Origin of the sequence: Micromonospora sp. NPDC049523, assembly GCF_040676775.1 — a bacterium.
Taxonomy (GTDB): domain Bacteria; phylum Actinomycetota; class Actinomycetes; order Mycobacteriales; family Micromonosporaceae; genus Micromonospora_G.
The window spans coordinates 1-57671 of sequence record NZ_JBFAPP010000020.1 but is presented as its reverse complement, the minus strand read 5'-3'; the positions used below and the strand labels follow the sequence as shown (position 1 = coordinate 57671).

Genomic DNA, 57671 nt, shown 5'->3' with positions numbered 1-57671 from the left:
GGACGCCAACGCCCTGGGCCGGATTGGTACCTCGGTTGTCGGCCTGCCGATCAGACGATGTTGATGTCGCTGCACCACATGTAGGTCTGGTCCATGTGCGACGCCTTCCAGATCACGAACAGGACGTGGTTACCGGTACGTCCGGAGACCGAGACGTTGAACGAGATGTTCTGCGCTGGCGCGTACCGTCCGGTCGTGGTGATCAGGTCCAGGTTGCCCCACCCGACGCTCTGGGTGCTGGGGTTGAACCCCTGCTTGGTGACGTAGACCCGGAAGTAGTCGGCGCCGTGGCTGGCCTGGTCGTACATCTGAACCGTGAAGCTGCGGCCGACGGTGGTCGACTTCCATGCTCCGGGCTGGTTCAGGGTGTCGTTCCTGGAGAGGGCGTTGCTGCACAGCTGTCCGTCCGGGGTACGGGCCTGGTACTGCCCGGCGAGGCCGTCCCGAAGCGCGCTCATCCAGTTCCACATGGTGTCGGGATTGGCCTGGAACGCCCGCCAGCACATGGGGTCTTGTTGCTGCATTGCCGGGTTCGTGTGTTGGCTGCCCCAGGTCTTCCAGCACTGGTAGGCGCGACTTGCCGGGTTGACGATGGTGCCGTGAGCCTGGGCCGCGCCGGCCCAGGGCAGCGTACCGACCACCATGGCGAGCAGCAGGACGAGCGCCCGGAGGGACTGACGGGCGGCTGGCCGGGATCGTCCGCTGGATTGATCGGACTTGTGTGAACGCACTGTTCATCCTCCGTTCCTCGATGCAGAGATCTCGATGGGAACGCTCCCAGCCAACTATTACATCTATGAACTTAAATATCAATGTCGATCTATTTATGGACCCGACCCGACGCCGAGCACGGTCAGACTCCGGCGGCGGCGTCGTACCGGCGGCGCAGATCGGCCATCTCCGAATCGGCCAGCGCCTCCTTGAGTGCCAGCTCCGCGTACCTGTCCGGGAACATGTCCCGCAGCCGGTCGACGAACATGACGTCGGCGGTCGCCTCGACCACCTGGATGCCCGGAGGCTCGGCCGACATGTCCATGATCAACGGGCCGGCCAGCTTGACCGCCACGTCCCAGGGGCGGTTCTGCTCGGCGACACCGCAGAGATGGAAGCCGTAGACCGTCCGTACGTCGGCCAGCGCGGTCACCTCGGCCGGCTCGTAGCCGTAGACGCGAACCCCGCAGATCACCGCCGCCTTCTCCTCGGTGGCCACCTGCTGCACGCCGTGTCCGGCGTGGTTGTGCTGCCCCGGGTCCGCCTGTTCGAGCGTGGTACGCATCCGGGTCATGATCTGCCCTCGCAGCTCCGCCGGCTCCGCCTCCCGGCCGGCCCGGTTCACCAGCACGAAAACGCCGGCCGACACCACCAGCAGGATCACCGCCACCCACACCAGGCGGTTTCGGTACCACCCCGCGAAACTTTCCCAGAAAAACATGATCGCTTCTCACCTCGTCGCCGGTTCGGGAGCGACGGCAGACCGCATCGGACGCCTCTGGTAGGTCAGACGTCGAAAGCGTCGGCTGTCGCGGAGACACGTACGGCGGGCGAGCATGCCCGCCCGGCAGGATGTCCGTCGTCCTGGCGATGGCCCGGCGACGCGGCGTACGAGCGTCTGCCGAAGCGGCGCGCTGCCGGCGCTACGAAGCTCCCGTGCTGGCCGATCCCAGCGCGGTTGCCCCCGCGCTGCGGCGATATGGGCCATTCCAACACGCCCGAATCCGCTCGGGCAACAGAGACGATCCTCAGCGTGAGATCAATCTGGGCCAACCTGCCGACACCGTGCAGGTCACCCGGCACCGGCGTCCAGCCAGGAAAAGCGCGACCACCCTCGCAGGTGCTACCAGGCGGCGACCACACGTTCGGGCTCGTCGTGCACCAGCCGGGCGAGGCTGACCCGGAACTGGAAGGATGTGGTTCGGCCGGTGACGATCACCAGGAGGTTCTCCTCGCTGACGGCGAAGATCTGCCGTCGACGGGGCGACATCGGATGCGTGGGCACATGCTGTCGGGCTGTCGTCATCGCCACCGCCCGCGCTGCCGCCAGGTCCGGACCGGCGGGTTTCACCTCGGACACGCGCCAGTTGCGGCTGTCACCGTGGCTCAGGTTCTCCTCGACGACCACGTACCAGGTTGGCTCGTCCATCATGGTCCTCCCCATCCTCCGCCACCGGCCGCGTCGGTGCCTGGCCTCCTGTGGCAGGGCCGACTGTAGTCAGCATGATCCAGGGCTCAGAACATCCGGAGCTGGTCGCGCAGCGTCCGGGCGACCTGCGCCATCAACGCCTCCGCGTCGGGTTGGACGACGGCCGGCACGCTGGACTCGGTGAGGGCGGCGACCGCGTACGCCGCTCCGTCGGCATGCTCGACCACCCCGACCTCGTGACGGAGATTGAGCAGGGTGCCGGTCTTCGACGACCAGCACGACGCGTCGGAGGCGAAGTCGGGCGCGAGCCGTTGCCGGTGCACGTTGTCGGCCATCAGTCCACGGATCCGGGCCGCGGTCTCGGGATGCACGGACGAGGGTCGCCACAGGCCCTGGAGCAGCTCCACGAAGGCCCTGGCCGATCCGGTGTTGGCGCGGCTGACGTCGAGCTGGGGTACCGGGTGACCGTGTCCGGGGGTCGCCGCCGCGATGGCGAGGGAGTGCACGAGGTGGGCTTCGTTCGGGCCGAGTCGCTCGGCCGGCGTACGGGTGAGTTCGCTGGCGAACTGACGTACCGTGATGCCGTCGAAGCCGAGACGCCGCAGCTCGGCGGTGACCTCGGCGGGTCGGGTCAGCTCGAAGAGGGCGTCGGCGGCCACACTGTCGCTCACCGAGGTGCTCAGGTAGAGCAGGTCGTCGACGGCGACCGTGACCGGGTGGCGGAACTTGCTCAGCCCACTCGGTCCCGCCGTGGTGATCCGACCGGGTGCGACCGGGACCGGGGTCGCCCCGTCCAGCTCACCCCGTTGGATCCGCTCCAGCGTGGCCACCGCGAGCGGCACCTTCACCAGCGACGCCACCGGGAACTCCAGGTCGGGTTCGAGCCCGAGTTCGTCACCGGAGTCCAGGTCGCGTACCAGGAACGAGCCGCGCAGGCCGCCGTCGCGCAGCGCCTCCCGGGCCTCGGCCAGGACCCGTACGGCGCTCACGCCCGTGCCTCGGCGCTGCCCGGCGCACCGAGGCACCGCCCGATCTCGGCCGGCGGCAGCGCCCGGATCCGGTGCGCCTCCTCGCGTGACGCCGCCGCGATGTCGTAGCCGCGTGCCAGGTCCAGCTCGCCGATCGGGTGCCAGTGCAGCCCGAGTTCGTCGGCCTGGCCGCGCGAGCAGAGCAGCAGGTCGGTCGAGTCGAGCACCTGTGCCGCCGCGTCGACGAGTGCGGTCGCCACCGTGACCTGCGCGGGTTGCAGGCCGACCGCGTCGGCCAGCCGGGTCAGCCGGTCGCGTACGTGAGGCACGTCGTCCTCCGGCTGGATCCAGGCTCGTCGTCGGCGCCCTCCCCGGTCCGCCCGACCCGCCCGCAGCGTCTCGAGGTAGACGGCGGTGGCCCCGGCATCGTCGCGGCCGGCGAGGCCGAGCGGCACCCGCCAGGTGCTTCCGGTCGGTGGCACCGCCACGAGCGCCGCCCGTACCTCCAGCCCACGGGCGAGTTCCGCGCGCTCCCCCGGTCCGGCCGGTTGCGGTTCGAGATGCAGGTCGTGCCGTCGGGCCTCGGCGACCAGAAGGGCGAGCGTCCGTGCCGTGCAGATCATGGGTACGGCCAGCCGGAACGGCCGAAGCTTCGCCCGCTCGGCGTCGTGCTCCAACGTCTCGGCGAGTTCGACCAGCCGCCTCGCCGACGGCAGCATGTCCCGGCCGAACGGGGTGAGCAGGACGCTGCGCGACGACCGCTCGAACAGCTTGGCCCCGAAGTGCTGTTCGAGGGCGGCGATGCGACGGCTGGCGACCGACTGCGGGATCCGGGCCGCGGCCGCGCCGACGGTGAAACTGCCGTGCCCGCTGACAGCAACAAATGCCTCACAAGCCCGTACGACATCCACGGCGGGGCAGTCTATGCCGGATCAGCATTGATCCGCACACTTGTGTCTTGGACGGCATCCACCCGGTGATGCGAGGCTCCAGATTGCCCCGGCCGGGCGACGGAACCCACCGAGAACGGAAGGAAGACTCGACGATGCTGATCCGCTTCGTGGTCCCCTCGCCCCGACGTGTCGCGATCGTGGTCTCGGCCGCGCTTGCGCTGGTCCCGCTCGCCGGCTGCGCGGCGAGCGGAACGCCGACCGGCACCGCCCCGTCGGCCACGGCGACGACCCCGGCACCGGTCTCCGGGCTCGGACCCGAGTTCGAACGGCTGGAGACGCGGTTCGGCGCCCGGCTCGGCGTATACGCCCTCGACACCGGCTCCGGTCGTACGGTGGAGTACCGCGCGGACGAGCGATTCGCCTACGCCTCGACGTTCAAGGCACTGGCGGCGGGCGCGGTGCTGGCGGCTACCTCGACGGCCGAACTCGACCAGGTCGTCCGGTACTCCAGCGCCGACCTGGTCACCTACTCACCGGTCACCGAAAAGCACGTGGACACCGGCATGACACTGCGCGCGATCGCCGACGCGGCGGTGCGTTACAGCGACAACACCGCCGGCAACCTGCTGCTGCGTCGTCTCGGCGGCCCCGACGGTCTCGAGCAGGCGCTGCGCGGACTCGGCGACCAGGTCACCGACCCCGAGCGGATCGAGACCGCGCTCAACGAGGCGACGCCGGGCGACCGGCGGGACACCAGCACACCGCGGGCACTCGGCAGCGACCTGCGTGCGTACGCCCTCGGTGCGGCGCTCGACGCGGAGGATCGGACGGTACTGACCGGGTGGCTTCGTGGCAACACCACCGGCGGCAAGACGATCCGAGCCGGCGTACCGGCCGACTGGACCGTCGGCGACAAGACCGGTTCCGGCGGGTACGGCACCCGCAACGACATCGCCGTGGTGTGGCCACCCGACGGTGAGCCCCTGGTACTCGCCATCCTGTCCAGTCGGGACAAGCAGGACGCCGGGTACGACGACGCTCTGCTCGCGGAGGCGGCGAAGGTGGCAGCCGCGGCACTGCGCCGGTAACCCGGACCCTGCCGGCCCGTCGGGACACACCCGGCGGGGCGGCCGGGGCAGCGACAGCTCCGCGACCCCCGGCGGGCGATCTTTGCTCTCCGAGCCGGGCCGGTCTAACGTGCGCAGGTGCAGATCGGCGCTGAACGGGGCCCTGTAGCTGGGGATACAGGCACCTCGGAGCAAGTTGACATTCCCATGCTGGCCTCCGCCCGGGAGGTTCTGGCCCTGCGGGCGTTCCGCCGGCTGTGGATCGTCACCGGGCTGTGCAGTTCGGGGGACTGGCTGGCCCTGTCCGGGCTCGCCGCGCTGGCCAGTACGCTGGCCACCAGCGCCGCTGGGCTGAACTTCGCATTCAGCGGCGTCCTGTTCGCGAACCTGCTGCCCGGCCTGCTGTTCGCGCCGATCGCCGGGCTGATCGCGGACCGGTTCGACCGGCGTACGGTGATGGCCGTAGCCGACCTGGCCCGTTGCGCGCTCCTGTTGTCGATCGCCGTGGTGAACACCTACTGGTGGATCCTGGTCGGCGGCTTCCTCGTCCAGGTGGCCACGACCATGTGGATCCCGTCGAAGGATGCCTCGCTACCCCGCCTGTTGCGTCGCCCGGAGCAACTCGCGCCAGCGGCCCAACTCGGCCTGGTCATGACGTACGGCATCACGATCGTGGTCGGCGGCGGTCTGTTCATCCTGATCACCGGGGCCGGCACCGTTCTCGGTCTGTCACCCGACGTGATCGGCATGAACGGGCTGACCCGGCTCGCCATCGTCGTCGCGGCGCTGTTCTACCTGGCCAGCGCCACCTCGATCGTCACACTTCTGAGCGAGCTGTCGGGACCCGCCCCAGCGGCCAACCCCGGCCGCCCCAGCGGCGATCCGCTCCAGATCGTGACCGGTGCCGAGCCCGCCGCCACACCTGGTCCGGGGCTGGGCGCCATGATGCGCGACAGCGTCGGCTACCTGCGCGGCACCCCGGTCGTCCGGGGCCTGCTGATCGGCATGATGGGCGCACTCGCCGCAGCCGGCGCCGTGGTCGGTTCGGCCCAGCCGTACGCGTTGAGCCTGCTCGGCGGCCAGGCCGCCTTCGGGCTGCTGCTGCTCGCCGCGTTCCTCGGTCTGGTGGTCGGCATCCTCGGGGCACCCAGGCTGGCCCGCCGCCTGTCGCACGAACGACTGTTCGGCCTCGCGGTCGTCGCCGCCGGAGGTGCGCTCGTGCTGGTGGCGCTCTCCCCACACCTGGCCGTCTCGCTGCCAGCCGTGGTACTGACGGGTGCCTGCGCCGGGGCCGCGTTCCTGACCGGGGTCACCATCATCGGGTTCCGGGTGGAGGACTCGATGCGCGGCCGGGTCAACGCGCTCTACCAGTCGATGCTGAAGGTCGTCCTGGGGTGCTCGGTGGTCCTGACGCCGCTGCTGGTGACGCTGATCGGACAACGACAGGTGACTGTGGGCAGCGCCGACTTCCTGGTCGACGGCACCCGGCCGGTGATCCTCGGCGGCGGAATACTCGCTGCCCTGGCCGGTCTGGTCGCCCAGCGCCAGATGCGCCCGCCTGCCGGCGGCGAGAAGGTCATCCGGGTCGACGAACAGCGCAAACCACAGGATCCGGGCAACGAGCCAGAATGACAACCTGGCTGTGACACCGGGCATCGCGAGGACCTCGTTCGCCGTGGGATTCGCGCGTGCCGTGGTCGCCGGGAACCGGATCTCCGTTCTCGTCGTCTGACCGGCATGACGACACGGACACCCCGTTTGGGCCTGGCGGCGGCCGCACCCGCGTTGCTTCTCCTGGCCGCCTGCGGCCCTCAGCCGAGCGTTGGAAGTTCGCCCCCGATGGATGTCGGATACCTGGACGGCGACGCAGTCGTGCTGCGGGTCGACTACACCGGCGGTTTCGTGCCGGTCGAGACGATCCCGAGCCGTCTGCCGGTGGTGTCGATCCACGGCGACGGTCGGGTGATCACCCAAGGGCCGACTACGCTCGCCTATCCCGGCCCCGCGCTACCTAACCTGCTGCAGACGGTGATCTCGGCCGAGGACGTGCGGACGCTGGTCAAGAGGGCACAGGACGCGGGGGTCGGCGCCTCCACCGACCTCGGCCAGCCACCGGTCGCCGACGTCCAGAACACCCGGTTCACGCTGGTCACCCCCGACGGCACCAAGACGTTGGAGGTCGTCGCACTGGGCATGGAGGACGCGGGTGGCCTGACCGACGCGCAGCAGGCAGCCCGTAAGAAACTCTCCGACCTGGTCGGCGCGTTGAGCGACCTGCACACCACTCTCGGTGACGACAAAATCGAGGAGCCCGCGCCCTACGCGCCGGTGGCGATCGCGGCGATCGTGACGCCGTATGTGACGCAGCCCGATCCGGCACTGCCGGCCCAGCCCGCCGTGGACTGGCCGGGGCCGGCCCTACCGGGCGACAAGCTCAACGCCACCGTCGACGTCGGCTGTGTGGCGGTCGCCGGCGACGACGCGAGCAAGGTGATCGGCGCGGCCCAGAAGGCCAACGCCGACACACCGTGGCAATCGGGCGGCAAGCAGTGGAGGATCGTGTTCCGGCCGCTGCTCCCCGAGGAGACCGGCTGCGCCGACCTGGCCACCCGGAGCTGACGCGCTGGATCGGCCCGGACGCAGTGGGGTGCCGGCTGGGCCCGGGTGCCGCTGACGTACGCCAACGGCGACGGCAGCTCGACCCGGGCCTGTTCAGCGAGCTTCCACTGTTTGTCCTACGTGGTGATGCCTCCGACCTGCGTCTGCAGGCCGGGGGCGGCCAGGTCGTCCTCGATCTCCTCCAGCGCTTCGCCGCGCTGGGTCTCGTCGTCGCCGGCCAGGGTCAGCACCGCGTAGGTGGAACGGCGGCCCTCGTCGACCAGGGTCGGGCTGTTCGTGCTCCAGTAGGTGACGGTGCTGGTCACCACATCGTTGGGAAGTGAGTCGAGCGTCTCGTCGACGGCCTGCTGGAACGCCGGATCGTCGAACCCCGCGGTGGTCAACGAGCCGAATACCTGCGTACCCCAGATGCCACCGAACGCGATCAAGGCCACCGCAAGGGCGATCACCCACCACCGCCAACGGACCATCGTCCGCCCGAGACGCTCGAACATCACTGCCCCCCTTGGGCCTTCGTCAGCGCGCGGCGCGCTTGATGAACTCCGCCGTCGCGGCCGGCTGCGCGATCATCGCGACATGCGAGGCGCTGACCTCGGCCGTGTGTGCGCGGGCCCGCTGCGCCATGAACCGCTGCGCCGCGGCGGGGATCACGTTGTCCTTGCGGGCGACGAGGTACCAGGAAGGGATCGTCGTCCACGCAGGGACGCCGGACGGCTCCCCCAGCGTGGTCGCGTCAGCCGGTCGCTGCGACGCCCACATCAGGTCGGTCGTCGCCCTCGGCACGTCCGCGGCGAACACGTCGCGGAAGGCCGCTTTCTTGATGTACCCGTCGACGTGGCCCTCACCGTAGGGACGGAAGTCCAGCGCCGCCTCGTCCAGCTTGCTTCCCGGGTACGCCGTCTGCAGCCCCAGCAGCGTTTCGCTATGGTCGGGTACGAACGCGGCGACGTACACCAGGGCCTTGACGTTCGCGTTGCCGGTCGTGGCGTTCGTGGTGACCATGCCGCCGTAGGAGTGCGCGACGACCACCAGGGGGCCGTCGAGGGTGGCGAGAACACTTGCCAGGTAGGCGGAGTCGGCGCTCACCCCGCGCAGCGGGTTCGCCGGGGCGATGACCGGGTAGCCATCCCGGATGAGCCGGCTGGCCACGCCGTTCCAGCCGGAGGCGTCGGCGAACGCACCGTGCACGAGAACGACGGTCGGTTTGGGTCCGTTCCCGGGACGGGTGTGTGCCTGTGCGGCCGGCGCCGCGAACAGTGCGCCGGTCGCGGCCGCGGCGGATCCAGCCAGCAACGTGCGGCGGGTCGTCTTCATCAAAATGGTCCCTTCAGTACCGATGTCAATCGGCGGCCAGCGTAGGGACGCGTACTTGACGAACACTGAAGCAGCAGTTCAATCGTCGTCAAGTACGTCGACCTAGCCTGCGGAAATGAATTCGACAATGAGCGATACCGCCGTGAAGTGGGGACTGTGGTCCCACATTCTCTCCTACGTCCTGGCCAATTTGGCCCAGGTCGTGGTGTGGTGGATTTTCGATCCGGAACATTTCTTCTGGCCGCTGTGGTCCATCCTCGCCTGGGGTATCGGGCTGGCGTTCCACGTCTGGGCGGTCAACCGTCGGTTGCGGGGCTGAGCGCGGTCACGGTTTAGGGGACGGAAGCGGAGGGGTACGGCATGCGGAACCACCGCACCCCTCCGCGAACAGATCGTCAGCGCGCGGTCTCCCGGGCAGCCTTCTCGATGAACGCCACGGTCGTTTCCGGCTGCGACGCGAACACCATGTGCGAGGCACCGCTGACAACCTGAACCTTGGCGTCGGCACGCTTGGCCATGAACTCTTGAGCGGCGGGCGGAATGATCTTGTCCTCCCCTGAGATCAGGTTGTAGTTGGGAATCGTGTGCCACGCCTGCGGACCGGTCGCGGGCTCACCGAGCGCGGCACCGGTAGCCGGGCGCTGCGCGATCGCGTAAAGCGCGGCCTCCTCGGCGGGCACGTCGGCCGCGAACCGGGCGTGGAACACCTTCGGTTCGATATAGAGGTCGACCTGCCCGTCCGGCAGCGGCACCGGTTTCAGGGACTCCCCGACCGTGCTCCCGGGGAACTTCTCGACCAGTTCCTGAACGGCCTCCCCGGTCTCCGGCACGAACGCCGCCAGGTAGACCAGCGCCTGGATGTCCGGGTTCCCCGTGGCGGCCGACGAGATGACAGCGCCGCCGTACGAGTGGCCGACCAGCACGATCGGACCCTCGATGCTCTCCAGCAACGCCTTCACCTGCGCCGCGTCGAAGGAGAGCCCACGAAGCGGGTTGGGTGCCGCGACCACCGGGTAGCCGTCAGCGAGCAGCCCCTGGGCGACCGCGTTGAACCCGCTGCTGTCGGCGAACGCTCCGTGCACCAGCACGATCGTCGGATTCGTCACGGTCGACCACCTGGACGGGTGCCGGACGCGGTCACCACGAACACGCTCGGGTCGGCCGCCGCGACGACGGCCGTGGCCGCGGCGGAGGCCGCGGGTTTCTTCCTGTTGAGCACTTTTCCTACTCCCTCGTCGGCTCGTCGGGTTCTCCCGACGAGCCGACGCTAGAAGCAGTCAGTTGACAGGAACTGGATACCGACTGAAGGGGCGTGCCAGGCGGCGGCACCGACCGGTGGGGATGAGCTTGTCCGCGTCAGACATGGACGGGGACCGGGGACGGCTTTGTCCGGGCGACCGTCGTCACGTACAGCAGCAGCCCGGCGGTGGTGAGAACGAAACCGGCCCAGACCGTGGAGAGCGCGCCCCAGCCGGCATCGAGGGTGATCGCGCCACCGATCGCGCCCAACGAGTTGGCCAGGTTGAGGGCGGCGAGGTTGAGGGCGCCCATCAGGGTCGGCGCGTCCGGGGCGAAGCCGGTCAGCCGCACCTGGATGGTCGGGATCGCGAACATCATGGTCGCGCCGACGCCGAACAGGCAGGGCAGCAGGATCGCCAGGTTGCTTCCGGCCACGCCGATCAGCACGAGCAACACCAGAACGCCGCCGTAGCCCCAGATCAGGCCGCGGTCGGCATCCCGGTCGGCGACGCGTCCGCCGAGGTGGTTGCCGACAGCCATGCCGACGCCGAAGACGGCCAGCGCGGCCGGGATCAGCGTGGCGTCGCGCAGCGCGGCGTCGGTGACGAACGGGCCGATGAACGTGTAGACGGCGAAGATGCTCGAGATGCCGAGCGACGCCACCGCGAACATCAGCCAGACGTTCAGACGACGCAGTGCGCCCAGCTCGTTCGCGATGGAGCCGCCGCGCAGGTCGTCGGTGCGCGGCAGCCAGGCGACCAGGGCAGCGCCGGCCAGCAGACCGATCGCGACCACGGCCCAGTACATGACACGCCAGCCGGCGTTCTGGCCGATGAAGGTGCCGAGCGGCGATCCGATGATGGTGGCGATGGTGAGTCCTCCCATCACCGTGGCGAACGCCTTGCCGCCACGCCCCGGGCCGTACACGTACGCGGCGACGACGGCACCGGCACCGAAGAACGCACCCTGCACACTGCCTGCGACGAACCGGAAGACGACGAGCAGCGCGATGTTCGGCGCCGACGCCGAGAGCCCGTTGCCGACCAGAAACAGCACGACCAGGCCGAGCAGCAGGGTGCGTCGGTTGACCCTGGCCGCGAGGAGGGTGATCGCCGGAGAGCCGATCACCACCCCGAAGGCGTACGCGGTGATCGCGTACGTCGCGACCGGGATCGTCACGTCGAGGTCGGACGAGAAGAGCTGGATGATGCCGTTGCTACCGAACTCGCCGGTACCGATCGCGAAGGTGCCCAGCGCCAGCGCGAACAGGGTCAGTTTCGGATTGCGGATGCGCGACGTGGCGGCGGTGTGCCGGCCCTCCTCGGCAACACACTGGCCTTCGAAAGCTTGCTGATGCATGTTCCGTCCTCGGCAGGAGACATTCGTCGGTCGATCCTGTCGGTGCCGGGTTGACGACCAATTTATTCACCTTTCTCGATCGATACCGAGAAACGCCCGGCGGTTCGCGTACGCCGTGCAGCCGCACAAGGCGCGTACAGGCTGCGGTGCCCGGCGCGGCACCGCTTCCCCGTCGACCGAGTGGTCCGCGCTACGAAGCCCGCCGAGGGCACTGGACGGCGCGTCAAGTTCGTGTTCAGCGCGGCCCGGCAGGATTCGGGTGCCGGCGGGTATCCCCCGAGGCCCGCCGGCCCACCCCGCCGCGAAGCACGGAGGGTCCAGATGAGCGACAACCCGCCACCGAGCGGTCGTTTTCTCGACGACGAGCAGTTCCGCCGACTCGCCGCGTACGGCGAGGTCGAGCATGCCGAGATCGGGCGGAACCTGTTCGCGTCCGGCGACGATTCCTACGATCTCTTCCTGCTCCGTACGGCGACCGTCGACATCGTCCGGGAGGCGACCGCGATCGAGCCGGAACGCCGCGTCTACCACGGTCGCCCCGGCGACTTCCTCGGCGAACTCAGCCTGCTCACCGGTCAGCATGTGTACCTGACCGCGCGGGTGGTGTCCGCCGGGACGATCGTCCGGATCGGCGCGGCGACGCTGCGCCGGGTCCTGGCCGAGCAGGTCGACATCGCCGACCTGCTGATCGAGGCATTCCGGGCACGCCGCGACACCATCCGTACGGCGGCTGGCAATGCCCTGGAGATCGTCGGCCGGGCCGAGGATGCGGCGGCGCGGGCGCTGCGCACGTACGTCGCGCAGTTGCTCCTGCCACATGCCTGGTTCGACGCGATGTCGCCGGCCGGGCTCGCGCTGATGAGGTCGGCCGGGCTGGCCCCGGCCGACCTCCCAGCCGCGACGATCACTGGCTCGGTCCTGCGGAACGCGACGCCCGAGACGGTCGCCGACGCGCTCGGTCTCACCTACCGGTCCGACGGGAGGCAGGCCGATCTCGTCGTGGTCGGCGGTGGCCCGGCCGGCCTGGCCGCCGCCGTGTACGCGGCGTCCGAGGGCCTGGCCACCGTGCTGCTGGACCGCTCCGGGATCGGCGGCCAGGCAGCCAAGAGTTCCCGGATCGAGAACTACCTGGGCTTTCCGCAGGGCATCAGCGGAGAGCAGCTCACCCGGCTCGCCATGGTCCAGGCGCTCAAGTTCGGGGTACGGATCTTCTCGCCCTGTGCGGTCGCCAGCCTCGACCTCGCTGACGACCGCCGGCCGGCAGTGCTGCTGGCGGACGGTTCGCGTATCGAGTCCCGAGCGGTGATCGCCGCGACCGGGGTGCACTACCGGCGTCTCGACATCCCGAACTGGGTGCCCTTCGAGAAGGGCGGCTGCATCCGTTATGCGGCGACGGACCTGGACGTCCGGGGGTACGAGCACCAACCGGTCGCGGTCGTCGGCGGCGCCAACTCGGCCGGGCAGGCGGCGCTGTCCCTGGCCGCTCGCGGCGCGACCGTCGATTTGATCGTCCGCGGCACCGACCTCGGCGCCAGCATGTCGTCCTACCTGACCGACCGGATCCGGATGGACCCCCGTATCCGGCTCCACACCGGCACGGAGGTCCGCGACCTGGAAGGCGACGACACCCTCGCGTCGATCGTCGTCGAGCGGTCCGGCGGAGGCCGCGACCGGCTGGACTGCCGGGCGCTGTTCTGCTTCATCGGCGCCGACCCCGTGTCGGACTGGCTGACCGGCGTGGTCAAGGACGAGAACGGCTTCGTCCTGACCGACGGCAGGCTGCCGGCCGGGGCGTACGCCGCGCCACTGCCGTTCCAGACCAGCGCGCCGCGGGTGTTCGCGGTGGGTGACCTCCGCGCGGGCTCGACGAAACGGGTGGCGACCGCGGTCGGCGAAGGCGCGAGCGCGGTCTCCTCGGTCCACGCGGTGCTCGCGGCCGGTTGATCCGCCTACCGGTCCGCCTTCTCCGCGAGGCGGGCCAACCGGGTCCGCAGGTTCCAGGTGCCCAGCTTGGGTCCGTGCTGGTGCGGTCGACGAGAAACGCCTGCCCGCAGGGGCGATTGGCGATGCTCCCGCCGTCAGGTACGCGGCGCCCCGTCCACGGAGGCGTCGCTACGCCGATCCGTACCAGGCGGTGTCGCGGGGGTGGTGCCGTCGGGGTGGGTCACGCCCGCCGCCGCGCCCGCCGCCTCCGGGGCGGCCGTGGACTTGCGACGGTGGAACGTGAAGGTCATGACCAGCACGACCACCGCACCGACGATCAGCCCGAGGATCGCGCTGGCCACCGTGTTGACGAGCCAGCCGAGCAGCCCACCGAGGACACCCGCGGCGTCGTGGACGGCTTCCTCCGCGTGGTGCACGGCCTCGTACAGAATGTGCAGGCCCAGCTCGTCCGCGCCGACCAGCAGGATGTGTCCGCCCACCCACAGCATCGCGGCGGTGCCGACGACCGTCAGCACGGTGAGAACCACCGGCATCGCCTTCACCAGACCCCGGCCGAACCTGGCCGCGGCACCGGAGAGTTGCGCCAGGCGCAGTCCGGCATCGTCCATCCTCACGATCAGGGCCACGACGCCGTACACCAGGACGGTGATGACGACGGCGACGAGGGCCAGGATCACCAGGCGGGACCAGAACCCCTCCTCGATCACCTCGTTGAGGGCGATGACCATGATCTCGGCCGAAAGGATCAGGTCGGTCCGTACGGCCCCGGCCACCAGCGTCTTCTCGTCCTGCACCCTCTCCTCGCCCGCACCGTGGGCATCGTGATGGGCGACCTTGGCCCACACCTTCTCCGCGCCTTCGTAACACAGGTAGGCGCCACCGAGCATCAGGATCGGGGTGAGCAGCCAGGGCACGAACTGACTGAGCAGCAACACCGCCGGCAGGATGATGAGGAACTTGTTGCGTAGCGACCCCAGGGCAATGCGCTTGACGATCGGCAGCTCGCGCTCGGACGCCAGGCTCCGCACGTACTGCGGTGTGACGGCGGCATCGTCGACGACGACACCCGCGGCCTTGGCACCGGCTTTCGCCGCGGCCGCCCCGATGTCGTCGACGGACGCGGCAGCGGCGCGAGCCAGCGCCGCCACGTCATCCAGCAGGGCTACGAGTCCACTGGCCAAGGGATGGTCCTTCCAGGGTTGAGCAGAGTCCGGGCTGACCCATTCTCGCTCAGGTACCTGTCCGAGGCATGCTGCCGGCCGGGTGAGATGTCGAGATCAGTGTGACCGTGCCGTCCACCTCGTCGGGCCGAGCCGTCCTACGGTCCTTCGAAGGTCAGATACGGCAGTGTCATGGTGTGGATCACCACTGGGGTGGCACTGGCGAAGTCGGTGCCGCCGTGCCAGCGGACGCCGCTCGGGCAGAGACACTCCCACTTGACCTGCTGACCGCCGAGGACCATGGGCCGGACGTGGTGGCTGGCGTCGTCGTCCTCCCCGACGGCCACCACCTCCCCGGTCACCACGTTACGCATCAGCAGGCGGAGCGGACCCGGTGGCTCGTCCGGAATGCGCACGCCGACATAGGTTCCGCTGGAGAGCCTGAAGAGGTACGGCTCCGTAGCGCCGACCGTCGCCGGAACCAGGTCGGCAAGCAACCGGTTGCCCACCTGCCCGCTCCACTGGTACGGGTGCTGGTCGGACTTGAACAGCAACGGCCACTCGTACGGGCCGAGCCAGTCGATGCGGAACGAGCCGTCGTCGGCGATCGGCGAGTAGCGCAGGTCTCGGCGGTTGTCCGGGGTGGGGCTGACAATGCCGACGGTGCCGTTCACGATCTGCGGCCCCGGGCCGGGACGCCGCTGCCCGACGATGGTGGCTCGGTCATCCAGCTTGATCTTCGGCACCGGCGTCGTCTCGCCGGTGTCCAGCGTTATCCGCCGGGCGGTCTTCTGCGATCCGGTGCCACCATCCGGGCCGACCCACTGGGCGCCGTACCGGCTGCCCGAGTCCGGCAACACGAACAAGTTGTACGCGCCGGCCGCCGACACCTCCACCTGAACACGGCCGTCAGCGTCGCTGCGGGCCGGGCAGAGGTCCGGCCAGCTGAAGGACAGCACCGGGGTCGCGAAGACACAGATGTTCGGCACCGGTAGATCGGTGGCGCGTGAGACCAGCCTGGTCGTGATGGTCGCGCCGGTCGGGCCGCCGGCCTGCGCAGCGTACGCCGGGGTGCCGACGGCCAACACGACGACGAGTACCGGAGTGAGCACCAGCCCGAGCCGGCGCGGCAGGAACTTCCTCATGCTTGCTCCCCTTTGGTCGTCGCAGAGGCGCCCAGGAACCGCCCGACCTCGGGTCCCCCGTGCAAGCACGCTAACCGATCGAATTGACAGTGCACAGTGGACAAACGGCCAGGCGATCATCGGCATCGAGACCGCGACAGCCGGGCGCGGCCCTCTCGTCGAAGACCGGTGCGACACAGGGAGGGCCGGCCCTTGCGGACCGGCCCTCCCCCTGCCTTCAGTTGTCAGTACGTGCCGAGGTCCTGCCACGGGCCGTTAGGATCGCCCGGCTGCTGGTTCCGGGTCCACCACTTGGCCTTCCAGGTGTGTCCGTTGTACGAGACCACCTCGGCGCCGGTGTAGACCCAGGACGCGGTCCAGGCCCGGACACCGGCCCCGGCCGCGGGGACGAGGACGCCCTGCTCCGCCCACGAGCCGGTCGAAGTGCTACCGGGCTTCTCGTTCTGCGTCCACCACTGGGCGACGTAGGTCGCCCCGTTGTAGGACACCTGGTCACCGTTGTTGTACGCCTTCTTCGAGTCCCAGGCCGGAATCGCCGGCTTCGGCTCGACCAGCGTGAAGGTCACGGTCGTGGCGTTGCCCGCCACGTCGTACACCTTCAGCTCGTTCGCCCCGAGCACCGCCCCGAACGCTCCGGGCTTCACCCCGTTGAGGTCCGAGTAGGTGTTGTCGGCCAGGTCCTTCTCCACCCCGTTCAGGGTGAGCTTGTCGACCTTGTACGCGTCGAACAGCTTGAACGACGCCAGTTCGTACCCGGCCGCGGCGGTGCCGATCGTGTCGGTCGCGCCGTCCTTCACCGTCACCGTCGGACCCGTGACGTCCAGCACGAAGGTCAGCGTCGTGACATTGCCCGCCACGTCGTACACCTTCAGCTCGTTGCTGCCCGCCTTGCCACCGAACGTGCCCGGCTTGACGCCGTTGAGATCGGAGTAGGTGCTGTCGGTCAGGTTCTTCTCGACCCCGTTCAGGGTCAACTTGTCGATCTTGCCGGCGTCGGACAGCTTGAACGAGACGTTGCTGTAGACCCCGTCCTTACCCTTCGACTCCGGCTTCACCGTGATCGCCGGAGCGGTCTTGTCCGGCGCCCCCGGGACAGCGATGTCGGTCCTCATCGCGGGCAGTTCAGCCTCGTCGCCCAGGTAGAAGCTGGCGAATCCGAACTGGTCGTAGCCGGTGTTCTTGTTGGCGACGCCCATGCGGTACATCGGGTCGTGCATCAGCGTACGGATGCCGTACTCGGTCGGCGACAGCGTCGTGACGATGGCCAGGCGGTTGCCGCTGGCCCGGAGAACGAGCTCCTCGCGCCAGTCGCCCATCAGGTCGGCCTTGAGCGTGGGGGTGCTCTTGTTGCCGGTCGACGTAAGACCGGTCGCGAGATACGAGGAGGTCGCGAAGGTCAGGTCGTTGACCGTGCTGATGGTCGCGTTGCTCGCGGCCATGGCCGTCAGGCCGCCGCCGAACCAGATGGCGTACTGGCCGCTGCTCACGTTGCTGCTGCCGTTCAGGAGCTCGCCGGTGACCATGCTCCTGGCACCGTTCTGCGAGAATCCCTGCGCACCCGGCCAGCGGTTGGAGAAGTTGCCGGCCACGGCACCCTCGGCGTCGGTTCCGGCGTACACGCCGAAGACCATCGAGTTCTCGTGGACGATCTCGCCCTGCTCGTTGCGCCGCATACCCTTCATCGGGTCGTGGGCCTCCGGGCCGGGCATCCAGCCAAGCTGATGTCCGGTGCGGATGTCGTCCAACAGGTTTTCCTCGCTGCCGGACCACATGCGGATGTCGTCGTTCTTGTCGACCGGGAGCAGCGCGCTGCGGTCGCCGTGGCGCAGCGGGGCCCACACGTTCAGCGGGTTGTTCCGTACGGCGTCGGTGGCGAACTCGAAGCTGTTGGCAACCGGAGGAACGCTGTTCTGTCCCTCGATCGTGGGCATGGTGTCGCCGTTGACCACCTCGGGCAAGATCTTGGTGCCGTCGGCGTTCAGGTCGAGGACCATGGCCTTCATGACGATCTCGTCCCGGCCGTCGCCGTCGAGGTCGCCGGACTGGGTCTGGTGGTTGCCGCGGTTCTGGTAGTCGTAGGCGCTGCCGCCGAGGGACCAGTACTGCGGGTCGGCCGAGTCGAAGCTGGCCTGGAGTTTCACCTTGCCGTCCACGATGGTGAAGGCGGCCATCGTCGTCCTTGCGTAGTAGCCGCGCTGGGAGACGGCATAGTTGTGCTTGCCGTCCAGAGCTGCCACGACACCGACGTAGCGGTTGGCGCGGTTGCCCTGCGCGTCACCCCACACGGCGGCTTTCCAGGGGTGCTCGAGCCAGTAGGCCTCCGAGGGGGCCATCATCTGCGACTTGTAATCCGCGGGGCCGCTGCCGGCGCCCGGGCCAGGGAAGGCCAGGTAGGAGAAGTTGCCGCGCTGGGTGGCAGGCGTCATGGCCCAGTTGTCGCCGTCGACGCTGCCCTCGTAGCGGAACGGGTACGCGGCACTGTCCACGAGCACGCCCTTGCCGGCGTTGGCGTCCCACTTGAAGGCCGAGAAGAACTCCTGGTCGTCCTTTGCCGGACCGATCGGGCCGACGTGGTACGTCTTGATCCAACGCTTGAGAGCCGGATCGTTCGGTCCGTCGTTGCCGCCCCCGGCTACCGGGACGCGGTAGCTGATGGCGAAGCTGTTCAGCAGCGACCAGTAGGTGTCCAGCGCACCGGTGTTGCCGGTGGTGAAGTACTCCTTGAACTTGTCCGTGGTGGCGTTCAGGCCGTCCTGGCCGCCGACGACGCCCGAATCCGGATACACGACGGACTGCGACGCCTCGTCCCAGTTGCCGACCCGGGTGCCCAGGGCGGTCTTGAGCATCAACTCGGACTTGCCGTCACCGTCGAAGTCCTCGGCGAACAGGGTGGTCTCGTGGTCGTTGCCAGCACGCACGTTGTAGCCCATGTCCACGCGGAACAGCAGGGTGCCGTCCAGCTTGTACACGTCGACGTATTCGGGGGCGGTGGTGGTGTTGCTGCCGCCGAAGATCGGCTCGGAGTACATGGGGTCCTGCTGGGTGCTGCGCCACTTGACGACGATCTCGTACTCGCCGTCGCCGTCGAAATCGCCCACCGTCATGTCATGCGTGGAGTAGGCGCTGCTCTGCGACGTGTGGATCGCGCCGGTGTCGGTCTTCGCGTAGGGAAGCGAGGTGCCGGCGTCCAGGTTCTCGACGTACTTGACGAACTCGGCTTCCAGCTCCTTGTACAGCGCTTCCGTGATCTTGCCGTTCACGAGGGCGTTCGTCAGCGGCCGGGCGGTGGTGTAGGTGGCGACGCCGAGAGCGTTGGGGGTCAGGTTGTGCTCGTTGAGCGAGGCGACCCAACGGTCGAGCTGCTCCTGGGTCACGGTCGTCTGGTCGTCGTACGCCACACGGAAGCCTCTGAGCAGGTCCATGTCGACGACGTACCAGTTCTGGTTCTCGGTACCCGGGATGACCATGTTGGCCGCGTTCATGTTGGTGCCCGGGCCGAACCGCTGGCCGCGGTAGGTGAAGTGGGCGAGCGGCACGGGTGCCGGCGCGGGCTTGAGCGGGATGTAACTCGCCGCTCCCCTGTTGGCCTGGCCTGCCTGGCCCGCCAGGGCTGACAGCATGGGCACGCTCATGCCCTGCTTCTCGCCCTCGACGCCGCCGATGACCGGAGCGACCTCGTAGATGGAGGTGAGGGCGCCGTCCGGGTCGGTGTAGTTGGACGGGGTGACGTCTTCTTTCACGATGCCGGGGTTCGTGGCGTAGTCGCTTTCGGGCTGAACGTCCCTGGGCGCGATGGTGGCGATCTTCGCGAAGTCCGCACTGCCGTCTTTGCGGTAGACGTTCCAGGAGATGCCGTCAGGTTCGTTGCCCAGGAAGCGCCAGCTCAGGAATATCCCGTCTGCGGTCTGGGCGGCGACCAGGCCGCGGGTCAGAAACTCCATCTGGCGCGGACTGGACGCAGTGGCCGCGCTCGCAGCGGGAGAGTTGAGGCCGTACGGGGACAGGCTCACGGCCAGGGCGAGGGTCAGGGGCAAGGGTACGAGTTTACGCAGCGTCTTTCGCACTTTGGTTCTCCATCTCGCTTCGCCCTCCGTTGGGCAAGCGCTTTCCCGCATCATGCAGCCTCCCGCTCCGTCGCGCAAGATCCAACGTTGACATCGCGATCATGTGCCGTTCCGCCGCCAGCGCACACGACGTGAGCTGGGCGTCGGCGGGCTGCCACGCGATCTGCACATGACGTTCGGAGTGCTGTATCTGATCCTGGTTTGACTGTTCGACCGACTCGCCCCGATCACCGGGGGTGATGGCGCCAACCCCGTCGAGTTACCCGTGCCTCGACGCCCAACCGGCGGTGTTCGACTCGAACGAAGCAGCTCGCCTGCGAATGCGTCGAATCGTCGTCGTGATGGTTGCGGTCACGCTGTCGGCGGGATGATCACTTCGATGAGGTGCGGGCCGGGCTCGGTGACCGCCCGGCTGAACTGCTCGGCAAACTCCTCGGCGGTGGTGGCGCGGCTTGCGGGCACGCCGAACGCGCGGGCGAGCCCGACGAAGTCGATGTCCGGTCCGGAGAGGTCGAGCAGCTTGTTGGTGTGCGGGTTCGACGAGCCGGCGCCCAGGTGGTGCCACTCCTCGCGGAGGATCGCGTACGACCGGTTGTTCAGGATCACGTTGGTGACGTTCAGGCCCTCCCGGGCCTGGGTCCAGAGCGCGGAGATGGTGTAGATCGCGCAACCGTCGGCTTCGAGCGCGATCACCGGCCGGTCCGGAGCCGCGACGGCAGCGCCGACGGCCAGCGGCAGACCCTCGCCCATCGCTCCCCCGCACATCGCCAACACGTCGTGGCGGGGTGCGCCAGCGGTCGCCACCGGCACTCCGATCCCGGAGCTGATGGTCTCGTCGACGACGATCGCGTGCTCCGGCAGGAGTGCCCCGATCACCGCCGGCCACGTCTCGACGGTGAGCGCCCCGGCGGGCATCGGCGGACGACCCGGCTCGGTCACCGTCGGTTCCTGACCGGGGGCGACCAGATCGGCCAACGCGGTCAGCGCGCCGACCGCGTCCTGGCCGACCTCCGCGAGCACGTGGGTTTGCGCGCCGTCCGGGACCAGACAGCTTGGCTTGTCCGGATAGGCGAAGAACGCCACCGGCACCGTGGTGCCGGCGACGATCACGTGCCGAGCCCCGTGGAGTTGTCCCAGGACCTGATCCGGGTAGAAGCCGAGCCGAGGGAACCACGGCAGGCCGCCGCCGTGCTCCACCCGGCTGGAGTAGGTCTCCAGGAAGACCCGGGCCCCGGTGCCGTCCGCGATCCGGCTCGCCGCACGCAATCCGGCCGCCCGGCCCACCGGCCCGCCGATGACCAGTGCCGTCTGCTCCCCGCCGCGCAGCACCTCGGCGATCCGCTCGATTGCGGCGGGATTGACGGCCGGCGCCGGCCGGGGTCGGGCCTCGGGGCGGTCCCCGCCGCTGTCGGCGGCGACACCGTCGCTCCACGACACGTCGGCCGGCATGATCAGGGTGGCGATCTGGCCCGGCGGTTCGAGCGCCTCGGCGAGCGTGGACACCGCGTCGTGGCGTACGCCGGCGGCGTTCTCGGGCCGGCGGACCGGTCCCCGCAGCGAACGTGCGACAGTCTCGATGTCCGACTCCAGCGGCGGATCGAACGGCTTGTGGTACGTCGGGTGGTCGCCGACGATGTTCACGATTGGCGAGTTCGCCCGCCGCGCGTTGTGCAGGTTCGACAGGCCATGACCGAGTCCCGGTCCGAGGTGCAGCAGCGTCGCGGCCGGCTTGCCCGCGATCCGCGCGTACCCGTCGGCCGCGCCGGTCACCACACCCTCGAACAGCCCGAGTACGGAACGCATCCCCGGCGTCGTGTCCAGCGCACCGACCAGATGCAACTCCGTCGTACCCGGGTTGCTGAAGCAGACCTCGACCCCCGCGTCGGCGAGCGTACGCAGCAGCGATTCCGCCCCGTTCACCACCGCCACCACCCTTCGGCTCGCCGCCAGGCCCAGCAGCCGGGGCGGCAGAAGACTCGTACCAGCAGCGTAGCCGCCCGAACCAGGACCAATCGGCAGCATTCGCAACTCCACCCGACCGCCCCGTCCCGGCCCGCTCGAGCCGGGCGGACGGGCCCGTCCAGCCGATTCAAGACCTCCTCAAGGATCTCGGCACTCCGGCCAGGTTCGATTGGGTCCCGTTCAGCCGAACACAAGGACTCGGCAACGAACGTGTCACCCGCCGTTAACCAGGAGGACGCCACCCATGACACAAGACCATCCCCCACGCCGTTGGCTACGGCACACCGCGGCCTCGATGGCCACACTTCTCGTCACGACCCTCGGTGTCACCGTGTCGGCACCCGCCGCGCAGGCCGACACGATCGGCGACTTCACCCTGTCCTGGACGTCCTACCCTGCGGCCGACGCGATTCCGATGGTCAAGGCGACCATGACCGCGGTCCTCCAGGACGGCAACCACACCGCCGCCTACCGGGGAAGCAGCTGCAGCAACGCACTGGGCCAGTCCACACCGATCGCCTGGTACTGCTTCGCGTCGACCGACACCAGCAGCCTCCGTCCCGGCCCCGACCTGGACCCCACCGCGTGGATCCCGCAGGCGGTCACCACCGTCTCCGACGCCCTCGGCGACGAGGATTGGAACGGACAACAGGGGCTGATCGTCGGCTGGTACCACGAGGGTTCCAGCGGGGCTCGAATATCGGTGATGAACACCGCCACGGACGCGTACCGGCACGTGCTGCTGGCGAATCCGTACTGGGACAGCGCGCTCGGCCGGTACAACTTCAAGGCTCTCGACGACCTGCATGCCGGCGGCATGGTCTGGTACGGGGACTACCTCTACGTGGTGGACACGAACTGGGGAATTCGCGTTTTCGGTATGAAGCACATCTATGACCTCGGTGCCTCGACCAACGGCACGACGACGTGCAGTGGCATCGGCTGGGTCGACACGGCCGATGCCGGCACCGCCCCGGACAGCTACTGCGCCTCCACCTACAAGTACGCGATGATGCAGATCGGATTCTGGCAACGGCCGACGGCCAGCAAGTCGGCGAACTTCTGCCTCAGCACCGGAGCCGACCCCCGGTTCTCCTACATCAGCCTCGACCGGACAGCCGTCCCTGACCGGTTGATCGTCGGCGAGTACTGCCCGGGCGGCGCGGCGGCCAACGGCCGCTTGGTGGCGTACAACATGACCGACCACGTGCCGACGAACGGCGTACCCGACGCGGCCTGGAACCTTCCGGTGAGCAACGTCCAGGGCGCCGCCACCAACGGCATCAACTTCTACTTCAACCAGAGCGACGGTAATACCAGGAGCGGCAACCTGTACAAGGCACTGCCCTCCGGCAGCACCCTCAATCTCAACGGCAGCCCACGCAAGATCCCGATCGGCCCGGAAGACCTCTCCATCTGGCAGTCCACCGGGCACCTCTGGTCGGTGACCGAACACATCACCAGTGGATCGTCCCCCGGCCGAATGATCTACCTCATGCCGTCGATCTATTGACGCACGTACGGCCGGTGTCCCGCGCGGGGCACCGGCCGTACGTGTCGTCGACGTCGCCCACCGGGGCCTGTCGGTCGGGCCCTCGGCCGCCAAGGCCGGATGGCCGGATGGGTGGCGGGGCCCCGACATCCGTCGGGGCCCCGCGCTACCGGGATCGGGCATTTGGCGCCCGACTCCGCCCGGTGCTGGTCTGCGAACCTGTGCGGGCCAGGTCCGGAGCTACTCGGTGCGGGCCGAGCCGGTCGGGCTCAGATACCCGGCCGGACCGTCTCCACCCAGGCTCCACCACTGGAACTCGGTGCTCGTCGCACTCAGTGGAACCAATTCGCGGCGCTCGACCGTGTTCGTACGGAAGACCAGCGACGCCGTCGAGGTCAGGTCCGGCTGCGTCGGGTTGAAGCGCACCGACACGGTGCAGGTGCGCCCCGGGGCGATCGTACGGTCCGAGCACTGGTCGCGGTCGACATGGAACACCTTCCGGTCACCGTCGGCACGGGACGCGTCCCGTGGTTCCAGGCTGGTGCTCTCGACGGCCGTCGAGAGGATTCGCAGTGCCTGGTCGCCGGTGTTGGTGACGGTGACCTTCTGCACCTGGCCGGAGGCGCCCACCGGCTGCGCGGTGAACACCGGGGTGGTGGCGGAGAACTTCGGCCCGGCGGGCGGCGGCGGTCCGACCTGGATCGTCTTCGAGGCGGTGATCGGCGCGAGCGAGGCGCTGTCGGTGTACTGGCGCATCGAGTCGTTCGTCACCGTGACCGTCACCGAACCGCGGCGCAGTGCCTTGAGCGTCTGCGTCTGCGGGTCGAGGATCGCGACCTTGCCGGCACTGCGGGCGTTGGCGATGGCCTCGGTACCGCTGCCGATCGCCAGGCTCGACGATCCGCTCCAGTGCACCGACATCGGGTATCGCAGAGGTACGACGCGCGAACCGGTGGATACACCCTGGGGCTGGACGATGCTGCCGCTGAGCTGCGCCGTCTGCTGCGGGTCGAGGGTCTCCGGCGCGTTCAACGTGATCGACTGCGCGAAGGCCCGTACGTCCGCCTCGAGCCACTGCTGGTTGGCGTTACGGCGGCTGTCCACCGACCAGTCGACCCAGCCGGTGAAACCGCCCCGGTCCGGTGTGCCGTACGGGTCCTTGCCCGACGAGGGCAGCACGACGTACGGGACACCCTCGACGCGGTGGACGTTCGCGATCTGGGCGTGGGAGCCGAACATCACCGCGCCCTTGCCGGTCTCGTCGCGGAAGTCCGTGAGCAGCCGTTCCACGAGCGCCGCCTCGTCGCGGTCACCGAGTTGGCTGGACTTCGTCTCGGCCGGGTCGTCCACCGGGTGGTGGGCGGCCACGACGACGTTGCGTACCGACTCGTCACGCTTGGCGTCGTCGAGTGCCTGCTGCATCATCGGCAACTGGTCCCAGGCGGTGCCGCGCAGCGTACCCAGGGAACTGGCCAGCAGGATGAACCGCGTGCCCTTGTGGTCGAACGTCCGGTACGGCTGCCCGAACTCCGCCTTGAACGCCGACAGGTCCGACTGGGTGTTGTTGAGCCCGTACGACTCGTGGTTGCCCGGGACGTAGTAGCACGGCACCTTGCCGGTGCTCGGGTCGGGCGTGCTGTCCTCGGCCGGCTCCTGGCCGACCGGAACCAGATCGCAGCCCGCGTCGGTCAGCACCTGCCGAGCCAGCGCGAGGTCCTGCGGCAGACCACGGTCGGTGATGTCGCCGTTGAGGATCACCAGGTCCGGGTTGGTCTGCCGGATACGGTGCAGGGCCGCCGTCGCGACCTGGGTCAGGTTCGGGTTGTCCGCGGTGAACTGCACGTCCGACAGCGACGCGAAGGTCCAGGTTCCCGTGGCGTGCTTCAGCGAGCCGTCGGTCGACACGATCGGGTCCGCTTGCAGGTCCGGCTGCGCCGGGAGGTCGATCGACGTCGGGACGTCGGCCTCGATGCGGTTGAGGACGAACGTACCCGCGCGCTGCTGCGGCACGCTGGTGTTGATCCCCTGGAAGCTCGAGATCGAGATCGGGAACGTCGTGTTGGCCGGCAGCGCGAACGTCGCGTACTGCCATTCGTCGCTGGCCACCAGCGCCGTTCCGTAGACGCCCGTACCCTTGCCTGCGGCGTCGGTGTAACCCAGGTAGGTCAACCCGCTCGGCACGGCGATGCTGGACTTGATCCGTACCCGCACGCGCAGCGGCTGACCCGGCAACGTCACGCGGTTGGCCGTGGAGGTCGCGGCGATGCCGACGTTGCGCATCGCGGCGAAGTCGATCCGCAGGCCGTCGGGATCCTTGGAGAACGTCGTCGCGGCGGTGCTGTTGTTGCGCCACCGTGCGAGCACGTCGTCGGCGAAGTCGTACGCCGACACGTTCTGTACGCCGATCGTGATCGGCAGCTGTACCGACTTGCCCGCGACGGAGATGGTCAGGATCGTGCCGGCGGCCTTCACCGGGATGATCTTCAGTTTGCCGGCGGACGGCTGGACGTCGACGACGGCGTGGTCGTAGTCCAGCGTGAGGTCGGCCGGGTCGATCGGAGCGGTGTAGCCCTGGCCGTCGCGGCCGGTGACGCTCACCGTGGCCGCGGCGTCGGGCGTCGCGTCGGCGATGGAGAGGCGACCGGTCGACAGTTCCACGCTGTCGAGGTCGCCGAGCACGTCGACCTTTGTCGAGGCGGTCGTGCGACCGACGGTGGCGGTGACCGAGATCCGGCCGGACGCCCGCGCCGGTGCCTGCAGCACGCCGGACTTCACGGGCGTACCGCCGCCGTTCCAGCGGACCGATTCCGGATCGACCGCGACGGGCGTCTCGTGGTTGTCGAGGCCCTGGGCGAGCAGCGTACGGCGCAGCCCGGGAAAGACCTTCACACCGCCGTCACCGGACGCCCCGGCCGCGGCCGGCTTGATCAGGAGCTGGTGGAGCTTGCCGTCGCCCGGGGCGACGAACACGCCGACGCCGTTCGGGTCGTTGCGCTCCTGGCCGTCGGACGGCACATTCCGTACGGTCGTCTCGCTCGCGCCCAGCGCACGGGCGACCATCGTCGTGGAGCCGCCGCCGTCCAGGTTGACCGCCGTCTCGACACCCATGGCGGCGAGGTCGCGTGCCTCCTTGTCGATGCCGACGCCGCCCTTGCCGGTGCCGCCCGGACCATCCCAGGTGGCGAGTACGAGGGTGCGGCCGCCGTCCTTGAAACCGAGCGCCGTGCGCGGCGCGATCGAGGTGTCCAGACCGGGAACGACCTTCCCGCCGGACACGATCGTCCCGCCGTCGCCGAGCGCGAACTTCATCGTCTTGGCCACGTCGTTCGACAGCGAGTATTTCAGCGTGACCGGGTCGCCCGGCTGCAGCGCGCGCAGCGCCGTCGCCGCGGCATCGCGACCGACGAGTACGAAGCTGTCGTCCGGGATCGCGCCGGAACCTGCCGGTCCGCTGGGCGTGACGGAGACGACCTTGCCGCCCGAGACCAGGACCTCGGCGATCTGGCTGACGTCGACGCCGGTGAACCCACGGTTACGGCTGTAGGTCCCCCAGACGCCGGTGAAGGCGACCAGGCCGTCGGCGGGTACCCCGGCGCCGTTGGCGGCATTGATCGACAAAACCTTGTGGTCCGCGCCGGCGAAGTTCGCGTTCGAGTCGACGGCGAGGTCGACGAGCTGGGCGATTCCGTCCCGGCTCACCCCGACGTGCTGCCGTCCGCCGATGTCCGCCGTCTTCAGCAGCTGGCCGTCCTGGATCTCGCCGCCGAGCGCGGCATTGCTGTTGCCGATGTCGAAGAACTCGCCGTTGACGCCGGCCACGGCGCCGGCCTTGTTCGCCGCGACACTCAGCGGGCCGCCCGAGGCGACCGGGCCCGAGGTCAGCAGGTCCGTGCTGACCGCGCTGTTGGACAGGTCCACGGTCAGGAACTGCGCGTCGTACCAACCGCTCCGGTCCAGCGCTTTCAGGTGCTGGAGGCCGATTCCGGGACCGATCTTCTCGGTGGTGTTGACCAACGGAAGCCCGCCGGTGACGGGCGCGTCCGGCTGCACCGGGTTCGCCTGCGCAACCGCCGGAGACGCCATCAGCGTGACCGCCGTGGCGAGCACGCCCACCAGCGGCGTGAAACGCCTGAGGGTTATGACTCTCGATCTCACTTGGATCCTCAACTCGATAGACAGCGGGCGCTGAGGCGCGCTACGCCCCGCTCGACACGGGGATCGGGGCCACGTTAACGATCTTGGCCGAATCCGAGATGAATCGGCTTTGACCAGCCAATGAAGTCCACGCAGGGAACGTACGGCGGCTCCCGCCGTGACGAATCAGCCGCAGCAAGCGGGTGACCACCTACGGGACGGTCATCGCCGCCGTACGAACCGCCCGTCGTCACCGCCCTCGGCCGACCGGCGTCGAAGTCGACGTTCGAGCCGGGATCCCCACTGTTCAGCACCGGCTGGTACGTCGAACGCGACGCTGGCGGCGCTACCTCCTGCCGAGGAGTGCTCGGACGCCGCTGAGCGGTTCGCCCTGCTGCGAGCCGCCGAGGACGGCATCGGCGGCGAGGTCTACGTCGAACTCGACCACTGCCAGCGGGTCCTGACCACGCCCTTGACCGGGCCACCGATCCTGGCCCAGGCTGACAACACGCTCGTCGAATTGCTCAGCAGGTAACCGGCCGGGCCGGCCAGGCCATGACCTCGACCGCAGGTTCGGCAGTGCATCAGGGTTTCTCCCGACCACCGCCGTCTGACAAGGTGTCAGCAGCGGCGGCTGGATCGGCTACGCCGCCGATGCCAGCAGACGGTACGACCTGACTCGGAGCATCCATGCCGTACCAACGCACTGGCCCTGATCAGCGGGATCCTGCCGACACCCCGGCCGGGATTCGGCTGGTCGCCTTCGACCTCGATGGCACCCTCACCCGTGGGCAGACGTGCATGGAGGCCATCGCCGACGTATTCGGTTTTGCCGCTCAGATGTCCGTCTGGGAACAGTCGCGTACCGAGCAGGAGCTCATCGCGGCGCGGCTCGGCATGTGGGAGTACCTGAAGCATCTCAGCCTCGGGGACATGGAAGCGGCGCTCGCCGGCATCCCGCTGGCGCCCGGCGCGATCGAGGGGATCACCGCGCTACGCACGGCCGGAATCGCCACTGTCATCGTGTCCCTCGCCCACGCCCCGAACGTCGCCTACTTCGCCGGCCGCCTCGGCGTCGACGCACACTTCGGCAGCGAACCCGACGGAAACGGCGGGTACCGACACGTCTTCCCGGCCACCAAACCCACCCTGCTCGCCGAATACGCCAGCGCCCTCGACATTCCCGCGGAGCAGATCGCGGCCGTGGGTGACACGCCAAATGACGTGCCGATGCTTCGCGCGGCCCGAATCTCGATCTACGTCGGCACCACACTGCCCGACGACTTCACACCGACCTGGCATCTCCCCGCAGCGTCTATCGACGAGATCTCCCGCATCATCCTCGAACCAGCCACCCGAGCCACGCACAACCGCACCTCGGAGGCTCGAACCGGTCTCCGAGCGGCACCGGCTATCCCATAGCTGAGTCGCAGACGACGATCATCGTCGGGATGGGCAGCCCGGCGTGTCGGTCCGAAGCCGCGGCATAGGCACCCGGTCCAGGCCGACCATGACCGGGCAGGCGCAGGAGAGTTCGTCGTCGCCCAGGATCGGTTCGCCGTCGGCCACCCGGACGGCGAAGCAGGAGGTGAGCCCCGACGGGTACGGCACATCATGGCGCGGACTCCGGCAGGTAGCCGGCGGCCTGCAGGTCGAACAGTTCACGGTAGAGCCCGTCCTGGGCCATGAGTTCGTCGTGGTTGCCCTGCTGGACGAGTCGTCCCTCGCGCATGACGTAGATCTGGTCGGCGTGCCGGACGTTGGCGAGCCGGTGGGTGATCAGGACGATCAGGCGGTCGGGGTGGCGGCGAAGGTGCTGGAACATCGCGTGTTCGGCGCGCGCGTCGAGGGCGGCCGAGGGTTCGTCGCAGACCAGTAGGCGGGCGTCCCGGTAGAGACTGCGGGCAGCGACGAGGCGTTGCCACTGGCCTCCGGACAGGTCGTGGCCGTTCTTGAACTCGCGGTCGAGCAGGGTGTCGTAGCCGTAGGGCAGGTCGAGGATCATGTCGTGCGCCGCGGCGGCTCGGGCGGCGTCCTCCATGCTCGGGCCCGGCCTGTTCACCGGCCCGTCGTGCCGCCCGATGAGAATGTTCTGCCTCGCCGTGAAGGGAAACTTCCACCATTCCTGGGTCATCACCGCGACGTGCGAGGCAAGGCTGTCGGGGTCGATATCGGCGGTGTCGGTGCCGTCCCAGCGGATGGTGCCGGAACTGGGTCGATACAGGCCCGCTATGAGCTTGGCCAGGGTGGTCTTGCCAGAGCCGTTCTCACCGACCAGGGCGATCACCTGACCGCGTCGGACGGTCAGGCTGACCCCGTCCACGGCGGGGGTGTCGGTGTCCGGATAGCTCAGGCTTACTCGGTCGAGTTCGATCGTGTCGAAGCCGCTGGCGGGCTGACCACCGGATGGGCGGGTGCGGCCGTGCGCGCGATCGAGGAAATCGCGGTAGTCCTGGTAATAGAGGGCGTCCTCGTACAGCGAGTTCGTCGCGAAAACCGCGATACCCAGACTGGAGTGTGCAGTCTGCAACGCCAGCAGCGCGGTCGCGGCGGCGGCGAGGGCGACCCAGCCGACGAGAAGCAGTCCGCCGAGGACGCCGTACACCGCGAAGCTGGCCAGCCCCGCGACGGAAGCTCCGAACAGTCGGGTGGTCGTCTGCGAACGGACCAGATCGAGATCGGCGTGGGTCTCGGCGTTCATCATCCGCCGGTACTCGCCAAGGAGGAACTCACGCATCTGGTAGGAGCGGATCTCGGCGGCGGTGTGTCGATTTGCCATCAGGGTGGCGAGCATCCACATCCGTCGGCGCCGGGTGATTCGGGCCAGCAGGTTCAGGTACTGGCGGCGGGCGATCCGCACCGCGGTGATCGCCTCCGGAACGGCCGCGAGCAGCAAACAGGGCAGCAGGATCGGTTGGATGACGGCGACCGCGACGGCGGTCGCGAGCACACCGACGACACCCGTGATGAGGTTGACGGTGTTGTCGACGATCGAAGCGGCCTCACGCATCCCCCGGTCCCGTGCCCGGTCCATTTCCTCGGCGAACCCGGCATCGTCGAACGCGGCCAGGTCGACCGCCGTGGTCGCCTCGAACATCCGCAGTTCCACCCGGTAGTTGATCTGCGGTACCAGCCGGGCCTGGGCCCACCCCGCGGCGATCGTCAGCCCGCCTTTTGCCATCACCGCCGCCGCTGCGACCAGGAGCGCCGGAAGGGCGGCGCGTACCCGGTCCGGGGTTGGGCCGGCGGCGAACAGTTGGGTCAGCACGCTGGTGGTGGCCAGCAACCCGAAGGTGGTCATCACCCCAGCGGCGATATTCAACCCGATCGAGGCGATCGTGTCCCGACGGCTGGTCGCCCACGCCACGCCGATCGCCTCCCCCACCAGGTGGGGCAGGCGGCGGGCCACCGCCCAGAAGCTCGTGTGCGCGACCTCGCGGGCGTGGTGCATCCAGTCGGGATCCTCCAACTCCGGCAGTATCAACTCGTCGGCGTCATCGACACTCTCGTCCTGGTCCGAGGACTGGCAGGGGCGGATCCGAGTCTCCACACGACCTCCTCAAGCAGCAGCGGAACTCCGGGGCAGCACGGGCGGCAACGAACTCGGGCAGCGTGAATCACCCGGCACACCGCCGGGGAACTGGCATCGACGAACGGGCGGCTCCGGCCTCAGCGGAGAGGGACCATGCCCAGGGAGCCTACGTTCAGCAATCAGATCGAGTCACGCAGTTACCGGCGTGTCGAACGCGTGTGTCAACCAAGGCCTGGGGCGCAGGGGCTTCCAGGCAAAGCTGCTCGTCGCCCCGAGCTCGTACCGAAAGTCTTTCCCGCCCCCTGGTTGCAGGCTGCGGCGATGCGTCCGGATCCCCCCGCCCTCGCCGCGACAGACGTCGTTGCCGCCACCCGGGTAAACGATCATCTGCCCCATTTGCTCCGATCGCAAGGACACAACCAAGCCAGCTCGTCGCCGGAAGCCACTGGCGCACGACGGGCGCCCGATCCATGATTGACGGGCCGTCCAGTCAAAAACCTTACGTCCATCGTGGACAGTTGATAACATCGCCCCTGACCATGATCAACTAGATCCACAGGGGACCTCATGAAGTCTCGACGTCAGACAATCACCCTGGTCATCGGCGCGACGGTGGCCGCGATGGCCGTGCCGATCCTCACGCCGACGATCCAGGCGCAAGCCGGCCCGGCAAGTTACTGCAGCAGCCTGCCGCAGTGGACCGGCAACGTGTGGTACTACATCGACAACTTCGTCCAATCGGGCGGAAACATCTACCGGGCGAAGGTTTCGCACCTTTCGTCCGGCGGCCTTGCCCCGGCCTACGCACCCGAGAAGTGGGCGCCCGCGGGTAGCTGCTCGTCCGGCCAACCCACGCCGAGCGGGAACCCGACCTTCTACCCGACCGACAACCCGTTCCCGTCGGCCAGCCCCTCGAAGTCCTCGTCGCCCTCTGCCTCGCCGTCGCGTACGCCCACCCCTACCCCCACCGCATCGGGAAAGACTCCGACCCCGAAGCCGTCGCAGAGCTGACCGGCGCCAGCGGGGCGCGACCACGCCCCGCTGGATCAGCAGTTCTCTGCAACGACACGCCCCGATTCGAGCAGTGCTACCCCTGCGTCGGCGCCCGACTCCGACGACCAAGCGAGGATTGGGCAAGGAGTCGCGAGGATTCCCCTAACACCTCGGGAGGCCTTCGCGCTTTCCTAGATACATGAACCAACCAACAGCCAGTCAAGCAGTAACCGTGGTGACCGGCGCGAGTGCCGGCATCGGGCGCAGCGCCGCAATCGAGATCGCGGCACGCGGAATGGGGGTGGTCGTCACCTACAACTCCCGCCCCGACGGCGCAGCGGAAACCGTCTCCCTGATTCGAGACAACGGCGGCCGGGGAATCGCATTGCCTCTCGACATCGGACAGAGCGAAACCTTCCCCGCATTCAGGAGCGAACTCGCGCGGGTCCTCGCCGACGAATGGGGCACCGACAAAATTCACGCACTCGTCAACAACGCCGGCTTCGGCGGCGGCCACAGATTCGAGGACATGACCGAGGCCGCGTTCGACCAGTATTACCGCGTACTCCTACGCGGGCCGTACTTCCTCACGCAGACGCTGCTGCCGCTGATCCAGGACGGCGGCTCGATCATCAACACCTCGAGCAGTTCGGTACGGCCCGGTGACACCGAGGCCGGCTACTCGGGATACGCGGCGATGAAGGGCGGTCTGGTGATCGCCACCCGATTCCTCGCGAAAGAGCTGAGTCCTCGGGGAATCCGCGTCAACTCGATCGCCCCAGGACCGACTCGCACGCGCATCGGCGACGACGCGTTCGAGAAGTATCCGGAGATCATCGAAGGTATCGCCGCCAGGACCGCACTCGGCCGAGTGGGCGAGCCCGAGGACATCGGCAGGGTCATCGCGTTCCTCGCGTCGGACGATTCCGCATGGATCACCGGGCAGGACATCCAGGTCGCAGGGGGCTACGCGCTGTGAAGGCTCCTACGGAGCGGTTCGGCACGGTTGTGCTCACCGGCGGCACGAGCGGCATCGGCAAAGCGACGGCCCACCGGCTGGCGGCAATCTCCGAGACGCTTATCGTGCTCGGCCCCGAGGCAGAAGCCGGGGTGCAGCAGGCTCTCACGCAGGTCCGCCGGTCCGGTCCTGCCGAGGTCCACTACGTCAGAGCCGACTTCGCCCACCTCTCCGAGGTCGTCGAGGCGGCCCGCTCGATCAGGTCGCTCGTGTCGACGATCGATCTGTTGATCAACAATGCCGGAGTCCCGGGCGCGCCGCGGCGCATCGTCACGACGGCTGGATACGAACGGACGCTGCAGGTCAACGCACTCGCACCAGCGCTGCTGACGCGGCTGCTCGTGCCTTCGCTGGCCGAGGGTGCACGAATCGTGAACGTGGGGTCGTCCGCCCACCACCGCGAGCGGTTCCACTTCGACGACATCGACCTGAAGCACGGCTACTCGCCGGTGGCCGCGTACGCGCGAGCGAAGCTCGCAATGGTGACGTGGTCGTCCTTGCTCGCGGAAGAACTCCAGTCGACGCAGGTCAGTGTCGTCGCCCTCTGCCCCGGACTCAACGACACTCCTCTCAGCGCCGCGATGGCGGGCCGGATCGGCGGTCCCCCCACCCAGGGCGCGGCCCGGGTCCTCTACGCGGCAGTCGCCGAAGTACCCTCCGGCTCCTACCTCGAGAACGACCGTGTCGTGTCACCGAGCGCCGACGCCACCGATCCCTCGAACCGGAAACGGCTCGCCGCCCTCTACTGGGAGCGGCTCCTGCCGTTCGCGCTGGCGGGACACGGACGACGAGCGAGCACAGCACAATCACAGGCGAGCTGAATGGCCGGTGGGCGGACGACGACAGATCTGCGGATCGTGCCTCGGCCGCGCGTACGGATGCCCCGCCGTGCTCCGGCGCCCGGGTGCTGGCTGCCAGTCGGGCCAGCACCCGGGCGACGGCCGGGCCGATCAGCAGCCGAGTTGCAGCCGCGCCTTGAACCGCAACGAGTCGACCGGTACGTCGATGCCGCAGGTGACGGTGCCGGACTCGAAGTTGGAGAAGGTGGTGTAGCTGGTGGTCTCGAAGCCCGCGCGCCAGAACGGCCTGGAGTTACTCGTCGGGGCCTGGCAGAAGTACCCGCGGAAGCTGCCGGATACGGCTCGGGTGCCCTTGTAGAGACCGTAGTAGCCCGGCTCGTTGAAGTTCCACCGCATGGTCGTCGTCTCGGTGTCGGTGGTCGAGGTCTCGGTCTGCACCGAGAAACCCACCTTGATCGCGACCTTTGCGAAGAACGCGCTCATCTCCGAGGTGATCTCGGTGGAGGCGCCGATGCTGGTGCTGACGGTGTGCATCCTCTGCAGGGTCTCGGTGCGCTCACCGGTGGTGCCAGGTGCGATGTTGATGCTGATGAAGTGGGTCAGTGTCGGATTCACCTCGACGGACTTGATCTCGTACGCCGCCGCGCCGTGGTTGGCCGGGGAGCAGATCTCTCCGTTCGGTCCGACAGCGCCGACGGCGTGGGCCGGACTCGGGACACCGACGGCGACCAGCACCAGCGCGACGCCGGTGGCGAGACCGGCCGTGCTCAGTCGGCGCAGGAGACGGGCATGAGGGAACACGGCACCTCCGGGAAGGGGCAAGCGTGGGGGAATGGAGAGATCCGCAACGACGACCATGGATCTCGTGAGGAGACTATTGCCGGGGGATCTTGAGGAACAAGTGCCGACTTGTGCGCCATCGGTGAGAGCGGGCAGAGGCCACCAGTTCGCCACTTGTCACCCGGTGTCCCGGCTACTGCGGTGGGACGTGGGTCCACGCGAGTTCGTTGCCACGGGCATGGGCGACGTCGGTCAGCGCGATGGCGGTGCAGCGCCAGCCGTCGCGGGTGCGTACGAGTCGATGGGCGTATGTTCCCCAGACCTCCCACGTGGCGTCGCCGAGTGGGCGGGACAGCTTGTTGAAGGCGTGGCCCTTCGAACGTACGTCGGCCCGGTTGCCGTCGATGGTGACGCGGTGGTTGGAACGCGTGTGGAAGCTGGTCTTCTCGGCGTACAGGTTGCGTCGCCAGCCGCCGATCAGGTCGTCGGCCGCCATGCGGGTGGCCGGTCCCCCGTCGAGGGCTGCGAAGTCCACGTCCACCTCCTCGGTGAAGTACGCGCGGCAGCGGGCCCAGTCCTTGTCGTCGACCGCGTCGTCGATGCCGTCGACGACCGCCCGTACCGCGTCGAGGTCGTCGGCCGAGGGCGGCCTGGCTACCGACGTCGGTGCGGGCGTCGCGTCGGCGGCTCCGGCGCCGGCCACCGCGCCACCGGCGACACCGACCGCGCCGGCCAGGACCGCTCGGCGGGGCATGAGTCCCTCCGCGTGCTCACTGTTCATGTCCTGCTCCTCCTCGTGGATGTCGATTCCCGCGCACGCCGCGCGTTCGCGACGGGCGCGCTCAGGCGTATTGCAGATCAGCCAACGCGATGTGCTCGTCGGCGTAGGTGAACCGGTAGTGGGCACGCCGGCCGGGGGGAGCGACGACGGCGCTCGTCGGCGACCCTGTCGTCTCGGGAGGCGATCCCTGCGCCCCGGCCGGCGGTGACGTCGACAGGGGGACCTGCACGTCTGCGTCAGGTGACGGGCTTGCGGCGCAGGCCGCGGCCACCGTGACGACGGAGGCCATCTCCACGACGAAGGCCAGCCATCGGGTACGGGGTGGGGCTGTCCCCGTACCGCGTCGGTTCAGGCGTTCCATCGGCTGCTGGCGCCGGCGGAGACGTCCAGGACCGTACCTGATATGTGCCTGGCCGCTGGTGAGGCGAGGAAGGTGATCGCCGCCGCGACGTCGGCCGGTTCCAGGAGTCCGACCGGCAGGGTGTTGTAGTTGCGTAGCGCCGCTTCGAGCGCCTCGGGCCCGGTGCCACCGGCCCAGCGGTACGTGACCTCGTTGAGGACCAGTGGCGTACGCACGCCGGTCGGCGCGACCGCGTTGACGCGTACGTTGGCCGGTCCGAGTTCCACCGCGAGGGACTTGACCAGACCGATGACGCCCCATTTGGCGGCGCTGTAGTGGGTGAGCTGAGGTGCTCCGTGCCGTCCCTCGGTGGACCCGGTCACGATGATCGCGCCTCGCTGGCGGGCGGTCAGTCGCGGGATCGCCGGCCGGATGGTGTTGGCCACGCCGGTGAGGTTCACGTCGATCACGTCGGCCCACTGCCGGGGGCTGAGTTCGGCGAGGGGGTGGTACGACACGATGCCGGCGTTGGGCACCACGATGTCGATCCGACCGAACTCCGCCACCGTCCGCTCGACCGCGTCGTGCATCTGACCTGCGTCGCGTACGTCCGCCTCGATGGTCAGGCAGCGCCGTCGCGTACGTCGCACGAGTCGCCCCGTCTCGGCGAGGTCGGCCGGGGTGGCCAGGTCGTAGTCGAGTTGGATCGCCTGCGCGGCGACGTCGACCGCGACGATGTCCGCACCGGCCTCGGCGAGCGCGACCGCGGCAGCGCGACCGATGCCACGCGCGGCACCGGTGACGAGTGCCACCTGCGAGCGCAGCGGAGGCGAGGGCGCGTCTCCAGCCACAGCCGGGCCGGACCGTCCCGTGGTCACACCGGCTGCGGCTCCGGCCGCCGCGGCGACCACGGTACGCCGGGACCAGCCATCGGTTCTGTTACTCACACCCTGCCTCCTACCTGCGGTTATCTCCAGATCTTCGGCAAGCGTAGGAGGGGATGGCGCCGGTCTAGTTGTACGTTCTTGCGGATCTGGCGTATCGACCGGGGCGCACGCCGACCAGCCGGGTGAAGTGCCGGGTGAAGTGGCTGGGGTCGTAGAAGCCGGTCCGGTAGGCCACCTCGGTCACACTCGGCACCTCCAGCAGGAGCCGCCGTGCGAGGTTGATCCGGGACTGGACCAGGTAGGCGTGTGGGGAGAGCCCGAACTCCCGGGTGAACGTACGCGCCAGATGGTAGGGACTCAGGTTCGCCACCCGCGCCAACTCGGCCAGCGACACGTTGCTGGCGAGGTTGTCCCGCAGGTAATCCCGCGCCTGGTGCGCCGCCCGCCCGGTGTGGGTCGGCGTCCGCCGGGCCCACCGGGCACCACCGTGCCGGTTCAGCAGTCCGGCGAGGGCCGACTGCATCAGGCAGTCGCGTACCAGACGGGCCTCACCCGCCTGGTACGCCCGGTGCAGCCGGGTGAAGCGGTGGAACAGGTCGTCGTCGGGGACGACCAGTCCGCCGAAGCGGGCGTCTGCCGTGCGGACCCCGGCGAGTTCGGTCGCCAGGCCGTCGATCGTCGACGCTTCGAGGTAGAAGACCCGGTAGTCGCCACCAGCCGCGCGGTCGTCGACATCCCGTGTCTCGTGCACCTCGCCGGGCGCGACGACGGTCATGCTTCCGGGCGCCACGGTGTGCCATGCCCGGTCGTGCCAGACGCGTCCGGGCAGCTCGAAATTCAGGCACAGCTGGTATTCCTCGTGCGCGTGCCGGGGATAGGCAACGGGCGGGCCCGGTCGGTACCGGTACCGTTCCAGCACCACGTCGTCCACGGTCCACGCCTCGATCCGCAGCTCGTCCGCCGGCATCGGCACCGCCCCCTGTCAGCATCGAGCTACCAGCGTCGCAGTTCGTAGGGCCGCGCGCTCGTCTCCTCTTGGGCCAGCGCGTCCGGCCGTACCCCACCGCATGAAGACCGCCGGGTCGGCAGCGACGGGTCAAGCGTCTCGACCCCTACCCCCCGCGAGGGGGACGTCACGGCGGACCGCGAGACACCGCCTGGGGCCGACCCGAAGCGGGTGAACGAATCCACACGAAAGCAGCGGAACGGGCTATTGACCTGCTGCGGTAGCCCGGTGAAAATGCACCGTGGGCTCCGAAATGATCATAGCCAGCCTGCCGTTTGCACTCGGCGTTGTCATGCTCGGCTTGGGCCTCAGCCTGACCGTGGACGACTTTCGGCGGGTAAGTCGGCATCCGAAAGCGGCCGTGGTCGCCCTGCTGTGCCAGCTCGTGGTGATGCCGGTCATCTGCTTCGGCCTGGTGCTCGCGTTCCGGCTCCCGCCGGAGCTGGCGGTCGGAATGATGCTGCTCGCCGCGTCGCCGGGCGGTCCCACGGCCAACCTGTACAGCCACCTGTTCGGCGGGAACGTCGCGCTGAACATCTCGCTCACCGCGATCAACTCGGGGCTGGTCGTGATCACCCTGCCGATCGTGGCGAACCTGTCGGCCGGGTACTTCCTGCCCGACAGTGCCACCCTCGGGCTGCAGTTCGACAAGGTGCTACAGGTCTTCGTCATCGTGGTCGTCCCGGTCGCGGTCGGGATGCTCCTGCGCACGCGGGCGCCCGAGGTGGCGCAGCGGCTCAACCGCCCGGTCCGTGGGCTGTCCGTCGTGGTCCTGGTCGTGGTCATCGGCGCCGTGCTGTACGGGGAGCGGGCCAACCTCGCCGGTTATTTCGTCTCGGTCGGCCTGGCGGTGCTGGCCTTCAACATCGTGAGCCTGCTGGTTGGCTACGCTGTGCCGCGCGTCGCCGGCGTCGATCGCAGCGCCGCGATCGCGGCCGGGTTCGAGATCGGCATCCACAACACCGCGTTCACCATCACCGTCGCGCTGAGCCCGGCGCTGATGAACAACGCCGAGATGGCGATACCGGGCGCGGTGTACGGCATCGTCATGTTCTTCACCGCGGTCGCGTTCGGTTGGCTGGTCACCCGTCGCCGGGCGCAGGAGTCCGTTCCCGATGAGCAGACGCCGGTCGAGCTCACGTGAACGTACCTGTGTCTCCGGCCGGCGCCGATTCCCTGCGCCTGCGGATCCTCGGCCCGTTGCGGATGTGGCGCGGCGCCACCGAACTGGACGCGGGCCCCCGGCAACAGGCGTATCTGCTGGCCCTGCTCCTGGCCCGGGTAGGCCAGCCGATCACCACGAGCGAGTTGATCGGGCTGATCTGGGGCGACGACGTCCCCACCAGCGCACTCAACGTCATCCAGAAGTACGTCGGCGCGCTGCGTCGCCTACTCGAGCCCGCGACCTCCGCCCGGGAAAGCGGTTCGTACCTGCACCGCCGCGGCAACGCGTACCTGTTCGACGCCGGCCCCGGCACACTGGACCTGGTCGCCTTCCGGGAACTACTCGACGCCGCCAAGGCTGCCCTGGCGCGGCATCACCACGAGACGGCGCTCGATCACTACCTCGACGCGCTCGGCCTCTGGCAGGGCCCCGCCGCGGAAGGGTTCACCCACGGAACAGCCGCGATGGCGATCTTCGCCGCTCTCGACGACGAGTTCCACGCCGCCTGTACGGCCGCGGCCGACCTGGCCGTCTCGCTACGCCGACCGGAGCGGGTACTCCCGGCGTTGCAGCTTGCCACCAAGATGGCACCGTTCCACGAACCCGTACAGGCCAGTCTCATCTCGACCCTGGGCGCTGCCGGACGCCAGGCCGAAGCGCTGTCGGCGTTCCGCATACTCCAGGACCGCCTGTCCGACGAGCTCGGCATCGACCCTGGCCCGGCGCTGCAGGCCGCATACCTGCAGGTGCTGAGGCAGGCCCCGGCGTCTTCGCCCGAGGTGGTGACCGAAGGTAGGGCCGGTGGCGCACCCGCGGGAAAGGCCGCCGGCCTGATCGGACGGGCCGAGGAACTCGCCGTGCTACGGCAATCCACGGAAGCGGCGCTCACCGGAAGCACTGGGCTCGCCGTCGTCGAGGGCGAGCCGGGCGTGGGCAAGACCCGTCTGCTGGAGGAGGCCGCGGACGTCGCCGGCCAGCGTGGCGCGCGCGTCGTCTGGGCATCCTGCCTGGAAGGCGACGGAACTCCCTCGATGTGGCCATGGGAGCAGGCGCTCACCGTCGTCGTCGACAGCCTGCCCGCGTCGGCGCGGGAGAAGTGGCTGGCCAGCGAGCTCGGGGGCCTCCTCGAATCGCGGAACGACGACGGGCCGCCGGTGGTCTCCGGCGGCCGCGCCCAGTTCCGCCTGTTCGAGCAGGTGGTCACCGTCATCGGCCAGGCCGCGGCCGAACGGCCGATACTGCTGGTCCTGGACGATCTCCAATGGGCCGATGCCGCCTCGCTGCAACTGCTCGGCCACCTGGTGGGCCGGCTGCCGACCGGCACCGCGATCATCGGCGCCCTTCGCGATCGGGCACCCACACCGGGCTCCGACCTCTCGCGGGTGCTGGCCGCCGCCAGCCGACTGCCGAGCCACCGCAGGATCCGACTCGGCCCACTCAGCCTGGCCGACGTGGCCGAACTTATCCGCCGCGAAGCCGGCCACGAGCCCGGTGCCGACATCGCCCGCAGCATCCACGCCCGTACCGCCGGCAATCCCTTCTACGTCCGGGAGCTGTCCCGGCTGCTCAACGACCGTGGTGCGCTCGCCGACGACGAGTCCCCGGTACGGGCCGGGGTGCCGTCGACGGTCCGGGACGTCGTCCGTGGTCGGATGGCGGGCCTCGACGACGGCGCCCGCGACCTGCTGCAGATCGCCGCGCTCATCGGCCGTGACGTCGACCTCGGCCTGCTCGCCCGGGCCGCCGACACCGACGCCGCGGACTGCCTCGAACGCCTCGAACCGCTGCAAGCGCTCGGTCTGCTCGAAACGAGACCCGAGGCCCCGTTCTCGTTGCGCTTCGCGCACGACCTGGTCCGGGAGTCGATCACGGAGACGACGGCGCAGCAGCGGGCGATCCGGCTGCACCTGCGCGTCGCGGACGCGCTCGAAGCGAGCCAGGCGGACGACGAGTCGATCACCGAGCGCCTCGCCTACCACCTGTGGGCTGCCGGCCCCCTTGCCGAGCCGGTTCGCACCGCGGAGGCGCTCAAGCGCGCCGGCCAGCGCGCGACGACCAAGCTCGCGTTCGCGGCCGCCGACCGGCACCTGGAGACGGCCGCGCAGGTCGCACGGAACGCCGGCCTGCCGGAGCTGGAGCTGTCCGCCCTCTCGCTGCTCGCCATCGCCCCACGCCGGCAGGCCGGATTCGGCGGTACGACGTTCGATCTGCTGGAACGTGCCGAACACCTGGCTCGCCAGCTCGGCCGGGACGTCGAGGCCGCCGGCCTCCTCTTCGCTCGCCTGTTCGGGGCGTACACCTTCCTGGAGCCGGACCGCGAATCTCTGGTCCGCCGGCTGTACGAGCAGGGGGAGGCGTCCTCCGATCCGATCCTGCGGGTGTACGGCCGGCAGGCATGGGGCCTGCACCAGTGGGACATCGGCAACATCGGCGAGGCATACCGGTACTTCATGGCGAACGACCCCGCCGTGCTGCACGGCGCTGTCTCATCACACAGCGAGAGCCCCGTCCGGCGCGACGTCTCGGGTGAGTGGCCCGGCTGGCGGGCCGTCGTGACCGCACTGCGCGGTGACGCCGAGACGGCGGGCGCCATGATCGACGAGTGGAACGGCCCGGCCGACCCGCTGGGGGTCGCGACCTGGGCCTACTACATCACCATCATCGCCTCCATGGCCGGTGACGCGGGCTGGGTGATGCGCACGATAGAGCGGTGGATGGCCATGGGCACCGGCCGCACCGCCGTCCAGCAGGAGCACTACGTGCGGCTGAACTGGTACTGGGCCAGGGCTCTCACCAGCGACGATCCGGCCGGGATCGCGGCGGAGGCCGAACGGCTGCTGGCCACGACGCTGGTCGACCCGCCGCGATGGGGCATCGCGTACCACAACGGACTGCTCGCCGAGATGTGGCTGGCCGCAGGAAGGCCGGACGAGGCCGGCGCGGCCCTCGACCGGGCGGACCGGGCGCTCGAGGCCCACGGTCAGCGTTACGCCGAAGGACTCGTCCGCCTACTGCGGGCGCGCCTGCTGCAGGCCCGGGGCGAGCCCGTTGACGTCGTCCGGGCTGCCGCCGAAGCGGCCCGAGCCTGGTCCGCCGACCGCGAGACCCACCTCTTCGCCCGCCGGGCCGAGGAATTCATGGCCTCGCTCGAATAGCTTCCATCAGCCATCGCGATGGCGGATCAAGCCCTGGCCCGGTTGAAGCGGGTGCCCCAGTGGTGGATCTGCTCGAGTAGTTCGGGTGGGTCGAGGACGCGGAAGTCGGCGCCGAGCACGCCCAGTGCCATGGTCGGCCAGTCGAGGGAGTCGGTGGTCATTCGTACCCGGCAGCGCTCGGCGTCGAGTTCCTCGACTGTGCCCCACCGGCCGATGCGCTCGCGCACGGTTGCGGCCGGGGCGTCGACCAGGACCTCCACCTGGTAGGGGCGAGGCTGGTTGTCCAGGCTGGTACGGACGAACTCGGCGGCGTCGGCGGCGGGGAGGTCGCGGGGCCGGAACCGGGAGCCGGTGCCGTGTGGCGCCGCGAGCCGGTCGACCCGAAAGCTGCGCCAGTCGTGGCGGGTCAGGTCGTAGGCGACCAGGTACCAGCGGCGGCCGAGGGACACCAGTCGGTGCGGTTCGACGTGCCGGTCGGTGTGCTGGTCGTCGGCGGCGGTGTAGGAGAAGCGGAGGTGCTCGCTGTCCCGGCAGGCCAGCGCGACCGCGGTGAGCACGCCTGGGTCGACGCCCGGGCTGGCCGGGTCGGTCCAGTTGGCGGGCAGGGTCATCGCGCGCAGCGCCTCGACCTGGCGCCGTAGCCGGGGCGGCATCACCTGCACCACCTTGGCCAGCACCCGTACCGAGGATTCGGCGACACCCTCCACCGCGCTCTGCGCGGCGGCGTGTAGCCCCACGGCCAGGGCGACCGCCTCCTCGTCGTCGACCACTAGCGGCGGTAGTACCGCGCCCGCGGTGAGCTGGTAGCCGCCGTCCACGCCCCGCTGCGCCTCGACCGGGTAGCCCAGCTCGCGCAGCCGGTCGATGTCCCGGCGCAGGGTGCGGACCGAGATCCCCAATCGCTCGGCCAGTTGGGTGCCCGGCCAGTACCGGTGGCTCTGGAGCAGGGACAGCAGTCGCAACGTCCGGGTGCTGGTGTTCGCCATGTCTTCGATTTTCGCGCAATTCAGGTCAGGAAGTGTCCGCAGTGCCGCCTAGCGTGGATCCTGACCGACGAACAGGACAAGCAAGGCGGAGACAATGAGCGAGACCACGATCGTCGACGAACCGGCCACCCGCGAGCTGGCCGGTGCGCCGGCCACCGCTGGCGAGCACGCCGACCTGTTGGCGATGCTGGCCCACCAGCGGCACTTCCTGCGCTTCACCACCCGCGACCTCACCGACGAGCAGGCCCGGCGGCGAACCACCGCCAGCGAACTGTGCCTGGGCGGCCTGATCAAGCACGTCACCGTGGCCGAGCGCACCTGGGTGGACTTCATCCTGGATGGGCCGTCGGTGATGAGCGACTTCACCACCATGACCGAGGCTGACTGGGCTCGACGTACCGACGAGTTCCGGCTGCTACCCAGCGAGACACTGGCCGGTGTGCTGGCCGACTACGCCGAGGCGGCCCGGCGTACCGACGAACTGGTCGCCACCCTGGACGACCTGGACGCCACCCAACCGCTACCGAAGGCCCCATGGTTCGAGCCCGGCGCACGGTGGTCGACCCGCCGGGTGCTGATGCACATCATCGCCGAGACCGCCCAGCACGCCGGCCACGCCGACATCATCCGAGAGTCCCTGGACGGAGCCAAGAGCATGGGTTGACCAGCGGCATACGGGCGCCGGCACGCAGGATCTCGGATCAGGCCGCGACGGAGCGGAAGCTGTCGGCGACCGGATGCCGGGCGGAGACAGGGCCGGTACGGCCGTGAGGGCCGCCACCAGTATCAGCGTCCCGAGTGCGTCCCCGACCAGGCACAGCACGATCGATTACCCGGATCCGTCAACCATGCTCGCCGGTCCTGGTAGGAGGGTGGTTTGCCTACCGTGGAGGTTCGGGTGTCAGATCATGCCTCTTGACATCAAGTCGAGTTGAGGTTTTAGCGTCGTCGGCAACGAAGGGAGTTCGACTGTGACGACGCTGGTTACGGGTGCCACCGGGAATACCGGCCGGCACGTTGTGGCTGAACTGGTCCGCCGAGGAGACCGCGTTCGGGCACTGACGCGGGATCCGGCTTCGGCCGTGGAAAGGCTTCCGGCCGGGGTGGAGTTGGTGGCCGGCACGCACACGGCACCGGAGACACTGGACGCCGCCCTCGATGGCGTCAGCCGGTTGCATATCACGGTGACGGCGGGGCTGGCCGAGGCCGGGCCCGAGTTGGTGCGGCGCGCGGTTGATGCGGGTGTGCGGCGCATCACCGTGGTGTGGGGCGGTTGGGTGGGACCGGTCGAGCAGGCTGTGGCGGATTCAGGTGTGGAGTGGACACGTCTGGAACCGCAGGAGTTCATGTCCAACACGTTGACTTGGATCGACTCGATTCGGGCCGAGGGAATCGTGCGCGAGTCGTACGACTTTCCCAGCGCGCTCGTTCACGAGGCCGACATAGGAGCGGTGGCGGCAGTCGCGCTGCTCGACGATGGCCATGCGGGGCGCGCCTACAACCTTACCGGGCCCGAATCGCTGACCCCGCGTGAGCGGATCGCAATCCTGTCTCGGGCGATCCGCCGTGACATCGTTTTCGTCCCAATCACGCACCAACAGGCCGTCGACAGGCTGACGGCCACCGGCGTCTCGCGGGCGGACGCCGAATACGTCGTCGGTTGGTACGCCGATTCCAGCGATGCCTCCACGACCGTCGTCGACACCGTCGAGCAGGTGACCGGTCGACCGGCGCGCACATTCGCACAGTGGGTGGCCGAGCACGCGGAACGCTTCCACCCGCCCCAGGTTGTGGCCGGCTAGGCCCGATGCCAGGCAGATGAGCGTTGTCGCTGGTCATGCTGACGGTTGTGGTCCGGGTGAGCCTAGTGTGCGGAGCGCGCGACTCAATTCAGGAGCTTTTCCGTGAGGTCCATCAACCGCTCGGCGTCGTGGGGGTCGAGGGTCGAGAAGCTGGGCGGAAGCGCCTTCTCCCGGTCGACGGCGGTCACTGGCGCGGCTGGCGGTGCGTCCAGGAACTGGTGAATCGGCGCTACCGCGTCCACGACTGGTCGGGCCGCCACCGCCGCCGCCACCGCGAGCAGCCCGCGGACCACCAGCGGGAGCGCGCTACGGTCGCCACTCTTGGTGAATCCGGGATGGTAGAGCACGTATCGGGCGCGGCTGCCGGATCGCTGGGCGAAGCCCACGCCGAGCAGATCGTTGGCTCGACCGGCCTGCAGCTGTGCGGCGACTGCCGAGTAGCCCGACGCCAGCTGCGGGTCGGACCAGTGCACCTCGCCTTTCGTGACCCCGACCCCAGCGACGTTCACGATCACCGGCGCGGTAGCCCGGTCCAGGGCCGGGCGCAGGCCGAAGCTGAGCAGGTATCGGCTGAGGTAGTAGAGCGCGAACGTACGCTCCAGGCCCTCGGCGGTCACGGTACGACGCAGCGCAACGGCATTCGCGAACAGCACCAACGCGTCCACGACCTCGTACTCGGTGAGGATGTGCTCGATGACTTGCCGCGTCTGCGCCACGCTGGACAGGTCGACCGGGAGGAAGGCGATCGAGCCGCCGGCCAGCGCCTCGCCGCGTTCACGGCTGCGGCCGAGCACCAGGACGCGGTCGCCGCGTTCGGCCCGCGCCAGGGCCAACGCACGTCCCATCCCGTTCGTGCCGCCACTGACCACCACGACGCCCATGTCGTCCCCCATTATCGTTGCTCATCGACGTGCTCATTCTGGACAGCCCGTCGGCGGAGGCGAAAGAAGGCATTTTCATGTCCACAAGTAACACCGGTGTAAGCGGCTCACTACAGGACCATCGGCTGCCGATGCCCGTTCCGATCAGCGAGTACGAGAGCTGTCCGGTCACCGACGTGCTGCGGCGGGTGGGCGACAAGTGGACGCTGTTGCTGCTCACCCTGCTCGGCCGGCATCCGTACCGGTTCAACGAGCTGCACCGCGCCGTGGAGGGCATCAGCCCGCGCATGCTCACCCGCACGTTGCGTACGCTGGAAAGCGACGGTCTGGTCGAACGTGAAGTGTTTCCGACGTTGCCGCCAAGCGTCGAGTACCGGCTGACGCCACTCGGAGTCAGCCTTCTAGAACCGCTCTCCGCTCTGGCCGACTGGGCGGTCGGCCACCACGCCGAGATCGCCGCGCTACGTCAGCGAATTGCCGGACAAGACACGTGACGCACTCGACGGTCCACTGGCGCTGCCTGCCGAACGACAGCCGCTATCGGTCACTGACTCGCCATCCTGGTGGTGTTGGGTGGATGGCTGCCGGTATGACGAGCGACGGATGATCTGGAAGGCTGCCGCAGATGCATACGATGAACGGCAACGATGTCGAACAAGCGGTGACCGAGATGGTACGCGTCCTCACGCCGTACGATTCCGCGGACTGGGGATGCCGGGCCGGCGGGCTGGATTGGAGCTGCTGGACGACAGCGGCCCATGTCGCTCACGACCTTCTCGCGTATGCCGGGCAACTCGCTGCTCGACCGGACGACGCGTACCTACCGTTCGACCTCGTAATCCGCGATGACGCATCACCCCGTGACGTCCTGCGGACGGTCGCGGGCTGCGGTCGACTGCTGAGCAGCGTGCTGACCGCATCGAATCGCACGACACGCGCATGGCACTGGGGGCCGACCGACCCGAGCGGCTTCGCAGCGCTGGGCGTGAACGAGACGCTGATGCACACCTACGACATCGCCCTGGGACTCGGGATCGACTGGAATCCGCCGGACTCCCTGTGTCGGGCGGTGCTTGCACGGCTCTTCCCCGACGCTCCGGCGGGCGATCCCGTCCAGGTATTGCTCTGGTCCACAGGGCGTGGGGACCTCCCCGGCCGCTCTCGTACCACCTCCTGGGTCGTCAAGGCAGCGATCGGATAGACGCCGCCGCCGCGGCAGTCCCCTGCCGGTCGAGAAGTCCCTGCCGGTCGAGAGGTCCCTGCCGGTGGAGAGGTCCTCGCGGTACGGCACAGGGTTGCTTTCGGGTTCGCTGGTCCTGCCGTGACGACCCGCTCATCGTCGAGGCACGGCGCCGGCACCGTGCCGATCATCATCGGGCTGGCCGGCCGTGAACAACCGGTTGGTGATCAGATCGATGATCGCCGGTTGCTGGTCGACGAGGTAGAAGTGTCCGCCAGGGTACGTGTGGACCTCACACGTACCGGTGGTGTGCTCCCCCCACGCCCGCGCCTCGTCCGGGGTGACCTTCGGGTCCTGGTCTCCGGTCAGGACGACGATCGGACAGTCGAGCTTCGGACCGGGCGAGTAGCGGTAGGTCTCTGCCGCGGTGTAGTCACTCCGGAGCGCCGGCAGGATCATGCTGAGCAGTTCGAGGTCGCCGAGCAGCCGCGAGTCGGTGCCGCTGAGCGCCCTCAGCTCGGCCACGATGCCTTCGTCACTTTGCTGATGTACGACCTCGTGGCGGTAGCGCGACGGCGCCCGACGACCCGAGGCGAACAGCGCCACCGGTGTCGTGTCGAGTTGTTGCCTCATCCGTACCGCCACCTCGAACGCGACCGTGGCACCCATGCTGTGCCCGAAGAGGGCCAGTGGCCGGTCCATGAGCGGTCGCAGGGCCTCGAACGATTCGTCGGCGAGTTCGCCGATCGTGGCCAGGTAGCGGTCGCGGAGCCGGTCCTGCCGGCCCGGATACTGCAACGCGAGCACCTGCGACGTCGGCTGGAGTGCCGCCGACATCGGGTGGAAGAAACTGGCGGAGCCACCGGCATGTGGGAAGCAGACGAGCGTGGTCCGGCTCGACGTGGCGGTGTGGAACCGGCGAACCCAGCGGCTCTCGGCATCCGTCGCGGTCATGGCGTGACATCCGTTCTTCCGGCGCCAAGCGGTCGCTCCGGTGGTAGGGGCAGGTAGCCGGTCTCCACGAAGAACCGCACGTACGTGTCGATCAGGGTCGGCCCGACCGGTGGACAGATTATGTCCGTACCGGCCAGCGCCCGCTCGGTCTCGGTCACGTCGATCGGTGGGTAGAACGCCGCGCTGTCCTTGGTCAACATCTCGAACGCGTCCAGGAGCGGGAGTAGGGCATTCTCCCGGTCCGAGGTCACTCTCTCCTGCCAGCCGTCCCAGTCCAGCTCCGGCAACGAGTACCCGGTCGCGCGCAACTGCCCGACGATGTCGGCCAGGCTCATCGGATCACGGTTGTACAGGTGGAACGTGTGACCCGTAGCCCGGCTGCGCTGGGACAGCGCCACGATGGCGGCGCTGGTGTAGTCCACCGGCACCATGTGGAACGCCGCGCTCAGGTCCGGCGGCACCGCCTCGGCCTGCACCAGCCCCTTGATACTCAGCCAGGCGAAATCCCTGGTCTGGCAGGCACCATTGCGCTGGTCGCCCGAAATCAGGTCGATCCGGTAGACGGAAACCGGCAGGCCGCGCTCCCGGGCCAACCCGACGAGCTGTTCGGCCACCCACTTGCTCTGGGCGTACCCGCTGGGCAGGATTTCGGCCGGCCCGGTCGGGTCGTCCACCCGCAGTGCTACCCCGGGGGTGACCACCTCGGCGAACACACCGGTGGTGGAGACGTGGTGGACCGGGACCGTCCGGTGCCGGGCGGCCAGCCGCAGCACCTCCTCGGTGCCGGTGACGTTGGCCGGCTTCAATACGTCGTACGGCTGCAGCCAGTTCACCGCGGCGCCGGCGTGGTAGACCACGTCGACCTGCCGTGCGAGGGCGTCGAACCGCTCCTCGGTCAGGCCGAGTCGGGGCCGGGCCAGGTCACCGACGACCACCGACAGTCGTGCGTGATCCACCTCGTCCCAGAGCCGGTACCACCGCAGGTTTGCCTCCAACCGGCGCAGCCCGTCCTCCTCGTCGGCGGCCCGGACCAGGCAGTGCACCGTGGCCGTGGTCGCCCGCAGCAGGTCACGCAGCAGGAACGCGCCGAGGAAGCCACTGGCCCCGGTCAGCAGCACCTGTCCGGGGTCGGCCAGGGCCGGCAGCACCTCGGTCGCCGGCTGGATGTCGTCGGCCAACCGGACCTCGCCCCCGAAGTCCCGCTCCTGGCGTGACCGTACGGACGGCCGGGTCCTGCCGGACGCGACCGGCTCGACCAGTGCGGCGCGCAGGAACGCGGCGAGGGCCTTGGGTGTGGGCTGGTCGAACACGACCGTGGCGGGTAGCCGCAGGTCGGTCCGGGCGCCGATCTGGTTGCGCAGCTCGACCGAGAGCAGCGAGTCGAACCCCATCTCGGGAAACGGCTGGTCCGTCGTGACCGTGCCCGGGTCGCTGTGGCCGAGCACCCGGGCGACCTCGGTGCGGACCAGGTCGAGCACGATCCGGGTCTGCTCCGACTCGGACAGCCCGGCGAGCCGGGTCGGCAACGCCGCCGGATCGACCTGTTCGGTTCGGGCTGCCGGTCGGGCCGGCGCGTTGGCCAGTTCGCGCAGCAGCACCGGCACCTGGGCAGGTTGGGCGCGCAGCGCCTCGACATCCAACGGCGTGGCGACCACGGCTGCCCGGTCGAGTCCCAGCGTGGCATCCAGCAGGGCCGGGCCCTGGGACGACTCGATCGGAAGGAACCCGGCGCGCGCGATCCGCCTGCGGTCGGCCTCGTCCAGCTGCCCGGTGATACCACTGGCCTGCTCCCACAGACCCCAGGCCACCGAGGTCGCGGGCAGTCCGAGCGCGGCGCGGTGCTCGGCCAGCCCGTCGAGGAACGCGTTGGCCGCCGCGTAGTTTCCCTGGCCGGCGCCACCGATCACGCCGGCGATGGAGGAGAACAGCACGAAGGCCGACAGGTCCAGCTCCCGGGTCAACTCGTGCAGGTGCCAGGCCGCGTCCGCCTTGGGCCGCAACACTCCGCTCATCCGGGCCGGGGTCAGCGCGGAGACCAGTCCGTCGTCGACCACCCCCGCGGTGTGTACCACCCCGGTCAGCGGATACCTCTCGGGCACCTGCCGCAGCAGCGCCCGCAGTGCCTCCCGGTCGGCGACGTCGCACGCGGCGACGGTTACCTGGGCGCCCAGGGCGGCGAGTTCCGCCACCAACTCGCCTGCCTGTGGTGCGTCCGGTCCGCGCCGGCTGGTGAGCAGCAACCGCCGTACTCCGTGCACGGTCACCAGGTGCCGGGCCAGCAGCCCGCCGAGGGTGCCGGTGCCACCGGTGATCAGCACCGTGCCAGACGGGTCCCACCGGCCCGACGGACGGGTCCCGTTCGGGCGGGGGTCGGCCACCGCGGTGATCCGGCGGAGCTGGGGCAGGAACACCTCCGCGCGGCGCACCACGGCCTGCGGTTCGCCGGACCCGACGATCGCGGGCAGGGCGCGTACCGAGGCCGGGTGGTCGTCGAGGTCGACCAGCACCAGCCGGCCGTGCTGCTCCGACTGCGCCGAGCGCAGCAGCCCCCACAGCGCGGCGGCGCCGACGTCGTCGACCCCCGAACCGGCCACGGCCACGCCGTCGCGGGTCAGCACCACCAGCCGGGTGTCGGCCAGCCGGTCGTCGGCCAGCCAGCCCCGTACCAGGGTCAACATCGCGCCGGTCCGTTCGTGCAGGGACCCGACCGGGTCCGCGGCGTCCGGCGCCGGCCATTCGAGGAACACGGCGTCCGGCCGGTCCCGTGCCACCGAGGTCAGGTCGGCGTGGTGGGTGGTGTGCGGCAGGACCGACCGGGCAACGCCCATCCGGCCCAGCCGGACGGGTACGGCGGGCTCCGGCAGTCGGGCCGGGGTCCAGTCCACGGTGAACAGCGCATCCCGGGGTCGGGACCGGGCCAGCTCGAGGTCGCGGGAGCGGACCGGCCGGCGCCGCAGCGCCTCGATCGTCGCAACGGGCAGGCCGCTGAGATCGGTCATCCGGACCGAGACGGTGTCGGGGCCGGTAGCGGTGATCAGCAGTCGCAGCGCGGTGGGGCCGGCCGCCCAGAGGTCGAATCCGGTCCATTCGACCGGCAGCCCCGGAGCGTCCGCGTCGGGCCGAGCGTGGTCGTCGGCGAGCAGTGCCGCGTGCAGCCCGGTGGTCAGCAGCGTGGGATGCAGCCGAAACCCGGCGGGCGTGCCGCCGTCCGGCAGGGCGACCTCGGCGGCCACCCCGTCGTCGTAGCGCCAGGCCGCCGTCAATCCGCGGAACAGTGGCTGGACCGAACGGCCGGCCTCGGGCATCCGCTCCTTCCAGCGGTCGAGGTCGATCGGCGTCGCCCCCGGCGGCGGCCACTGACCGGAGGCGGTCGGCTCGGCCCGGCGCAGGGCGCTCAACTCCCCGTACGCGTACCGGGTCCACTCGACGTCGCCACGGTCCGGCCGGCCGTGCACGCTGAACTCCCGTACGCCGTCGGCGGCGGCGCCGACGCGCACCTGGAGTTGCACCCCGCCTCGCTCCGCAAGCACCAGCGGCGTGTCCGTGACGAGCCGGTCCACCCGGGCGCCGCCGCACTCGTCACCCGCGCGGATCGCCAGCTCGAGGAAGGCCGACCCCGGCAGTACCACCTCACCGAGCACCCGGTGCTCGTCGAGCCAGGCCTGGCCGCGCAGCGACACCTGACCGGTGAACAGCAGTTCGTCCCGGCCGGCGACGGCGACCGCGGCGCCGAGCAGCGGATGTTCGGCGGCGAGCAGGCCCAGCTCGGCGGGACGTACCTCGTCGGTCGGGTCCACCCAGAAACGTTGCCGCTGGAACGGGTAGGTCGGCAGGTCGCGGCGCCGTGCCCCGGTGCCGGCGAAGTACCCGGGCCAGTCCACCCCGACGCCCCGGTTGTGTAACCGGGCGACCCCGCCGAGCAGGCTCCGCACCTCGGGCTGGTCACCGCGGAGCAGGGCCACCGCGAGGTGGTCGCCGCCGTCGAGCGTGTCGCGCACCAGCGGGGTGAGTACGGCGTCCGGACCGACTTCGACGAAGGCGGTCACCCCCTCCTTCGCCAGTGCCCGTACGCAGTCGGCGAAGCGGACCGGCTGCCGTACCTGGCGTACCCAGTAGTCCGGGTCCTGGAGCAGGTCCGGCGGGGCCGGCTCGCCGAGAACGTTCGAAATCACCGGGATCCGTGGGCGGTGGTACGAGACCGCCTCCGCCACCTGCCGGAACTCCGCCAGCATGGGGTCCATCCGGTGCGAGTGGAACGCGTGGCTGACGGTCAGCCGCCGTACCCGCCGCCCTCGGTCCCGGAGCCGATCCGCCACCGCCGACACCGCCTCGACACCGCCGGATAGCACCACCGAGGCCGGGCCGTTCACCGCCGCGATCCCGACCTCGTGCTCGTGCCCGGCAAGCAGTGCCTCGACCTCCTCCGCCCCGGCCTGCACGGCCACCATGGCACCACCGGTCGGCAGCGCCTGGATGAGCCGGGCCCGGGCGGTGACCAGGGCCGCGGCGTCCACGCTGGAGAGGACTCCCGCGACGTGGGCGGCGACCAGCTCGCCGAGGGAGTGGCCCGCCACGTGGTCGGGGTGGATTCCCCAGGCTTCGAGCAGCCGGAACAGTGCCACCTCGACGGCGAACAGCGCCGGCTGGGTGAATCCGGTCTGGTCGAGCAACGCCGCCTCGGCACTGCCCGTCTCGGCGAAAACCACCTGCGCCAGCGGCCGGGGCAGTCCGGCGTCGAGATCGGCGCAGACCGTGTCGAACGCGTCGGCGAACACCGGAAAACGCTGGTACAACTCCCGCCCCATGCCGACCCGCTGGGCGCCCTGACCCGTGAAGAGGAACGCGGTCTGGCCCACCTGGTCGATCGCACCCTCGATCACCGCCGGGTGCGGCAGTCCCTCGGCCGTCGACTCCAATCCGGCCCGGAGTTCGCCGTGGTCGGCGGCGAGCAGCACCGCCCGGTGTTCCATCGCCGACCGTGTGGTGGCCAGCGAGAACGCCAGGTCGAGCTGGTCGGTTTCCGGCTCCCGTTCCAGGACGGACGCCAGCCGCCGGGCTTGTGCGCGGACCGCGTCGCGGGACCGGGCCGAGAGCAGGTACGGCTGCACGCCATTGGTCGTGTTCCGTCGCGCCGGTACCGGCTCGGAGACCGCTGGCGCCTGTTCGAGGATCACGTGCGCGTTCGTGCCGCTGACGCCGAACGACGACACCGCCGCCCGCCGGGGCTCCCCGGTCCCGGGCCAGGGCCGCTGGTCCACCAGCAGTTCGACCGAACCCGACGACCAGTCGACCACGGGGGTCGGCCGGTCCACGTGCAGGGTCTTCGGCAGGGTCGCGTGCCGGATCGCCTGCACCATCTTGATCACACCACCGACACCCGCGGCGGCGACCGAGTGCCCGATGTTGGACTTGAACGATCCGAGCCACAGCGGCCGGTCCGCCGGGCGGTGCTGACCGTACGTGGCCAGCAGTGCCTGCGCCTCGATCGGGTCGCCGAGCCGGGTGCCGGTGCCGTGCGCCTCGACCGCGTCGATCTCCGAGCTGGCGAGTCGGGCATCGGCCAGCGCCTGCCGGATCACCCGCTCCTGCGACGGTCCGTTCGGCGCGGTCAGACCGTTGGACGCACCGTCGGAGTTGATCGCCGAACCGCGGACCACGGCGAGCACCTGGTGCCCGTTGCGTTGGGCGTCGCCGAGGCGCTCCAGCAGCAACAGGCCAACTCCCTCGGACCACCCGGTACCGTCGGCCGCCGCCGCGAACGACTTGCACCTCCCGTCCCGGGCGAGGCCGCGCTGCCGGGAGAAGTCGATGTAGCCGCCGGGCGCCCCGTACACGGTGCAACCGCCCGCCACCGCCAGCCGCGATTCGCCCTGACGCAGTGCCCGCACCGCGAGGTGCAGCGCGACCAGCGACGACGAACAGGCGGTGTCGACCGTCACCGCCGGACCCTCGAAGCCGAACGTGTACGCGATTCGCCCGGACGCGACGCTGCCGAGCTTGCCGGTCATCAGGTAGCCCTCGAGTTCCTCCGGGCCGGCCAGACCCAGGTACGTCTGCTCCCCCATGCCCACGTACACCCCGGTACGGCTGCCCCGCAGCGGTCCAGGGTCGATCCCGGCCCGCTCGAACAGCTCCCAGGCCGTCTCCAGCAGGACCCGTTGCTGTGGGTCCATCCCGAGCGCCTCCCGGGGGGAGATGCCGAAGAATCCGGCGTCGAACTCGGTGGCGCTGTCGATGAAGCCACCCTCCCGGGTGTACGACCGGCCCGGCCGGCCCGGTTCCGGGTCGTAGAGCCGATCGACGTCCCAACCCCGGTCGTCCGGCCAGACCGAGATGCCGTCCCTACCCTCGGCGACCATCTGCCACAGGTCCTCCGGCGAGTGCACGCCGCCCGGGTACCGGCAGGCCATCGCCACCACGGCGATCGGCTCGTGGTCACCCGCCTCCAGTTCGGCAATCCGCTGACGGGCCTTCTGCAAATCGGCGGTCACCCATTTCAGGTACTCCACCAGCTTCTCTTCGTTGGACATGGCTGGTCTACATCTCCTCATCGGGTCGCCGACGCGCGCGGTGGTACGGGGCCACGGCGGCCCTCATCGCCGGGCGCGGCCGAGTTCGTTGTCGATGAAGCTGAACAGTTCCGCCGTGGAGGCCGAGTCGAGCGCGTCGCCCGGATCCGGCGTCGACTGCTGCTCGGGTGATGGGGCCGGGCTTGGCTCCCGCCACCGGGCGAGGATCGTCTGGAGCCGTACGGTGACGGTGTCCCGGATGTCGTCGTCGGGCCCGACCGCCACCAGGGCCGACTCGAGCTGGTCGAGTTCGGTGAGCACCGCCTCGGCACCGGACGGGGCCGCGGGGGTGACCCGGGCCAGGACGGACCCGGTGAGCGCGGCCGGGGTCGGGTGGTCGAACACCAGGGTGGCGGGAAGCCGGACCCCGGTGGCGGTGGCGAGCCGGTTGCGCAGGTCCACCGCGGTGAGCGAGTCGAAGCCGAGGTCCTGGAACGGCCGGTCGACGCCGACGCTGCCCGGGTCGCCACGCCCGAGTACGGCGGCCACCTGCTCGCGTACGACCTTCAGCACGGCCCGGTACCGGTCGGCCTCGTCCAACCCGGCGAGCCGGTGGGCCAGGGACACCTCCGGCACCGGTACGTGGGCGTCGCGCCGCTGCGGCATCCGGACCAGGCCGCGCAGCAGCGGCGGCACCCGACCCGCGGTGCGTACCGCGGCAAGGTCCAGCGCGAGCGCGGCGAGTGCCGGCCGGTCGGCGGCCAGCGCCGCGTCGAGGCGGCCCGGCACCCGCGCCGGTGCCGTCGGCCGGAGGTCGAAGGGCACGGGCGCCCGGCCCTCGACCTGACTGTCCACCGGGCCGCTTCCCGGCGGCCCGGAATCGGCCCCGGCGTCGACTGCGGGGATATCGGACATCGGCCCCAGGGCCAGCGCGGTGGCGGGGAGTCCGAGCGCGCGGCGCCGATGCGCGAGCGCGTCCAGGAAGGCGTTGGAGATCGCGGCCATCGGCGAGCCGGCCCGGTCGAAGGCGGCCACGACGGACGAGAGCAGCACGAACGCCGACAAGGCGCGGTCGCGGGTCAGCTCGTGCAGGTGCCAGGCGCCGTCGATGGTGGACCGGGTAAGGGCGTCGGATCCGTCGACGGTCGGATCCGGCAGCCCGCGGTGACCGTCCTGTGCGGGGTCGCCCTGGCCGGCCGGGGCCTCGGTGAGGCCGACGACGTGCACGATTGCGGCCAGTGGCTGCTCCGCCGGGACCCGGTCGAGCAGATCGGCCAGCCGGTCCCGATCGGCCGGATCACAGTCCTCGGTCGTGACCCGGGCACCCAGCTCACGCAGCCGCGTGGCCAACTCGTCCACCACCGCGTGCTCGGCCGTGCCATGCCCGGTGAGGAGAAGCCGGGTGACGCCCCGGTTGACGACCAGATGCCGGGTCACCAGCCCGGCCACCGGGGCGGCGGCCCCGGTGACCAGGACCGTGCCCTCGGGGTTCCAGCCGGGCAGCGGGGCGTCGCTGCCGGGTTCGGGGACCCGGGCGAGCCGTGGCACGACGACCTGCCCACCCCGGATCGCGGCCTGCGGCTCGCCCGCCGCCAGCACCGCGGAGAGCAACGGGACCGGGCGGCGGTGGTCCTCCAGGTCGACCAGCACGATCCGACCGGGGTGCCGGGCCTGCACCGCCCGGAGCAGCCCCCAGAGCGCCGCGCCAGCGAGGTCGGCCACGTCGCCGCCGTCGACGGCGACCCCTCCCCGGGTCGTCAGGACCAGCCGTACGGCGTCCAGCCGGTCGTCGGCGAGCCAGCTCCGTACCAGGTCGAGGGTGTTCCGTACGAGGGTGTGCACCTCGGTAACCGGGTCACCGGGTGTCCCGGTGTCCAACTCGACCAGGACCGCGTGCAGCGGCGGGCCGGACGCCACGACGTCGCCGACCGCCGCCACCCGGTCGAATTCGACCACCGCCGGCCCATCGTCTTCGACCACCGCCGGCCCATCGTCGACCTCGTGGTGGTCCGCCGGCCGGTCGGCACGGGTGATCGCCGCCCAGGCGAACGCCTCGTCCGGCTCGACCCGGGCGATCGGGTGCCATTCGAGCTGGTGCAGGTGGGGGTCGGTCGCGGTGGCGCTGGTCAGCTCGGCGGGGTCGAACGAGCGGAAGGTCACCGATTCCGCGCTCACGATCGGTTGGCCGTCGCCGTCGACCAGGACCAGACGGACCCGCTCGTCCTCGATCACCGTACGGCGTGCGTGCCCCGAGGTGGCGCCGGTCGTGTGCAGGCGAACGCCGGTCCAGCGCACCGGGACCCGGATCGTGTCCGCCCCCGGCACGGCTGGCAGCGCCTGGTCGAGCAGGGCGGGGTGCAGGCCGTACCGCCCGGCGTCGGGATGCTGTTCGACGGGAAGCTGGACCTGTACCACTTCGTCGTCCGGTGCTCCGGGCGACTCGGCCGGGGCTGCCACCGTCGCTTGGTCCGGGACGAGCCGGCCGTGCGCGTACCGGGTCCAGGGCGCGTCGGGTTCGTCGGGTCCGGCGTGGATGGTCACGGTACGGCCGCCGGTACGATCCGGCCCGCCGAGGACGACCTGCACCCGGATCGCGCCCTGCGGGGGAAGCAGCAGTGGCGTGTCCACCGACAGGTGCTCCAGTACCGGGTAGCCGGTGCCGTCGCCGGCTCGGATCGCCAGCTCCACGAACGCCGTGGTGGGCAGCACCGCGTCGTCCACCACCACGTGATCGGCCAACCACGGATGGTCCTGCACCGAGATCCTGCTGGTGAAGCGGACCTCGTCGCTGCCGGCCATCGGGATCATCGGCCCGAGCATCGGGTGCGCCCGGGACCGTTGCCCGGGTTCGGTTTCCGCCGGGCTCGGCGCCAGCCAGTAGCGTTCGCGCTGGAACGGGTAGGTCGGCAGGGTGACCCGCCGGGCCCGGCCGCCGAAGTACGCCGCCCAGTCGACCGGGACGCCCCGGGCGTGCAGGTTGCCCAGCAGCGCGGTCACGGTGTCCGGCTCGGGCTGGTCGCGCCGCAGCATCGGAAGTGCCGCGTACCCGTCTGGTGGGGCGATCTCACCGACCAGGCCGGAGAGTACCGAGTCCGGTCCGACCTCCACGAACGTGGTCACCCCGGACTCGATCATCGTGTGCACGGCGTCGCCGAACCGGACCGCGTCGCGCGCGTGCCGAACCCAGTAGTCCGGGTGACACAGCTCGTCCGGGTCGGCCGCCCTGCCGGTCACGGTGGACACGATCGGGATGGTCGGCCGCCGGTAGGTCAGGCTCTCGGCGACGGCTCGGTACTCGTCCAGCATTGGCTCCATCAACGGCGAATGAAAACCATGCGACACCGCCAACCGCCGCGACCGAACCCCCCGCCCCCGCAACACCTCAACAACCGCCAACACCTC

The 57671-nt window shown here is 69.8% G+C and carries 42 protein-coding genes (1 of these 42 running past the window's edge); 18 read left to right on the top strand and 24 right to left on the bottom strand.

The features are described 5' to 3' along the window. On the top strand, positions 1-84 hold the end of the coding sequence (locus AB0J90_RS26865; RefSeq protein WP_363600385.1) for a helix-turn-helix domain-containing protein. Its footprint begins 279 nt before the window's first position; 84 of the gene's 363 nt are visible here — the last part of the coding sequence; its start codon lies off the left edge, out of view; the stop codon is at positions 82-84. Here AB0J90_RS26865 and AB0J90_RS26860 read toward each other — a convergent pair. The 5 genes from AB0J90_RS26860 to AB0J90_RS26840 all read right to left on the bottom strand — a co-directional run bounded on the left by AB0J90_RS26860 (position 51) and on the right by AB0J90_RS26840 (position 4019). Further along, on the bottom strand, positions 51-731 hold the full coding sequence (locus AB0J90_RS26860) for a lytic polysaccharide monooxygenase (RefSeq protein WP_363600383.1): 681 nt from the start codon (positions 729-731) through the stop codon (positions 51-53). The genes AB0J90_RS26865 and AB0J90_RS26860 overlap by 34 nt on opposite strands. 122 nt (positions 732-853) lie before the next feature. Further along, positions 854-1432 carry a hypothetical protein gene (locus AB0J90_RS26855; RefSeq protein WP_363600381.1) on the bottom strand — a complete coding sequence of 193 codons (579 nt, stop codon included), beginning with the start codon at positions 1430-1432 and terminating at the stop codon, positions 854-856. A 402-nt stretch (positions 1433-1834) separates the two neighbouring features. Beyond that, entirely contained in the window at positions 1835-2143 is a 309-nt protein-coding gene (locus AB0J90_RS26850) for a hypothetical protein (RefSeq protein ID WP_363600379.1), read from the bottom strand. A gap of 83 nt (positions 2144-2226) precedes the next feature. Next, the gene (locus tag AB0J90_RS26845) at positions 2227-3129 is read right to left on the bottom strand and encodes a serine hydrolase (RefSeq protein ID WP_363600377.1); all 903 of its coding nucleotides are present in this window, start codon (positions 3127-3129) and stop codon (positions 2227-2229) included. Further along, positions 3126-4019 carry a LysR family transcriptional regulator gene (locus AB0J90_RS26840; protein WP_363600375.1) on the bottom strand — a complete coding sequence of 298 codons (894 nt, stop codon included), beginning with the start codon at positions 4017-4019 and terminating at the stop codon, positions 3126-3128. Before AB0J90_RS26840 ends, AB0J90_RS26845 begins: the two co-directional genes overlap by 4 nt. 149 nt (positions 4020-4168) lie before the next feature. Here AB0J90_RS26840 and bla point away from each other — a divergent pair, with 149 nt between their 5' ends. The 3 genes from bla to AB0J90_RS26825 all read left to right on the top strand — a co-directional run bounded on the left by bla (position 4169) and on the right by AB0J90_RS26825 (position 7687). After that, positions 4169-5089: a class A beta-lactamase gene (bla, locus tag AB0J90_RS26835; protein ID WP_363600554.1), complete on the top strand. Its 921-nt coding sequence runs from the start codon at positions 4169-4171 to the stop codon at positions 5087-5089. 186 nt (positions 5090-5275) lie between these two features. Then, complete coding sequence (locus tag AB0J90_RS26830) at positions 5276-6700, top strand: MFS transporter (RefSeq protein WP_363600373.1); 1425 nt, start codon at positions 5276-5278, stop codon at positions 6698-6700. A gap of 207 nt (positions 6701-6907) precedes the next feature. After that, entirely contained in the window at positions 6908-7687 is a 780-nt protein-coding gene (locus AB0J90_RS26825) for a hypothetical protein (protein ID WP_363600371.1), read from the top strand. 116 nt (positions 7688-7803) lie between these two features. Here AB0J90_RS26825 and AB0J90_RS26820 read toward each other — a convergent pair whose 3' ends face one another. Both AB0J90_RS26820 and AB0J90_RS26815 read right to left on the bottom strand, forming a co-directional pair. Beyond that, positions 7804-8181, bottom strand: coding sequence for a hypothetical protein (locus AB0J90_RS26820; RefSeq protein ID WP_363600369.1), 378 nt, complete (start codon positions 8179-8181; stop codon positions 7804-7806). Positions 8182-8203: 22 nt separating this feature from the next. Then, positions 8204-9067 (bottom strand): alpha/beta hydrolase, encoded by an 864-nt coding sequence (locus tag AB0J90_RS26815; RefSeq protein WP_363600367.1) that lies wholly within the window; start codon positions 9065-9067, stop codon positions 8204-8206. A gap of 61 nt (positions 9068-9128) precedes the next feature. On the opposite strand from AB0J90_RS26815, the gene AB0J90_RS26810 reads away from it, so the two are divergent. Further along, positions 9129-9320: a 2TM domain-containing protein gene (locus AB0J90_RS26810; protein ID WP_363600365.1), complete on the top strand. Its 192-nt coding sequence runs from the start codon at positions 9129-9131 to the stop codon at positions 9318-9320. 76 nt (positions 9321-9396) lie between these two features. Here AB0J90_RS26810 and AB0J90_RS26805 read toward each other — a convergent pair whose 3' ends face one another. Next, positions 9397-10107 carry an alpha/beta hydrolase gene (locus tag AB0J90_RS26805; protein ID WP_363600363.1) on the bottom strand — a complete coding sequence of 237 codons (711 nt, stop codon included), beginning with the start codon at positions 10105-10107 and terminating at the stop codon, positions 9397-9399. A gap of 250 nt (positions 10108-10357) precedes the next feature. Further along, positions 10358-11599, bottom strand: coding sequence for an MFS transporter (locus AB0J90_RS26800; RefSeq protein ID WP_363600361.1), 1242 nt, complete (start codon positions 11597-11599; stop codon positions 10358-10360). Positions 11600-11920: 321 nt separating this feature from the next. On the opposite strand from AB0J90_RS26800, the gene AB0J90_RS26795 reads away from it, so the two are divergent. Continuing rightward, positions 11921-13543 carry an FAD-dependent oxidoreductase gene (locus AB0J90_RS26795; RefSeq protein WP_363600359.1) on the top strand — a complete coding sequence of 541 codons (1623 nt, stop codon included), beginning with the start codon at positions 11921-11923 and terminating at the stop codon, positions 13541-13543. Positions 13544-13677: 134 nt separating this feature from the next. Here the strand turns inward: AB0J90_RS26795 and AB0J90_RS26790 are convergent, their stop codons facing one another. The 4 genes from AB0J90_RS26790 to AB0J90_RS26775 all read right to left on the bottom strand — a co-directional run bounded on the left by AB0J90_RS26790 (position 13678) and on the right by AB0J90_RS26775 (position 21832). After that, complete coding sequence (locus tag AB0J90_RS26790; protein ID WP_363600357.1) at positions 13678-14724, bottom strand: DUF808 domain-containing protein; 1047 nt, start codon at positions 14722-14724, stop codon at positions 13678-13680. Between the two features lie 137 nt (positions 14725-14861). After that, positions 14862-15848, bottom strand: a complete 987-nt coding sequence (locus tag AB0J90_RS26785; RefSeq protein WP_363600355.1) for a hypothetical protein — start codon at positions 15846-15848, stop codon at positions 14862-14864. A gap of 224 nt (positions 15849-16072) precedes the next feature. Further along, entirely contained in the window at positions 16073-19882 is a 3810-nt protein-coding gene (locus tag AB0J90_RS26780) for a carbohydrate-binding protein (protein ID WP_363600353.1), read from the bottom strand. Between the two features lie 381 nt (positions 19883-20263). Beyond that, positions 20264-21832: an acetolactate synthase large subunit gene (locus AB0J90_RS26775; RefSeq protein ID WP_363600351.1), complete on the bottom strand. Its 1569-nt coding sequence runs from the start codon at positions 21830-21832 to the stop codon at positions 20264-20266. Between the two features lie 337 nt (positions 21833-22169). Between AB0J90_RS26775 and AB0J90_RS26770 the strand changes: the two genes are divergently transcribed. Continuing rightward, positions 22170-23387, top strand: a complete 1218-nt coding sequence (locus tag AB0J90_RS26770; RefSeq protein WP_363600349.1) for a hypothetical protein — start codon at positions 22170-22172, stop codon at positions 23385-23387. A 219-nt stretch (positions 23388-23606) separates the two neighbouring features. Here the strand turns inward: AB0J90_RS26770 and AB0J90_RS26765 are convergent, their stop codons facing one another. Further along, entirely contained in the window at positions 23607-27521 is a 3915-nt protein-coding gene (locus tag AB0J90_RS26765) for a phosphodiester glycosidase family protein (protein WP_363600347.1), read from the bottom strand. A gap of 157 nt (positions 27522-27678) precedes the next feature. On the opposite strand from AB0J90_RS26765, the gene AB0J90_RS26760 reads away from it, so the two are divergent. Together AB0J90_RS26760 and AB0J90_RS26755 are read left to right on the top strand one after the other, a co-directional pair. Then, positions 27679-28035, top strand: a complete 357-nt coding sequence (locus AB0J90_RS26760; RefSeq protein ID WP_363600345.1) for a hypothetical protein — start codon at positions 27679-27681, stop codon at positions 28033-28035. A gap of 155 nt (positions 28036-28190) precedes the next feature. Continuing rightward, positions 28191-28922 (top strand): HAD-IB family phosphatase, encoded by a 732-nt coding sequence (locus AB0J90_RS26755; protein WP_363600343.1) that lies wholly within the window; start codon positions 28191-28193, stop codon positions 28920-28922. Positions 28923-29112: 190 nt separating this feature from the next. Here AB0J90_RS26755 and AB0J90_RS26750 read toward each other — a convergent pair whose 3' ends face one another. Then, complete coding sequence (locus AB0J90_RS26750) at positions 29113-31050, bottom strand: ABC transporter ATP-binding protein (RefSeq protein WP_363600341.1); 1938 nt, start codon at positions 31048-31050, stop codon at positions 29113-29115. Positions 31051-31599: 549 nt separating this feature from the next. Here AB0J90_RS26750 and AB0J90_RS26745 point away from each other — a divergent pair. From AB0J90_RS26745 to AB0J90_RS26735, 3 genes are all read left to right on the top strand, one after another. Further along, entirely contained in the window at positions 31600-32043 is a 444-nt protein-coding gene (locus AB0J90_RS26745) for a hypothetical protein (protein ID WP_363600339.1), read from the top strand. A gap of 214 nt (positions 32044-32257) precedes the next feature. Continuing rightward, positions 32258-33004 carry an SDR family oxidoreductase gene (locus AB0J90_RS26740; protein WP_363600337.1) on the top strand — a complete coding sequence of 249 codons (747 nt, stop codon included), beginning with the start codon at positions 32258-32260 and terminating at the stop codon, positions 33002-33004. Next, positions 33001-33864, top strand: coding sequence for an SDR family NAD(P)-dependent oxidoreductase (locus AB0J90_RS26735; RefSeq protein ID WP_363600335.1), 864 nt, complete (start codon positions 33001-33003; stop codon positions 33862-33864). The genes AB0J90_RS26740 and AB0J90_RS26735 overlap by 4 nt, the downstream gene beginning before the upstream one ends. Before the next feature lie 129 nt (positions 33865-33993). Here AB0J90_RS26735 and AB0J90_RS26730 read toward each other — a convergent pair whose 3' ends face one another. From AB0J90_RS26730 to AB0J90_RS26715, 4 genes are all read right to left on the bottom strand, one after another. Continuing rightward, entirely contained in the window at positions 33994-34644 is a 651-nt protein-coding gene (locus AB0J90_RS26730) for a hypothetical protein (RefSeq protein WP_363600333.1), read from the bottom strand. A gap of 172 nt (positions 34645-34816) precedes the next feature. Beyond that, positions 34817-35404 (bottom strand): nuclear transport factor 2 family protein, encoded by a 588-nt coding sequence (locus tag AB0J90_RS26725; protein WP_363600331.1) that lies wholly within the window; start codon positions 35402-35404, stop codon positions 34817-34819. A gap of 348 nt (positions 35405-35752) precedes the next feature. Next, positions 35753-36691: a mycofactocin-coupled SDR family oxidoreductase gene (locus AB0J90_RS26720; protein ID WP_363600329.1), complete on the bottom strand. Its 939-nt coding sequence runs from the start codon at positions 36689-36691 to the stop codon at positions 35753-35755. 64 nt (positions 36692-36755) lie between these two features. Then, entirely contained in the window at positions 36756-37598 is an 843-nt protein-coding gene (locus AB0J90_RS26715) for an AraC family transcriptional regulator (protein WP_363600327.1), read from the bottom strand. 292 nt (positions 37599-37890) lie between these two features. On the opposite strand from AB0J90_RS26715, the gene AB0J90_RS26710 reads away from it, so the two are divergent. Together AB0J90_RS26710 and AB0J90_RS26705 are read left to right on the top strand one after the other, a co-directional pair. Next, on the top strand, positions 37891-38781 hold the full coding sequence (locus tag AB0J90_RS26710) for a bile acid:sodium symporter family protein (RefSeq protein ID WP_363600552.1): 891 nt from the start codon (positions 37891-37893) through the stop codon (positions 38779-38781). Next, positions 38778-41957, top strand: coding sequence for a BTAD domain-containing putative transcriptional regulator (locus AB0J90_RS26705; RefSeq protein ID WP_363600325.1), 3180 nt, complete (start codon positions 38778-38780; stop codon positions 41955-41957). The genes AB0J90_RS26710 and AB0J90_RS26705 overlap by 4 nt, the downstream gene beginning before the upstream one ends. A gap of 26 nt (positions 41958-41983) precedes the next feature. Here the strand turns inward: AB0J90_RS26705 and AB0J90_RS26700 are convergent, their stop codons facing one another. Next, a complete protein-coding gene (locus AB0J90_RS26700; protein WP_363600323.1) occupies positions 41984-42943 on the bottom strand; it encodes a YafY family protein in 960 nt (319 codons plus the stop codon). A gap of 94 nt (positions 42944-43037) precedes the next feature. Between AB0J90_RS26700 and AB0J90_RS26695 the strand changes: the two genes are divergently transcribed. Next, complete coding sequence (locus tag AB0J90_RS26695) at positions 43038-43607, top strand: DinB family protein (protein WP_363600321.1); 570 nt, start codon at positions 43038-43040, stop codon at positions 43605-43607. A gap of 307 nt (positions 43608-43914) precedes the next feature. Next, a complete protein-coding gene (locus AB0J90_RS26690) occupies positions 43915-44745 on the top strand; it encodes an NmrA family NAD(P)-binding protein (RefSeq protein WP_363600319.1) in 831 nt (276 codons plus the stop codon). A gap of 83 nt (positions 44746-44828) precedes the next feature. Here the strand turns inward: AB0J90_RS26690 and AB0J90_RS26685 are convergent, their stop codons facing one another. After that, entirely contained in the window at positions 44829-45638 is an 810-nt protein-coding gene (locus AB0J90_RS26685) for an SDR family NAD(P)-dependent oxidoreductase (protein ID WP_363600317.1), read from the bottom strand. Between the two features lie 5 nt (positions 45639-45643). On the opposite strand from AB0J90_RS26685, the gene AB0J90_RS26680 reads away from it, so the two are divergent. Both AB0J90_RS26680 and AB0J90_RS26675 read left to right on the top strand, forming a co-directional pair. Beyond that, on the top strand, positions 45644-46120 hold the full coding sequence (locus AB0J90_RS26680) for a helix-turn-helix domain-containing protein (protein WP_363600315.1): 477 nt from the start codon (positions 45644-45646) through the stop codon (positions 46118-46120). A gap of 140 nt (positions 46121-46260) precedes the next feature. Beyond that, on the top strand, positions 46261-46827 hold the full coding sequence (locus AB0J90_RS26675; protein ID WP_363600550.1) for a hypothetical protein: 567 nt from the start codon (positions 46261-46263) through the stop codon (positions 46825-46827). 132 nt (positions 46828-46959) lie between these two features. Here the strand turns inward: AB0J90_RS26675 and AB0J90_RS26670 are convergent, their stop codons facing one another. The 3 genes from AB0J90_RS26670 to AB0J90_RS26660 form a co-directional block, all read right to left on the bottom strand. Continuing rightward, positions 46960-47760, bottom strand: coding sequence for an alpha/beta fold hydrolase (locus AB0J90_RS26670; RefSeq protein WP_363600313.1), 801 nt, complete (start codon positions 47758-47760; stop codon positions 46960-46962). After that, positions 47757-54290 carry a thioester reductase domain-containing protein gene (locus AB0J90_RS26665; protein WP_363600311.1) on the bottom strand — a complete coding sequence of 2178 codons (6534 nt, stop codon included), beginning with the start codon at positions 54288-54290 and terminating at the stop codon, positions 47757-47759. The genes AB0J90_RS26670 and AB0J90_RS26665 overlap by 4 nt, the downstream gene beginning before the upstream one ends. Before the next feature lie 63 nt (positions 54291-54353). Next, complete coding sequence (locus AB0J90_RS26660; RefSeq protein ID WP_363600548.1) at positions 54354-57668, bottom strand: KR domain-containing protein; 3315 nt, start codon at positions 57666-57668, stop codon at positions 54354-54356. Between the last annotated feature and the right edge of the window lie 3 nt (positions 57669-57671).

Coding starts and splice junctions, on each gene's coding strand:
- AB0J90_RS26855 (WP_363600381.1), bottom strand. CDS start 1,432: ATGTTTTTCTGGGAAAGTTTCGCGGGGTGGTACCGAAACCGCCTGGTG.
- AB0J90_RS26850 (WP_363600379.1), bottom strand. CDS start 2,143: ATGATGGACGAGCCAACCTGGTACGTGGTCGTCGAGGAGAACCTGAGC.
- AB0J90_RS26830 (WP_363600373.1), top strand. CDS start 5,276: ATGCTGGCCTCCGCCCGGGAGGTTCTGGCCCTGCGGGCGTTCCGCCGG.
- AB0J90_RS26825 (WP_363600371.1), top strand. CDS start 6,908: ATGGATGTCGGATACCTGGACGGCGACGCAGTCGTGCTGCGGGTCGAC.
- AB0J90_RS26820 (WP_363600369.1), bottom strand. CDS start 8,181: ATGTTCGAGCGTCTCGGGCGGACGATGGTCCGTTGGCGGTGGTGGGTG.
- AB0J90_RS26810 (WP_363600365.1), top strand. CDS start 9,129: ATGAGCGATACCGCCGTGAAGTGGGGACTGTGGTCCCACATTCTCTCC.
- AB0J90_RS26800 (WP_363600361.1), bottom strand. CDS start 11,599: ATGCATCAGCAAGCTTTCGAAGGCCAGTGTGTTGCCGAGGAGGGCCGG.
- AB0J90_RS26795 (WP_363600359.1), top strand. CDS start 11,921: ATGAGCGACAACCCGCCACCGAGCGGTCGTTTTCTCGACGACGAGCAG.
- AB0J90_RS26785 (WP_363600355.1), bottom strand. CDS start 15,848: ATGAGGAAGTTCCTGCCGCGCCGGCTCGGGCTGGTGCTCACTCCGGTA.
- AB0J90_RS26770 (WP_363600349.1), top strand. CDS start 22,170: ATGGCCACACTTCTCGTCACGACCCTCGGTGTCACCGTGTCGGCACCC.
- AB0J90_RS26755 (WP_363600343.1), top strand. CDS start 28,191: ATGCCGTACCAACGCACTGGCCCTGATCAGCGGGATCCTGCCGACACC.
- AB0J90_RS26745 (WP_363600339.1), top strand. CDS start 31,600: ATGAAGTCTCGACGTCAGACAATCACCCTGGTCATCGGCGCGACGGTG.
- AB0J90_RS26725 (WP_363600331.1), bottom strand. CDS start 35,404: ATGAACAGTGAGCACGCGGAGGGACTCATGCCCCGCCGAGCGGTCCTG.
- AB0J90_RS26715 (WP_363600327.1), bottom strand. CDS start 37,598: ATGCCGGCGGACGAGCTGCGGATCGAGGCGTGGACCGTGGACGACGTG.
- AB0J90_RS26710 (WP_363600552.1), top strand. CDS start 37,891: ATGATCATAGCCAGCCTGCCGTTTGCACTCGGCGTTGTCATGCTCGGC.
- AB0J90_RS26700 (WP_363600323.1), bottom strand. CDS start 42,943: ATGGCGAACACCAGCACCCGGACGTTGCGACTGCTGTCCCTGCTCCAG.
- AB0J90_RS26695 (WP_363600321.1), top strand. CDS start 43,038: ATGAGCGAGACCACGATCGTCGACGAACCGGCCACCCGCGAGCTGGCC.
- AB0J90_RS26685 (WP_363600317.1), bottom strand. CDS start 45,638: ATGGGGGACGACATGGGCGTCGTGGTGGTCAGTGGCGGCACGAACGGG.
- AB0J90_RS26675 (WP_363600550.1), top strand. CDS start 46,261: ATGAACGGCAACGATGTCGAACAAGCGGTGACCGAGATGGTACGCGTC.
- AB0J90_RS26670 (WP_363600313.1), bottom strand. CDS start 47,760: ATGACCGCGACGGATGCCGAGAGCCGCTGGGTTCGCCGGTTCCACACC.
- AB0J90_RS26665 (WP_363600311.1), bottom strand. CDS start 54,290: ATGTCCAACGAAGAGAAGCTGGTGGAGTACCTGAAATGGGTGACCGCC.